Source organism: Coleofasciculus sp. A1-SPW-01, from assembly GCF_040217205.1.
Classification (GTDB): domain Bacteria; phylum Cyanobacteriota; class Cyanobacteriia; order Cyanobacteriales; family Coleofasciculaceae; genus Coleofasciculus; species Coleofasciculus chthonoplastes_A.
Window position 1 is genome coordinate 1 of record NZ_JAVJNP010000045.1, and the last position, 57,671, is coordinate 57,671.

Genomic DNA, 57,671 nt, shown 5'->3' on the forward strand with positions numbered 1-57,671 from the left:
AAGCTTGTCTGGTGTCTCTGGCGCAATGGCTCCACTCCGAACCCATCCCGAACTCGGCTGTGAAACTTTGCTGCGGCGAAGATACTTTGGGGGTTGCCCCCTGGGAAAATAGCTCGATGCCAGACTTCTTCTTTTATAAAGCCCTCTTTTCCGTAAGAAAAGAGGGCTTTATGGTTTTTTTAATGTGTTGTGTTTAGTCTGTGGCGAGGGTTTTTTCTTTTTTTCTGTTCTTTAGTAAGTACGTCATCATTTCACCCTTACCTTTAACCTGAATCGTACCTCGCTCTTCAAACTGATATTTATCCCGCAAATGTTGATAGGTTGAGGCACTCACTTGAATTCCCCCAGGAACTCCGTGGGATTCCATGCGGCTAGCGGTATTAACCGCATCCCCCCATAAGTCATAGATAAACTTTTTTGTGCCAATCACTCCAGCAACCACTGGTCCAGTGTTAATGCCAATTCGGATTTTAAACGGTTCACCATATTTAGCGCTAAATTGAGCCACTTGCTGTTGCATCTCTAATGCCATATCCGCGATCGCGTCGGCATGATTATCGCAGGGTGTGGGTAATCCGCCGACAACCATATAAGCATCGCCAATGGTTTTAATTTTCTCCAACCCATAAGTTTCGGTAAGCTGATCAAAGGCGGAAAAAATTTCATTGAGTAATTGTACTAATTCTGTTGCCGATATCCGTTGCGAAAGCTGGGTAAACCCCACGATATCCGCAAATAATACTGTCGCCTCCGTGAAGCTATCCGCAATCGTCTGCTGGTTTTGTTTCAAGCGATCGGCAATCGGTTTAGGTAAGATATTTAGCAGCAGGAGTTCTGATTTTTCTCGTTCTGCCTCAATCTCAGCCGTGTAATGTAGCGATCGCACAATATACATAACCAATGTTCCGGTTAATAGCAAGCCACTCAACAAGGTTACTCCAGCCAGAGGCGGAATTCCCCAACCTGAATTTTGTGGTATTTCCCAGAAACTGAGTGACAATTGCTGATCAGCCACTTGAATCGGGTGGGTATAAATGAGATGGTTACGGCAAGATGATAGATCAGGCTTCATCTCAACCGTTTTTGTCTGGGATTGATACAGCGCCAGATAACGTTCTGGAGAGGGTAAAGACGGATCAGATAGGCAAAAATTCAGCGTATCAATCTGTAGCCCTTTCAGTGAAGTCGTGATAATTTCCTCTAAAGAATAAACCCCAATCATTGCACCCCGAAAAGCCTGACGGCGAGTTTCAGGTGTATTGTGAGGCATATCATTATGGTAAAGCGGTAGTAAAATAGTCAGACTATCTGGCGGTTTACCAGGTATCTTTAGCTTAGTCGTAGCGACTAATTGTCCGGTCATACGTGCTTTTTCCAGTAGAGATTTACCCACGGGATGAGACGCCAGATCAAAGCCAATGACATCCTGTTGCGGAGAAAACGTAATCGGAAAATAATCTGGACGCGCCTTAGCGATAACCTGTTTTTTTACGGGATGGTATTCATAAATCGAAAAATTGGCAAACCCCATTTCTGCCATCTGTGCTTCATAACTGGGGCGTTCCTTAGCTGACACAGGTTTAAGCCAACCCAGAGTCAAAATGCCTGAATGGATAGAAAGAAAATGCTGGGTAAACGCTTCATAATCATCTTGCTGCACCTGATCAGACGCTTCGTGAAACGCGCTCAAGGATACAACCATATAATAATATTCATCAATTTTACGCTGGAATGTGGTTGTCAGGTTATCGGTTTGTTGTTGCAATTGTAGTCTAGTTTGGTGGTTTGCCCATTTCCCAGCCGTTACAGTTGCGGCAATTGACAGTCCAATTCCCACAGCAAGGGTTAACCCAACGGGAATATAGCGATGAATCTTAGACAATAAGGGTGTATCGGTTTTAATCATCAGCCAAGCACTTCCATTAATTAACCTGGCACAAGAGACTGAACCCATAAGTACGGTGTCACGAAACTCAAGATTCAAAAGGCTTACAGGGCAAGCGTTTCGGTAACTTTGAATAATTGCTTTATTTCCACCGCGCCGTACTCATCAATTGTCAGAACAGTTCAAAATACCAGTTTTACTGTGATGACACCCTGCTTTACTATTGACGCAAAGGATTTAATTGTCAAGATAGGAAGATAAAGAGTAGCTCATACTTGACTCCTGTTTAACTATCGAATCAAATCATCTTAATCTTCTGTCTCCTGGGCTTTGTCCTCTGCTTTATCTTCACGAAATAACACTATGAATCCGGACGTTTTTTTGCGGTCAAAAAATAAGTCATCATTTCTCCCTTCCCTTTCACCGGAATGATTCCCCGTTCTTGAAACACATAGTTATCCTGTAAATGCTGATACGTCGCTGCTGTCACTTGAATTGTACCCGGAATTCCATGAGATTCCATGCGGCTAGCTGTATTTACGGCATCCCCCCATAAGTCGTAAATAAACTTTTTCGTGCCAATAACGCCAGCTACCACCGATCCAGTATTAATACCAATGCGAATACTGAGTTCAGCATGATGCTTTTGATTAAACTGTTGAATTTCTTGTTGCATATCCAGCGCCATTTCTGCGATCGCGGCGGCATGATCAGGGTGTGGTTTGGGTAATCCACTGGCAACCATATAAGCATCGCCAATCGTTTTAATTTTCTCCAAATTATGCTTCTCGGTCAGGTGATCAAATGCTGAGAATATCTCATTGAGTAAGTTAACTAATTCTGTTGGTGAGATTCGTTCCGATAGTTGGGTAAAGCCAACAATATCCGCAAATAAAATAGTAACCTCTGTAAAACCATCAGCAATACAAGTTTGGTTTTGTTTCAATCGCCCCGCAATAGGTTCCGGTAAAATATTCAGCAATAAACGCTCAGACTTTTCTTGTTCAACCCGCAATATTTCCGCCGTCCGCTTGCGTTCGGCAATTTCCCAGAAAATTCGCTGAAACATCTGATTAAAGGCTGTCATGACATCACCTAATTCATCATGGCGCTGAACGGATAAAGCATAGAAATTGGGATTTAACGTATCTTGGCTAATGGATTCTCCGACGGCAATTAAGTCTTGACGAAGTTGTAGGATAGGGACAATTACGGTTTTTCCTAAAACTAACATGGTTGTTCCGGTAACAAACACTGATATTAACAAGACTAAACCCGCAATTCTTAGGGTAAAGGCGTATAACTTGGGTTGAATCGAGGACGCATCATGACGAATAATAATTATGTAGGGTTTTCCTAGTTGTTGGGCTGACCAAGCCAAATCATATCGTTGATTCTGTAACTTATAAAGGCGCTGAATATCAGCATGTTTAAGATCCTCGAATGTAAGGGTTGGTAATTCACCAAATGTTCCCATCAGTTGTCCATTTGCGTGGTAAATAGTAACGCCTAAAATAACCTGAGAACCACGAGTTAACTGTTCAATTTTTTCGTAAAATACAATCGTGGACATATTTTTTTGCGTCAACCGCACGACACTCTCAACTACTTCTCCGGAAACGTCTTCCAATTGGTTGAGTAGTTCATGCTTACGCCGATAATAAGAGGGAATTAAAATAAGAGTTTCGATAACAATAAGGCTGATAAATACCCAGAGGGTAATTCGCTGAGATAAACGAGACTGAAATAAGCTTAATAATTTTAACCAGTTAGATGACATCAAAATTTTTCTGGAATAAATTTTCGTAATTATTGTGATATCACCCTGGTTAGTAAATTTGTCGTAAAGGCTTTAGCCTAAATTTTGTTAGGTGTATTGGCATAACACCAACCAACAAACCGACCTAAAGGTTTGTCATCAGCTCTGGCATTGTAAGGCACTAAAGTGCTGACTACGAACTTGACCTAAAGGCTTGTCGTCAGCTCTGGCATTGTAAGGCACTGAAGTGCTGACTACGAACGAAGTTTATCCTCCTGATTGAGGTATGCCACATTAATCTGAAAATCGCCTGAGAAAAAAGGTAGAATTCGATAAATAATGATTATAGTATCTATGCCTACCTAATTGCCAATTTTTGTAAGACATTATGAATCTATAAAAACAGCCGTTAATGCTTCAAGGCGCAACGCGATCGCTAAAACCAAATATCTTCGGTAAAATCTCAATGGTAGTCGTTATCCTCAACGCTTGTGAGTTCTCATCCCACCAACCCAATCCCGACTCCTCCAGACTCAGCCATCCCCAACTCCATATTCCCCGGAGAAGTCTTTGCTAAGACGGCGGAGTTTGATCTGTATATCCGGCAACTCTTACCACGTTATGATGAAATGTTAGCGAGCATCGCACGCTGTATCCCGTCTCAGGCGAAACGTATACTGGATTTGGGGTGTGGGACGGGCGAATTGAGTGTCAAGGTACTTCAGCGCTGTCGAGATGTCCAAGTCGTCGGCGTGGATTATTCTCCCCGGATGATCGAGTTTGCCACAACCAAGCTAGAGACAGCCGGATATCGTCAACAGTGGACAGGTATTGAAGGAGATTTTGGTGATTGGGCAAATCATCAGTTATCGGTGGGAGGAGGTTTTGATGCTTGTGTTTCCTCTTTAGCTATTCATCATTTGACGGATGAAATGAAGGTAAAACTGTTTACTAAAATTCGGGAAAGCCTCAACCCTGGCGGTGTGTTTTGGAATGCTGATCCGGTGGTTCCTGAATCACCAATTTTGTCAGAAGCCTATAAGCATATTCGCGAGGAATGGTGTGTAAAACAGGGAACCACGTTAACCGAAGTCAGGACGAAAACAGGTAAAAGTATTCCTTACGGTTCTTCTCAACCGGATCAATTAGTTACATTAGCCGCCCATCTAGATATGTTGAAAGCGGCTGGGTTTAAATCTGTAGCCGTACCTTGGAAATATTATGGGTTAGCCGTATTTGGTGGAGAAAAGACAGAAGGAAAAGGGTAGCAGGGGAGCAGAGGTTGTAGAGACTCCCCCGGTTGGCGTGAAGCTTTCGTTATAGCGCTTTTCAAGTCAGTGAGGTATACAGACAGATCCCCGACTTCTGGAAGAAGTCGGGGATCTTGCTTAATCTCGCCAGATGTTTCATGAGTGTTCCTTCACTTCGTTGATGACTCCGCGAACCATGGCGCGATCGCTTCCTGAGAAGAATGGCATTATAAATTAAAGAGGATAGGGAAATAGGGGCGATGGCAAAGAATTCTCACCGACCAAAAAAGGATGACGCCGTTCTCGGCGGTAAAAATCCACCCCCAACTAAAGGCGTAGTCTTAGGTGGTATTGCTGGGGTGAGGATGCGTTTAACCTCTCCTGTGGTGGAACAACGTTTAGCCGCTATGACTGAAGCCATCGCCTATGGGGAAGCGGGGTTAAATTTAGTGGAGGACGCTTTTTTGCAAGATGAATCCCCACGGGTAAAACAAGCCGCACTCTTAATCCTGTGGAATAAGAAACAACCGTGGGTTCAACAAGCCATTAAACATTATGTCCCGGCTAATCGGGTAGCCTGGTGGTGGTTAAATGAAACCGAAGGGGACATCGCGGCGGATAGTGTGGGGGGAAATGATGGCACAATTAAGGGGGCGACGCCAGTGACGATGGTTCCTGGTCGAATGCCGGGATTAGGTGGTGCGGGACATCCGGATGAGGTGAATTCGGAGTCTTATCGCTTTGTGGAATATGTTCTACCTCAAGGGTTAGGGAGTGCGTTGCAATTTGATGGGGATGACTATGTGGAAATTCCCCATGGAGCAGCCCTGAATTTTGGGGTTGAGGATTTCTCGATTGGTGTGGGTGTTAAAACTCGCCGTCGTGGACTTGAGGTAATTTTGGATAAGCGCGTGGAAACCTCTGGTTCGGTGCAAGGATATTGTTTATATCTGCATCATGGTCGGTTGGGTTTACAATTAGCGGATGGAATCGAGTCAGCTTGGACGAATTATGATAGTCAGTGCTTCATTGCTGATGATCACTGGCACTATCTGATGGTTACCGTTGACCGAGATGCGACGGATGGGGGACGATGGTATGTCGATGGGTTTGAGTTGGGGAATCGGTTTAACCCTATGGGACAACAGGGTTCGCTGAATAATTTTAAACCTCTGCGATTGGGACAGCGTTCGGATCATCCGAGTTCACCGGGATTCTTTCAGGGTAGGATGAGTGATGTGCAACTGTTTAATCGATCGCTAGCCGCACCTGAGATTCTAGCGGTTTATCACAAGGTTGGGGTGAAAGGGACGCGATCGGGATTTATTCATAAGTAATTAGTAGTTTGTAATATCCAATCTGATGTTTTTTTAACGCAGAGGTTTTCGCAGAGGAACGCAGAGAAATTGGTAGTATTTGGGGGATGTTTTATAGAATTGGAGAAATAAACGGAAATAATATTGTAAATGATTATGGTGGAGCATTTTCATCAACCCAGAGACAATGATGCGGTTCTTGGTTCGTCTTATGCTGCCCCTCTGGGTGCGGTTATTTTAGGCGGGATTGCAGGGGTTAAGCGGCGTCTGGCAAGTGACGATGAGACGGTGAGAATTGCTGCACTTAAAGAGGCGTGCAAGTATGGAGAATCGGGTTTAGGGGTAATTATCCCCGCTTTGCAGGATGAATCAGAACAAGTGCAGCGAATTGCCTATTTACTGTTGCGCGATCGCACTGAACGAGAGGCGAAACGGGCGTTAAATGCTTATCTCCCTTATCACCTGTTTGAAGATATCACAACGCATAAGGCGGGTCAATCCATTGCCATTAGTCCCGATGGCACAAGAATTGCCTATTTACGCGGGAAAACTATTCGAGTTTACCATATTGAGACGAAAGAAATCCTCTACAAGATTCCCAAATATCCCAAAGCCAAAGAATTTTTGGCGTTGACTGATGATGTGAAAATAGTGGTGCGAGTCAGGAATGGTGCAAGTCATGTCATCGAGATTTGGGATCAGGGAGAATTTCGCCACAGTCTCTATGGACATCAAGATATCATTCGGGCGATCGCGATTCGTCCCGATGGTCAAATTCTTGCTAGTGGCAGTCAGGATAGCACGATTAAACTTTGGCATTTAGAAACGGGTAAACTGATTTGTACGTTTAGTAATCAATTAACTCTAGGGGCGCATACGGATGAGATTTGGAGTCTTGCCTTTAGTGCGGATGGTAATACGTTAGTCAGTAGTAGTCGGGATGGCAAGATTAAGCTGTGGGATTTGCGGACAAGAGATCGACCTCGGACATTGAAAAGTTACGCTAACCAAGTGGCGATGAATCCTGATGGGTTGACGTTAGCGAGTACCAATTGGCAAGGACAAATCCAACTCTGGAATCTGGCGACTCACCAGGTTGAACATACGTTGGAGGGATATTATTATGCGGTGAATAGTCTGCTGTTTAGTCGATATGGGCGCATTTTAATCAGTGGTGGGAATGATCGGGCAATCAAGTTTTGGGATGTGGCGACGGGAAAGCAAATTCAAACATTGACGGGACATAAGGAGGCTGTAACCTGTTTAGCTTTTTGTCAGGATGGGCAATATTTAGTTAGTGGCAGTTTGGATAAGACGGTTAAGATATGGGGGTGTATGAATAATCAGGCAACTTAGATCAATCTATAATTATCAATATAATTATTAATGGTCTTGAACAGCATTTGCCAAAATTCCTAAAATTTTATCGATATCATTCAGATAATACTCATTCAAATCAATTTCGATAACGTTTCCTTTAAGGCGCAAAAACTTCCAGTTGGTTCCTGACGTGACTGCGCCATAAATTTCGGATATTTCATTTCCCTCGCGGTCATTGAATATCTGAGCCGCTACCATTTCTGCTACACACTGTCCCAATCCCCCAATCAGATTTTCTTTCTTTGCTTCTACCAGCATAATTACTGGCGCATTGACAAATAACTGTTCTGGAGACTGGCTAATCAGAAAATCGCAAACTCCATTCAATCCGCGTTCTTTATCAATATTAAATTCAATTCCTGAAAATAAGTTTATCTGTTCATGTAATTGTCTTCTGATATCAATTAAAATTGGGGCAATAATCATTTCAGATCGAGCTTTTTCACTATTGCTGGCTAAGGCTAAGGGAATATTATAGTGTAAAGTATCTGTCAGGAAGGAACTGGGTGCAAACTCAGCAACCTGACTAAACGTATTCATTTCTTCTACAGTAATTAAGTCAAAGTCTTTTTTGACTTTGGCTAACGTAAAGTCACTATATGACATTTGAATTAACCCTGAAAACCTGTAGGTTAGGTGGATGCAGTAAACCCAACAAAATTTAAGCGTCAAGCCCTTACTACGAACTTCAATTGAGAGATACCACGTTACTATTCTTGCAAAGGGCGGGTTTTATTGATGCATCATTGGAGACCAACTGAGTGACTCAACCCGCCTTGACAATACGAATGGGGAATGGGGGGACGTTTTTATTGCCAGCGTCCCACAACTACCCGCACTGTACCGTCTTCTAATACGTCTTCTTCTTCGACATTAAATCCTTGTTTTTGCACGGAATGCATTAACATTTTATGGGCGTATTTTTGATTCACGGAATTGACGAATTCTGTTTGATTAATTCTCGCCCCCCAGAAATCTGCCACGAGTTCATACGCCTCCTCATTTTGGCGAAAGCCTAAATCGTAACCATTAGACTGGCGAATCACGTATTCGGCTTCGGTGGTATTTCCATGATAGCCGCGTACCGAGGTATTGCATTCGACGTGATACCCCAACTCCTGTAATGTTTGATGCAGAATTTCGCCGTTTTTGATTTGAATGTTGATGGTGGTGAAGTGAGACATAGTTTTAGATGATGATTAAAATTGGTGTCCTAACCGCCGTGACGGTTGATATACATGCGTTTATGGCGCTAAAGCGCAACTACGAACTCAGATTAAGGAGTGTGTCATTCAAGTGAAGGCAATGAGTAATCGGGTAAATTTCTCTCTAGGGAAGGATGTGGGAGTTAGACTCTAGCCAGACGCGATCGCACGTCTATTCTGTTTAGTGTAAAGCATAACCGCAGTTAGGAGGGTTTTCAATGGGACTTCGGAAATTAATGGGTTTGGGGCTGGTGATGGTACTTTTGTCTGCTTGTAGTATTTTCTATGAAGACGAAGCGGCTACTATACCGCCAGAGGAGACAGTAGATAAGACAGCAATAGAGAACAGTTCTACCTTAGGTAATGTCTCTGAGAATAGGGAGGAGTTGACGGGTGAGATGATTACGGTGGATGGTAAGGTGGACGAGGTTATCGATTCGAGTACATTTAAGCTGGAACAGGAAGAACCTCTGTTAGACAAACAAGTCCTGGTGATGAATGCTAATCCCGATACGCCGATTATAGAGGACAATTGGGTGAGAGTTACGGGGAAAGTAAGTAAGTTTGTCAGTAAGGAGGAATTGGAGAAGGATTACGATTTGACCTGGGATTTAGATGTGGAACAAAGCATAGAAGTGGAATACGAAAATAAACCAGTGATTTTGGCTGAGTCTGTGGAACTCCTAGCTGTGGATTGAATGGGAGTTTGCCCAGATTGCGGCTTGGGTGCGATCGCGTAGGTTCAATCGGCTTAAGATATTGGTAATATGATTCTTCACGGTCTTCTGGGAAATATACAGAGTTTGAGCAATTTCTCGATTATTCGCACCCGTGGCGATTAAGCGGAGGATTTCCTGTTCTCTGGGGGTTAGTTCATCCCAAGCGGTGGAGGAATTGGAGACAGAAGCAGGGATTTGCGTCATAATCTTTTGACCAATTCCTGGTCCCAATTGAGTATACCCCTTATGCACCGCCCGAATCGCTTGGGCTAATTCGTCGGGGGGTGTATCTTTGAGTAAATAGCCCGATGCACCATAATGCAGGGCTTGGGTAATATACTCATCATCATCGAATGTGGTTAAAACCAATAGTTTGATGTGGGGAAACCGTTGATGGATTTGCCGAGTAGCGGCGACACCATCCATAACAGGCATACGCACATCCATGAGGATAATATCAGGTTGTAGGGTTTCTAGTTGTGCGATCGCGGTTTCTCCATTATCGGCTTCTCCGATAACCTCGAAATCCGCTTCAAATTGTAATAAGGCTTTTAACCCGCGTCGGACTAGACTTTGGTCATCAACTAATAGGATTTTAATCATAAAAGGGCGGGTTTTGTACAAAGTTTACCATCAATAGCCAAGCAGAAAGTCCCTAAACCCGCCCCTACACACTCAACCCTAAATCAGGGCGGGTTTTGTCCAAAATTTACCATCAATAGCCAAGCAGAAAGTCCCTAAACCCGCCCCTACACACTCAACTACTTATGACGAATGACGAATGACGAATGACAAATCACCACTCAACCCTAACTTGACACCCTTGTCCGGGTGCTGTGTTAATTGTAAAACTACCGCCTAATGCTTGGGTACGTTCCCGCATCCCTTGGAGTCCAAAACCCGTGGTATTCTGCATCACATCGAATCCTCTGCCATTATCCTGAATCATCAGATGGAACCGGGAATCTGTCCAAATCTGGATACTCACCTCCGTGGCTTTGGCGTGTTTATAAATATTGGTGAGGGATTCTTGGATAATCCGATAACTCGCCATTTTCACATCAGGCGTCACCGGATGGGACAAATTGATCTGACAATCAGGTAAGATACCTGTAGACTTGTGGAACTCTTGGATTAAAGACGCGATCGCATCCTCTAGAGATTGCCCTTGTAACGGGTTAGAACGCAGGGTGGCTACGGATTGACGCACGTCTTGCAGTGCAGTCGCGGCAACTTGTTTGACTTCGAGTAAAAAATCTTTGGCTTCGGCGGGATTTGATTCCATCAGTCGCAACGCGGCTTCTAAGTGTAGATTAAACGTAATCAGGGAATGTCCCAAGGAATCATGGATTTCCCTCGCAATACGATTCCGTTCTTGCAGCGTCGCCATATCCTCAATCCGGATAGCATAGCGCCGCAGTTGAGCATTTGCCTGTGCCAATTCGTCCCGACTGCGCCGTTCAGCTAATACAGCATCAACTAATAACTGGAGGAAGACCAAGACTAAGCCAAAGACTACTATAGAACTTAACAGGATAAATAGCCAGCGTTCTGGCATTGCCAAAACTGGCGGGCGAAAGGGAGGGCGAGGGTGAAGGCTGCGAGACTGAAATCGGTCAACTTCTCGCATTAGAAATAAGACAAAGGCGAATCCGGTAATAATTAAGCGGCTTTGCCGTTCAAAGATAAAACAGTTTCGGATAACTAAAATAATTAAAATCAAGGGTAACATACGAAGTTTACCCACCAAGGAGACGAGGAGAATTACGCCAATTTCCACGCCGGTATAAATCACCTTGACCGATTTGTGAGTCGGTAATCTCAACCCCATCACACCAAAGACGGCTAAACCCAGCAGATTCAGGAGAGGAAAACGAGGGAGGTGGGGAAAGGGAAACCGCAGGAATTCAATGATAGCGATGATTCCCAAGAGAATCCATTCTAGATATAAAAGGAAAGGAATTGGATGTTTGGTCATTTATCATTGGTCATTGGTCATTGGTCATTTATCATTGGTCATTTATCATTGGTCATTGGTCATTGGTCATTGGTCATTGGTCATTTGTCATTTGTCAGGGAATAGGGAATAGGGAATAGGGAATAGGGAATAGGGAATAGGGAACAGGGTAAGGTAGAGTTTTGATCTCCCCCATCTCCCCCATCTCCCCCACCTTCCCCACACCTAAAACACTAGGACTAAAGTCCTACCTCAAATCAGGACGTTTGCCTCAGGTGGTTCACCCCTTACAGTTTCTAGGATAAAGACATCAAACACCAAATCGTTGGCAACTGTAACATCATGAACATCAAACTCTTACCTCTATTCGCCACCATCGCCGCAATTACCCTCGCGGCTGCACCTATGGCAGCATTGTCCCAACCCCGATTCGCAGAAGAACTCAACCTAACAACCGACCAACAAACGCAGTTAGAACGCATCCGGGATAACAAACACTCGCAAATCGAACAAATTCTCACCCCCGAACAACGGGAACAGTTCCAAGAATTGCAGGGACAACGCCAGCGACACCGGGAAGGGATGCGGGCGCTAAATCTGACCGAAGCACAACGGAATCAGATGCGGGAAATTCACCAATCCGCACGGGAACAGATGCGAGATGTTCTAACCGAGGAACAACAGGAACAAATGCGTCAGATGCGGGGAAATCGTCGGGGTCAAAGAGGAATGGGACGCCCAAATCAAGCCCAATAGATCAAAAGTAACCCGAGAACCCCGTAGGGGCGCACAGACGTGCGCCCTGATTCGTGTCAACAGGCTAAATTCTCAGCCCACACCAACCCTTTGGGTATGGTGTGCGGTAGTTGACAAAAGCAGATTAATATCAGCATATTAGCAATATTCGACAACTCCAGCTCAATATGCATCGACTGAAGTTTCTCAAAGCACTTCGCATTCCCCTAGGCGCCGGAATTATCGGGTTTTCCTTTGCCACAGGTAAACTTCTTCCCCAAACATTGCCCCTATCCCAGGATTTAATTAACCTTAACTCTCAGGATGGAGAAACCCTACTCGTTGAAAGTAATGCTCGTCGGGACTATTTCCCCTTAAGTATCCATTTTGAAACCCAGGAAAATTTAGCCTATTGTGGTGTCGCCAGTATAGTGATGGTACTCAACGCCCTTTCTATCCCTGCACCGCCAACCGCTAACTTTGGGGATCATCACATTTTCACCCAAGAAAATGTTTTAAATGAACAAACCGAAAAAATTCTCCCTGCTGCTATCATTGCCCGTCAAGGGATGACCTTAAACGAATTAGGTCAACTCTTAGAAACCTATCCCCTCAACGCCGAAGTTTACCACGCCAGTGAAGTAACTCTGGACAAATTCCGTCAGATGGTGGTAGAGAATTTACAAGACCCCAATAACTTTGTCTTAGTCAACTACTTACGAAAAACCATGGGTCAGGAACGGGGCGGACATATTTCCCCGATCGCGGCTTATAATCAACAGAGCGATCGCTTTCTAATTTTAGATGTATCCCGCTACAAGTATCCACCCATTTGGGTTGAGGCGGAAGACCTTTGGCAAGCCATGGCGACGGTGGATTCTACCTCAGAAAAAACTAGAGGTTTTGTGCTGATCAATCGTCGTTAATTAGGGGAAAGCTGAATCAGCATATCCATAAGGACGGGTTTTGTTGTTCGGTTATCGGTGGGGAGGTCTGGTTTTGTTGTTCGGTTATCGGTGGGGAGGTCTGGTTTTGTTGTTCGGTTATCGGTGGGGAGGTCTGGTTTTGTTGTTCGGTTATCGGTGGGGAGGGCGGGTTTTGTTGTTCCGTTAGTTCTGAGGATCTGACTTTAGTTCCTAAACCCGCCCCTACAATTGTGACTAAACCCGCCCCTACAACCATTGACAGACGGACAGACGTAGCATGAGGAGTTTGAGTTTCTACATTGATACAGGAAATCTGGTAAGATTGCCCCTTGGCATCTTTTAATCCCGCACGAATGTCTATCCATTCTCCCGTCACCGTTACTGTTCCCGCGACAACCGCCAACTTAGGACCCGGATTTGATTGCATTGGCGCTGCCTTAACCCTGTACAACAAGTTCACGTTTACTCGTCTGAGTTCGGATACTCCCTGGGAAACAGAACGGGCGGTGAGAATTCGGGTGTCGGGTATCGAGGCAAACCAGGTAAAAACTGATGAAACGAATCTGGCTTACCAAGCCTTTCTGAAACTATACAACCAGATTGGTCATACACCTCCCCCCGTCCAACTCAAAATTGATTTAGATGTCCCTCTCGCCAGAGGGTTAGGAAGTTCCGCCACAGCGATTGTCGGTGGATTGGTTGGCGCTAACCAACTCGCTGGGGAACCCCTGAGTCAAACCGAAGTCATGCAATTAGCGATCGCGCTGGAAGGACATCCAGATAATGTTGTCCCCGCTTTGTTGGGCGGCTGTCGTCTGGCGGTGCGGGGGGATGCGGTTCTCAAGGAATGGGAGATTTGTGATATTCCCTGGCATGATCAAATTGTCCCGGTTGTCGCCATTCCCAATTTTGAACTCTCCACCCAAGAGGCGCGACAGGTACTCCCCAACCAAGTGAGTCGGGCGGATGCTATTTTTAATATTGCCCATTTCGGCTTATTGGTACGCGCCTTAGCAACGGGACGAGGTGATTGGTTACAAACTGCCCTCCAGGATACGTTACATCAACCCTACCGACAGGCTTTGATTCCGGGGTATGAAGCGGTACAAACCGCCGCCTTAAAAGCAGGTGCCTATGGAGTGACGATTAGTGGCGCTGGTCCCACTTTGTTGGCGCTTGTCGATCCGATGCAAGCTGAAGCCGTAGTCACCGCTATGGCTGAGGCTTGGCAAGAGGTGGGAATTTCTGCAATAGCGCGATCGCACTCGATTGATACCCAGGGAACCCAAAGCGCGATCGCACCCGCCATTTAACCCGCCTAAGGAGACAGAGGGTGTAGAGACGTAACAGTCTAAGTCTCGATACTCCTTAAATCCAGCCTCCCTCAAGGATCGCGCCGCGTTGAAACCATATCCGACTAGCGAAGCGAAGGATCAACACTCAACACTCAGGGCGGGTTTTGAGGTAACGTTATCGTCAATAGCGAAACGCGATTCCCTAAACCCACCCCTACACACTCAAAACTTCCCCAATTTATAGCTATGCCATAGAAAATCCTCTATGTTTTGACCAAGCACTTCTTATCCGATAATCTGAATAAGGTCTTAAACTTTTGTTACATTGATCGATGAAACCCCTATTTGTTTCATCACCCGTTTCTGGCATAAACTCAATGTTAGTCACTTGATTCAATAGCAATCTCAGCAATTTTTATGACTCCAAATCGACCCTATTCTCACCCTTCTGAATGATTCAGAGAATTTTGACAAAACGATACTGCGATCACGTTGAAACTTGGAGGAGTCATACAAAGTGGCAAATGCAAACGATATAGTTATCCTAAAACAAGGTGTTGAAAATTGGAATCAGTGGCGACTGCAAAATATTAACTTAAATCAAAATCAGAGTAAAACCAATATACTCAAACTGAACTTTAATAAGGTTGATCTGAGTGGATTGAATCTCAGTGAGTATAATTTGCAAAACTTCAACCTCAGTCGAGCCAATCTCAGTCGAGCCAACCTCAGTCGAGCCAACCTCAGTCGGGCGAATCTCTATGAAGCGATTTGTCATACAACAAACCTGAGTCAAGCCATTTTAATTGATACGAACCTCATCGCTGTTTTCTTAAGAAATGCTGATCTCAGAGGCGCAAATCTGAAAGGCGCGGATTTAACCGATGCGAATCTCAGTGGTGCTGATTTGACAGGCGCTAATCTCAGTCAGACAAACCTGAAAGGAGCAAACCTGAGAAATACCAATCTGAATCAGGCAAATCTCAATGGTGCGAATCTGAGTGGAGCAATTTTGAAGGGCGCGATTATTTGTCAAGTCTAGGGGGGACTGAATGTTGTTGAATTTCCAGGTTCCCATTCCCTGAGAAAGGACAAAGCCAAGAAGATAAATTTTTTTAACCAGCATTTGCCAAAACCGAAACTGTATCGGTAAAATGCTGGTTATATTCTTATACTCTGAAAGCGAGACGTATTTCTCTGAACAAAGAATAAACAGCCCATCTTTGGCATGATTTATATCTAAAAAAAAAATATGCAGACTTTAGTTTATCACAAAAAATATCATTATTTTTTAAAGTTGCGGAAAAAGATAAATTATACCTGAATAGGTGTTTTACCGTTTAACCCGAATCAGAGTTTTTTCAGTTAAACTCTACCCTTTATGATAAAATTATCGATACAACGAAAAATCGTCGTAGGATTTGGACTAACCTCTAGCCTGATCGTGATCGTTAGTTTAAGTGGATATTATAGCGCATTTCGCCTGAGAGAGACAAATCACAAAGAACTCCATACCAAAAAAGTATTAACGAAACTTGAAGAAGTCTTAGCTGAAATTACGGATGCCGAAACGGGACAGCGGGGTTATCTTCTCACCGGTAAACCGCGCTATCTCGACCCCTATCAAAAAGCCATTGATAAAGTCAAAGATGATATCAAGCAGCTACAAGACTTGACAGTAGACAACCCTTACCATCAACAAAAGTTAGAGCTAGTCGTCCCTTTAATTAATACCAAGTTTGCCGAACTTGAGCAAACAATTAACTTAAGAAACGAGCAAGGATTGGACGCGGCTTTAGCGATTGTCAACACAAACGAAGGCAAACTGATCATGGATCAGATCCGCGATATCTTTCATCAGATGAAGGCGGAGGAAGAGCGGCTATTGTATGCGCGATCGCAGCACACTCAAGGCACAGTTCATACGACAATATGGATTTTCTCCATTGGACTCATTTTTGACTTAGGTATTCTTGTTTTTGTCTATTATCACATTTATCGCGAAATTAATCAACGGCTGGAGGCTCAAGATCAATTACGAGATAGTGAAAGTCGGCTCACTCAATTCTTAGAAGCGATACCTGTCGGCGTTTTTGTCGTTGATCAAAACGGTATACCCTACTATGCCAATCAGACGGCAAAGAAACTTTTTGGGCAAGGTCTAATTCCCACCAATCCTGCCAATCAGCTACCCGAAATTTATCCAATTTATTCTCCTAAATCTGAGAAAATCTATCCCTCCAATCTTGAGCCAATTATCCAAGCACTTAACGGTAAAAATTCCATCTATGAAGGGATAGAAATTCACCAGCCCGACAAAATAGTGCCGATTGAGGTTTTAGGAACCCCCATCTTTGATGACAAGGGAAATGTTAGCTACGCCATTGTCGTGCTGAACGATATCACCGAACGCAAACGGGGGGAAGCCGAACGACTCAAGTTTACAGGTCATCTGAATAAACTCAATCATGCTTTTTCTCGCTTTGTGCCGGGTCAATTTCTCCAGTTACTCAATAAGGAGACTATTATTGATGTTAAGTTAGGCGACCAAGTTGAGAAAGAAATGTCCGTGTTATTTTCGGATATTCGCGACTTCACTGCTCTTTCGGAAGGGATGACCCCTGAAGAGAATTTTAAATTCATCAATTCCTATCTCTCCCGAATGGAACCCACTATTATTAAAAATAAAGGATTTATTGATAAATATATTGGGGATGCGATTATGGCACTCTTTAGTGGCGGTGCGGATGATGCGGTTAAAGCCGGAATTGCCATGTTGCATCAGTTAACTGAATATAATCAACATCGAGCTAACTGTAATTATCGAGCCATTCAACTAGGTATGGGCATTAATACAGGAACATTAATGTTAGGGACTGTGGGCGGATATAACCGCATGGATACCACCGTGATTAGTGATGCGGTTAATTTAGCGGCTCGTTTGGAAGGCTTAACCAAAAATTATGGCGTATCATTATTAATTTCTCACCACACGTTCAAACAATTACAAAACCCCTACGACTATGCTATCCGCATGATTGATCATGTCAAAGTCAAAGGTAAATCTGAACTGGTTACCGTCTATGAAATCTTTGATGCTGACTTACCGGAAGTTCGAGAGGGTAAATTGGCAAATCAAGACCGATTTGCCTTAGCGTTGTCTCTGTATAATCAACAGGCTTATGCCGAAGCACTACGCTTGTTTGAAGCCTGTTTGCGTCAAAACCCAGCGGATCAGGTGGCGAAAATTTATCAGCAACGCTGTCATCTGAATTCTAATACCAATTCTGTTTGACAATTCTAGCCCGGAGTTCAAACTCCGGGCTAAGAGCTTAAGTTCATAAAATGGACTTAAGCTCTTATATCGTCGTCTAAAGATGACTTAAACAAACATGGCAACTTTCTTTGGGCTTACCCTATTTTCCTGTTCAACCTGTAAGACATTACCATACAGATTGGCAATAATCTGTTGACCTGTTTTCGTGACCTCTAAATACCGCAAAGCGGGTTGGATGTATTGCAACACAATTGTCCAGAAAAAGTTGGGGTAGTTTTGCCGCAGTTCACCCGGATTTTGATAGCCTAAAATTTTATTCGCGCCACTTTCTTCAAACTCGCCAAACAAGGCGGGAATCTTTTGTAAGTAACGTGGATCACTAAGCTGACCAATCAAATCAGCCGCACGAGTCAAACCCGGATAATTCATCGTATCGTGATGGGCGTTATCAGCAGGTACTGGAAAACGGGTTAACTCAATATTGCGTTTTACGATGGCACAATCAATGAAGGGATGAGCGCCGAAATACTCGTCCACAAACCGCTTTCCTCGGTCAATATGGTAGCATGTCAAACTCGCATCGGTTGCCCCCTGGGGCAAGGATATCATCATATCATCAAGACCAATCACGTACAATCGTTGATCAGGTTGGTCATTTCGGCAAATCCCCTTAATATAGCCGATGTCATGGCATAACCAAGACACGATTGATGTGAGCCAATCTTGACGGGAAACGTTTCCTTCTAGGATATGTTTCCCTCGAAGGATTTCTTGTCCGACTAAGCTCACCAAAATGGTATGTTCAACATTGTGGTATAGAGCATCACTCTGGGCAATCCGGTCGAGAGTCACTTGCGCCACTCCCGTGATCACCTCAGCATAATCGGTTTGAGAATTTCCGTAAGTCTGACGGTAGCCGACTTGTAGACGTTCGACACAATCGCGAACTAGCACCCCTGTTAAATTAAACATTGTTCTTCCCCTGTCATACTATCTAAATTTATAACCGAGTCGGGTATTTCAGCCCGGTTGGGCGGCTTTACCCTGGTAGATTCACAGATCAATCGGTGGGGAACACCTATTTATTAGTTTCGTTGATCATCTGGGTTATGTAAACCATAAAACCTCACAAAAAAAAATAATAGTTTGGGTGAGCTAACAATCCAAATCAATTTTATTTGTTGATCAAAGAAAAACCTCATAAAACCTCATAACTATTTCTTTGTATGTTCATCGCCCGTTAAAAAAGCCTGAAATATCAGGTAAATTTTTTTAATCGCTATTCCCAGAATCGAGAAAAATTAACTTCGCCGAGAGAGCGCTTGTTAAAATTATAATAAAGTTGATGATTAGAATGGATATAATTTAGCATGGCATAACCCTAGCAGGAAAGCAACGGCGGGGGATCGTCTTATGTAAGGGGTTGAGAAATATTCACATAACTTAATATACTGGAGTTTATTTCCACCAACCTACTTAGCCAGACTCAATGAAACGTGAAATCGTTTTGTTGTCGGTTCCATGTTTCCTGTTCCCTAGTTTTAATTTTGAATTTTATTGATGAAGGGGAGATGGATTATAAAGACGCCTTAAATTTTATCGATCGCTTAACCTATCTGAAGACGGGAAAGCACCTAAATGACCTAGAACGGCAGGTTTTTGTCGGATCTTGGCAAGGACGCTCCTATAAGGAGATTTATCCGCAAAATCCGGAGTATGTGGAAAAATATGTGGGCTATAAGTTATGGCAAAAGCTTTCCCAGGTATTAGGGGAAAAAGTCAGCAAAAAAAAGATTCAGGGTGCGATCGCGCGAGCCAAGACGCAGCAGCCGCAAGTGTTTCTCAGTTACCGAAACCAAGAGCCTGACGAGAGTTTAGCGATTCAGTTAGAGGAGGCGATCGCCCAAGCCGGATATCCAGCCTTTAGAACAGGGGTGGGAAAGGGTTCCAGCCATTCCTCTGCTGTCGCCGAGAATGAATTAGCCCAGATTGATCATCAACTGGCGCAATGTGAGTATTTTATCCTGCTACTGTCTCCCCAAGCCGCATTGAGTGAAATGGTGATTGAAGCGTTACGACGGGTTCAGGAGTTACGAGATGAGAGTCACAACGCCAAACCCGTTATCTTACCAATTCGGGTTAATTGCCCGCCCTGTACCCCCCTCAACCACGATTTACGCAGTTATCTCCAGGGAATTGGCTATCAAGAATGGAACACTCCCGCCGATACACCCACTGTGATACAGGCGGTGTTACAACGGTTGTCGGGGAGTGAGGATTGGGAAACGCCAGTCTGGGAAGGGAATGATGTAGCGGAGGAGATCAGCAGCTATCAGACTCCGATCAACCCCTTACCGCCTTTACCCGTGGCTGAACCGGAATTACCCAAAGGTCAAGTGCGGTTAGCTTCCGCCTTCTATGTCGAACGAGTTCCCGATGAAACTCAATGTTATCAAGAAATCCTCAAACCAGGAGCCTTGATTCGCATCAAAGCACCGCGACAGATGGGGAAAACTTCGTTAATGGCGAGAATTTTGTATCAAGCCAGAGAGCAAGGCTGTCGCACAGTTCCCTTAAGCTTTCAACATGCGGATAAAAGCGTGTTTACCAATCTCAATCAACTCTTACAGTGGTTATGTGCCAAAATTACCCGGAAGCTGCGTTTACCTCATCAAGTTGAGGCATATTGGACGGATACGTTTGGGAGTAAAGATAACTGTACGGCTTATTTTGAGGATGTTTTGTTATCGGAAACCGATGCACCGTTAGTCTTAGGATTAGATGAAGTGGATCGGGTGTTTCAGCATCCCAAAATAACCGATGACTTTTTTGCCCTCTTACGCGCTTGGTATGAAGAAGCTGGGTATGGGGATAGCGATAGTGATTTGTGGGCAAAATTGCGTTTAGTGGTGGTGCATTCAACGGAAGTTTATATTCCCTTGGATATCAATCAATCGCCATTTAATGTGGGTTTACCGATTGAATTATCGGAGTTTAGTCGAGAACAAGTTACCGATTTAGCCCAGCGTCATGGACTCAATTGGCAAACTCATCAGGTTGAGCAATTAATGACAATGGTGGGTGGACATCCCTATTTAGTCCGAGTAGCTCTTTATTATATAGCCAGAGGGGAGTTAACCTTAGAGCAATTGGTAGAGATAGCGCCAACCGAGGCGGGAATTTACGGGGATCACCTGCGCCGACATCTATGGAATTTGCAGCAGCACCCAGAATTGGCGACAGCTTTTGCTCAGGTGCTAGTGGCGGAGGAACCCGTTGAGTTAGAATCCGTGTTGGCGTTTAAATTACACAGTATGGGATTAGTGCAGTTACGGGGAAATGCGACTGTACCCCGCTTTGAATTATATCGCCAGTATTTTCGCGATCGCCTACAAAACGTATTTTAAGTCCAAGGGTATGCTTCAATCAGCTTTTTAGGATTACCGAAACCCTCGATATACCGTAGGGTGGGCAGTGCCCACCAGCCAAAATTTCAGTAAGCTGTCATGCCTTTAAATTGGGTATTAGTAGCGAGCAAGATGCAAAGCCTTCGGCATGGCTTCGCTTAACGCACTACAAGGATGAGAGCAATTATTGACATTACCCTGTCAGATTAGTTGTACCGATTCCGCCTAGCTAATAAGCGATCGCGCCCGCTATCAATCGCTTACAATTGGGATACACTGTATCATTCTGTAGCTATTGCCATGAATCTTCCTGTGCAACTCCAGCAAGACGCCGAAAAGTGGGCAAGTCAGCAAGGAATCTCGTTGGAACAGTTCATCCTACAGGCTGTCGCGGAGAAAGTCACTGCCCTCAATCAGCAAAATACTGAAATAACTGCTCCAGTCTCACCAGTCGTTCACTCATCAACCTCTCAACATCCAAAAGTCTATCGCAAAGAAGGTATCTTAGTCGTTGAAACCGAACCAATTAACAATCTTGACATCAACGCCTTCATTGACGAAGTGCGAACCGAACCAATTAACAATCTTGACATCAACGCCTTCATTGACGAAGTGCGAGAAGAACGTATTCGGGAGCAGATAATACAGACAGCAATACCTACACCCAACCTCTACGAAACCGATTTTTATGCTTGGACGCAGGAACAAGCATCGTTACTCCGCCAACAGCAGTGGAGTCAGCTTGATTTGGGCAATCTGATTGAGGAGATTGAATCCTTGGGAAAACAGCAACGCCAGGAATTGCGAAATCGTTTGACGGTGCTGATTGGACATTTGTTGAAATGGGAGTACCAACCACAACGCCGGAGTCGGAGTTGGCTGGCGACGATTCGCGTACATCGCCGTGATACGCTAGAGTTGCTCAAAGACAATCCAAGCCTAAAGCCTTACCTTGAGGATGCACTGGTTTTAGCTTACGAGAACGGTAGAGATCTGGCAATGGGAGAAACTGACTTGCCAGAACAAACCTTTCCCCAGACGTGTCCTTATAATTTAGCAGAAATTTTAGAGGATAATTTTTATCCGGGTGAACCGAGTGAGTTGGTAAATGAATGGGAGGGAGAAAACGAATCATAATAATAATTACTGTAGGTTTTGAAAACACCAGTCAATCCAACAGCCCCCTCATTATATAAATATAAGAGATGAATTCTATGATTATAGATAGTGTTGAAATTAAAGGTTTTTGGGGGACGAAAAAAGCATCGGCTATTATTAACCAAATTGAAAGAAAAAGCATTAAATGTTGCTAAATAAACTGTGAAGCTACTTTAGCAAAATTCGGCACGTTGACTTGTTCTATTTTAAACCGACTTCACTAATTTACAGCCGTTTACAAGAGTTGCGATCACACCAGATTGATATAGCTGAAGTGGTGGAATGTGTTGTATAGGTTTTCTGGGCGCAAGCCTTGCGCCCCTACAAGGTTACTAAACGAATATTAGAATGGATTGAAACTCTTATCCAGTCGTCTTTAGACGACTTGAGCTTTTAGCCTTGGGTTTAAACCCAAGGCGGTTTAATTCAAATCCCTAATCTGGTGTCTTCTACCTCTTGCAGCCCCCATGAGTAAAGCCAAACCCATCACCTCCCCCTACAAAGTTGGGGGTCATCTCCCGCTTAACGCCCTTAGCTACGTGGTGCGACAGGCGGATACGGAACTCTATCAGGGGTTAAAGGCGGGTGAGTTTTGTTATGTTCTTAATTCCCGCCAGATGGGTAAAACCAGTTTGCGGGTGCGGGTGATGCATAAGCTACAAGGGGAGGGTTTTGCTTGTGCGGCGATTGATTTGACCAAAATCGGTTCCCAGGATATCACGGCGGATCAGTGGTATGCGGGGATGATGAGACGCTTGGTGACGAGTTTTCCGGCGCTGCGGGGGTTTAACTTAAGGGCGTGGTTGCGCGATCGCGAATATCTACCCCCTATCCAACGCTTGAGTGAGTTTATCGAACAAGTGCTGCTGGAGTCTATCCCCCAAAGGGTAGTAATTTTTATTGATGAAATTGATAGTATCCTCAGTTTAAACTTTCGCACCGATGATTTTTTTGCGGTGCTGCGGGCTTGTAATGAATATGATCGGCTGACGTTTGCTTTGTTTGGAGTGGCGACACCAGCGGATTTAATTCAAGATAAGAAACGGACGCCGTTTAATTTAGGTCGTGCGATTGAATTGCATGGGTTTAAATTAGCGGAAGCTCAACCCTTAGCCGCTGGATTAGCTAATAAATCTAGCCAAGCCCAAAGGATTTTAGCCGCTATTTTAGACTGGACAGGGGGACAACCCTTTCTCACTCAAAAACTCTGTCATTTAATTATCAATAGCGACTCCTCCCCGACTCCTGGAAACGAAGAGGAATGGGTAGCACAGATTGTCCAACAGCGTATCCTGGAAAACTGGGAAGCTACTGATGAACCGCCTCATCTAAAAACCATTCGCGATCGCCTGTTCCGAATTGGACAGCGAAATCGGGGACTCTTGGGGCTTTATCAGCAGATTTTACAACAGGGGGAGGTTCACGCCTGCGATAGTTCTGAACAACGGGAATTGTGTTTATCTGGAGTGGCAATTAAGCAGGGGGGAAAACTGCGTGTCTGTAATCGTATCTATGCCGCCATTTTTAATTACAGTTGGGTGAACAAAGCTTTAGCCGATTTGCAGGCTAGCTTTGAGCAAATTGTTACTCAGCAAGAACAAAAACTTCTGTCCATGCTGAGTTTTATGGAAGGCAAGGATTTTGCCGATATCCTCCATGAAATTTTAGGCTCAGTTACCCTAAAAATGGGAGAAGCCTTGAGCGTGGATCGGACGACGATTATCTTTATTGATGATCAGCAAAATCAGATCTGGTCGATTATTGCCCGAAATGAAGGGAAAACCTTTCCCGATATTCAAATCCTTACCAATAAAGAAACAGAAGCCCGATTGACCAACTTTAAGAAATTTAGTGAGATTCCCTTTAACTTTCGCCAAGAGAACCCAGACACCATTCCCGATAAACTCAATCAAGCCAATGGCTATGCGATTTACAATGAATTAGTTTATCCCATCGCCAATCAACAGCAGAATTTGATTGCGGTGATTCAACTAATCAATAAACTGAAACGGTTTAACAATCCCCAAGCGCCTCTATCGGAACGCATTGACCAACAAGGGTTTACCCTCACCGATCAACGCCAGTTAGATGAATATGCGCCAACTATTTTACGCATTTTAGAGCGATGCCAATACTGTTATAAATTAACCCAACGGTTACAAGCGGCTGAAGCCCTAACCGAAGCCACGCATTCTCTGTCTCACAGTAGTTTAAATTCCGAAGAAATCCTGGGACGAGTCATGGATGCGGCGAAGAAACTGATGAATGCCGATCGCAGTACCCTCTGGTTATTAGATGCAGATAAGCAGCAGTTGTGGACAAAGATTCCCTTTGAAGATGGGTCAGTGCGAGAACTGCGAGTCCATGTTGGGCAAGGATTTGCTGGGAAAGTTGCCCAAACGCAAGAACCGTTAAATATTCCCTTTGATTTGTACGATCATCCTGATTCAACCACCGCCCAAGAAACCGATCAAAAAACAGGTTATCGCACCTGTAGTTTACTTTGTATGCCTGTTTTTAGTCCCGATGGTGAACTCCTCGGTATCACCCAGTTAGTGAATAAACGCAAACCGGGTGAATTTCCTGATTATAACCCCGCCGATTGGCCCCAAGCGCCGGAATGTTTTCAGGCAAGTTTTGATGCTAATAGTCAAAAATATATGCAGATTTTTAACTCTCAGGCGGGGGTAGCGTTGCAAAATGCTCAGAAGTTTGAGCGCATAAAGCAAAAGGCAGATAGTCACCAGCAAAATGTCGTCAGTCAAACCCTAGCGATGCTGAATACGGTGATGGATAATCAGGGGTTTGATGATATTCTGGATGGTACGTTGCGATCGATTACGTTGAAGACGGGTAAATCCTTATCTGCCGATCGCACGACGATTTTTCTACTCGATGAAGAAAAGAAGGAATTTTGGTCAATTGTTGCTGAAGATGAGGGGAGTGGTTCCCTAGAAATTCGCATGAGTGCGGATAAAGGAATTGTCGGCGAAGTCGCCCGGTTCAAGCAAACGATTAACATTCCTTTTGACTTCTATGATGATCCGCGATCGCAGATGGCAAAGGAACAGGATAAAAGAACCGGATATCGGACGTATACCATGTTAGCGATTCCTCTTTTAAATGACCAAGGGGAGTTAGTTGCTGTTGTTCAGTTACTCAACAAATTAAAACGGGTTGCTAATCCCACAGCAGCTTTATCGGAACGCATCGATAAACAGGGATTTAGCCGCACCGATGAAGAACGATTTGCCGAAAATGCCCCTTTAATTCAAATGATTCTGGAAAGCTTCCGTTCCTATCATAAAACAGCACGCGGACAACGAGTCGCCGCCGCATTGATGGCAGCAGCCCGTTGTGTTCAAGGTTCTCTAGAGATGGACGATATTTTACAACGAGTGATGGGGGCGGCTAAACAATTATTAAACGCTGATCGTAGTACCTTATGGTTAGTTAACCGTTTAGCCGGGGAATTGTGGACAAAAATTCGCTTTGACGAGGGTGAACTCCGAGAATTGCGTATACCAATTGGACAAGGGTATGCGGGTCAAGTGGCGATGACGGGGGAACCGTTGAATATTCCCTTTGATTTGTACGATCATCTTAACTCAGAAACGGCAAAGAAAACGGATCAAAAGACAGGGTATCGTACTTGTAGTTTACTCTGTATGCCTGTCTTTAGTCCCGATGGAGATTTGCTGGGGGTGACGCAATTAGTGAATAAGCGGAAACCGGGCGAGTCTTGGGAATTTGAGACTCTTATGTTATCGGAAACTGTCCCGGAGTATTTCCAAACCAGTTTTGATGACAGTGATCAGAAATACATGCAAATTTTCAATAATCAAGTTGGCGTTATCCTGCAAAATGCCGAACTTTTAGCCGCACTCAAGCGACAGGAAGAAAGTTTGCGCGGTAATGTAAATGGACAGTAGGAAGATTAGGGAGATGGGGGAGATGGGGAACAATGTAGAGACGTGCCATGGCACGTCTGGAAGATGGGGAAAATGAGAGAACTTTCCTTGTCTGTGTAATCAGTGTCAATAAGCTCTCACCTCCCTACCCCTATCTCTCCAATAAATCCGTGAAATCAGTGTTTTGACAAATGACAAATGACAAATGACAACCTACCACCAAATCAAACGTCGAGGTGGAAAGCCTGACTCTTCCCACGAGTCTCCGGCTTCTTTCAAAACAGCATCCAAGTCAGCGACGGTAAACTCGTAACCATCAGTAGCCGCCAGTTCCACAAACTCTTCCTTGGTTTTGAGGGCGTCGTATTTAGCTCGCAATTTTTTATCTTTTCCGCCTGCTTCGAGTAAATTGATCACATTGTCTTGAGACATCGTTGCTAACCTCTCTTAGAAACCTGGGTAATACCAATTCGTTAGACATTACACTTGATCTATCCCACCATTGACACCACCTCACCTGACTAAGGGAAGGTTAGGAGGCGTGACTATTCTGCCAAAGAAATAGGATGAGATACCTCAACTGATGAATAGTATCTCAGCCTTTCCTGTAGTTTTTTGTATTTAAATTATCTTTTTGAGACTATTGTTTTCTGAGAAATATTGCAATTTATTGCTATACAATTAAACTTGTTTACAATCAATTACATTGAGGCAGAGTAATGCAAACAAGCGTCTCAAAAAATAACCGAACCACTACTCAGGCTGAATCACTTCAAAGTCAGATTCATCCAGAGACAACATCAGAGGAACGTCATTCGGATTCATTAAATTTTGTTCTAAGCGGACTATCCAACGTCCTGACTCTTCACGACCTTGGATAATCCCCTGAATACCCGCAGCATATTCAGGGCGAATAACCCGAATTAAGGTTCCTACCTTGAGCATTAGCCAAATAGTATCTGCTTTACCTTCCCTAAACATGAGGGACGTTCTGTTACTTTAACCTAATTTTAACCTTTTCTTATACATAAGAATACATTGGGTGACAAGTCTGTCGATCCCGGTTTTTGTCAAGGTTTCCGGACATAATCGTCAGTTATTGTTCCATCAAAATCAGTCGCAACGGGTCTAAACGGACGTACCAGGGAAAGGGGCGGTCTTTGAGATTCGCCCATTTTTCCTTGTAAACCTCAACTTGTAGGTGGTAGTCTTGGGCGTGACCTGGAGGCTGATGCAGTTTGATATATAGTGTTGTCCGGTGTTGCGTCTCACTGGTCATCACCAGCCAGCAGGGAAAAGTATTCTCTCCATCGGGATGATGGGGAAAGGTGAAGTGGTGGGCGCGAATTCCCACATACGTTAATTTGTTAGGAATTGGTTCAACCACCTGAAGCGTACAGCCCCAGTCTAGCGCCTCAATTGTTTGGGGTTCAATCATCCGGGCGGTGGAAAAGTTTTTACATTCAGTAACCTGGGCGACTTCAAAGCTAGGAGGACGTTCAAAAATAGTCTCTTTGGTATCATTAGCAATCACGTTTCCGTGGGAAAGAATCAGTAAATTCTGGCAAATTCGATACGCTTCTTCTAGCTTATGAGTGACAAATAGTGTCACGCCTTCATAGGTGGAAAGCGTTTCACTCAATAGCCTTTCAATTCGGCTGCGTAAATAAGTATCCAGGGCGGAAAGAGGTTCATCTAAGAGTAAGGCTTCTGGCTGAATTGCCAAAGCCCTAGCTAAAGCAACTCGCTGCTGCTGTCCGCCAGAAATTTGCTCAGGGTAGCGGTTTTCTAAGCCTTGTAACTGCATCATCTCCATATATTTGGAAATGCGCTGTCTGCGTTCCAGTTTGGGCAAATTTTGCAGACCAAATGCAATATTTTGGACAATGGTTAAATGGGGAAATAGGGCATAATTTTGAAACACAAAACCAATCCGGCGTTGACGACTGGGAATATTAATTCCCCGTTGTGAATCAAACAAAACTCGTCCATTGAGAACAATTCGCCCCTGATTGGGTGAGTCTAATCCCGCAATGCAGCGCAGTGTCATACTTTTGCCAGAACCGGATGTGCCTAAGAGTCCTAATGGTTGTCCATTGGCTTCTAATTGGGCGTCTAAGGTAAACCCAGGTAATTGCTTTTTTAGGTTAACAAAAAGTCCTTTATTGCCATATCTGATCCCTCTGTAGTCCGTCCTTTTATATCTCCCTCTTGTCCCCCTTTTTAGATCCCCCTCCCGTCCCCCTTCAAAAGGGGGAAGCCAGGAGAACCAGTGCGCGATCGCGTGCCACTTGGCGGAGTGCTGTGTTCCTGACCAGTAGTTGATCGTGGCGATTACCAAGAGTGCGATCGCCACCATCAGCAGCACCCAGTTTAATGCCTCTCCCATCTTACCTGCTTCTGCGGCAAAGAAGATCGCGATCGGCATGGTTTGAGTTTTGCCAGGAATACTACCTGCTAACATTAATGTGGCACCAAATTCTCCTAAAGCCCTGGCAAAGGCTAAAATGGTTCCCGAAACCACACCAGGTAATGCCAAGGGTAATAGAATCTGCCAAAAAATCCGCCATTCTGATGCCCCTAATGTTCGAGCGCAATGAATCAAATCCTTGTCAATTTGTTTAAAGGCACTCAGTACCGTTTTATACATTAAAGGAAACGCCACAACTGTAGCCGCGATTACCGTTGCTGACCAGGAAAATATTATAGTAATTCCTAGTTGCTTTAACAATTGTCCCACAGGACTATTTCTACCCAAAAGCAGTAGTAGCAGAAAACCGATAACTGTCGGCGGTAGCACCAGGGGGAGAGTAAAAAACCCATCAATTAATCCTTTTGCTTTACCGCGATAGCCATACATCCATCGGGCGGCGGCAATTCCCACTAAGAAAGCGAAGATTGTCGCAACAAATGCGGTTTTTAGCGAAATCCACAGTGGAGATAAATCTGAATAGGGCATTCTATTCGTCCAGTAATCGAATTATGGCGAGAAGGTTGGGGGATAGTTCGATTGATAATATCTCAGCTTTTCCTAGGGTTTTCTGTAGTTTAACTATCTTTTTTATATATTAGGTTCGTAGTAGGGCACCTTAGCCTATAAACCTAACCTATAAACTCGCCTCGATTAAACGGTAGAATTATTTTTTTAACGCAGAGGTACGCAGAGGTAAGCGCAGAGGTACGCAGAGGGAGTTGGCGGTTGGGGAAGGACATTTACAATAGTCGTCACGCCAGTAGAGAGTAGGGTGCGTTAGTGAAACGTAACGCACCATTGCTCAGTTTGATAGGTATTTTAATCCTTTCAATTGTTAATCGCTAGCCAAGCTAAAACCATACTCTTCAAACACGGCTTGAGCGGGTTCAGTTGAGAGAAACTGCACAAATTCTTTTGCTGAATCTGGATTTTTACTCTCTTTTAATACCGCAACTGGATAAATAATTGGTGCGTGAGACGTTTCTGATGCCGTGGCGACAACTTTGACATTATCTGATACGTTAGCATCCGTGGCATAAACTAATCCTGCCTCAACATTCCCGGTTTCTACATAAGAGAGGACTTGGCGCACATCTTTGGCGAAAACCAATTTAGATTGGATAGGTTTATATAAATTCAGGGAAGTTAGGACTTCTTTACCATATTGTCCAGCGGGTACACTTTCGGGATCGCCAATTGCAATTTTGCTCACTTTATCAGTCGTTAATCCTTTGAAATTAGAAATATCGGTTTTATCCTTTGGTGTAACCAGAACAATTGAGTTTTTCAATAAGTCTTTGCGCGTATCCGTTAGCAGTAAGTCTTTTTCTTGCAAAGCGTTCATCTGTTTTGGCGCGGCGGATAGAAAAACATCTACAGGCGCTCCCTGTTCGATTTGCTGTTGCAGAGAACCGGAAGACCCAAAGTTATAGGTAATGATAACGTGAGCTTGTTCTTGAGTATACAGGGGCGCGATCGCTTTCATAGCATCCTGTAGGCTAGCCGCCGCTGATACCGTGAGTTCTACTGATTCGGGTGACGTGGCGGAAGGGTTCGGAGGTGTCCCTTGAGAACAACCCACAACAATTAGGAATGTCGCAACCATCCATGCCATTGAGAAAACACGTCGTTTTTTCATTTCCCTGTTGCCTCAGCTAATGACTGACAGAAGGTGTTGATAGGAGCATCGTACTAATCTGAACCATGACTTACCAACTTAGCAGGTCTGGGCGGGTTTTGTAGAAACGTTATCATCAATAAATCAAAGCAAGTCCCTAAACCCGCCCCTACAAACCATTTCTACCTGGATATCAGCAGGCTGGGCGTAATAGGGAGCGGTTAAGACTAATCCATCTACGCCCGTTGCCGCATAATTGGCAATATTAGCGTCATTAATCCCGCCCGCTGCCAAGGTAATCAGGGTTGGATTCATGGACTTAATCTGGGGAATTGCCTCCGCTAATGCCTCAGCGTTTACTTTATCAAATTGAATCCCATCTATGCCTGAAGCAGCTAAGTTAAAGGCGGTAGCCATATCTTTGACTTCAACAATGACTTTCTTTTCTTTAACCTGACGCTTAATTACGGGTAGTTGCTGAATGAAGGAGTCAATTCCACCCAGAAAGTTGAGATGCTGTTGGAAGATTAAAACGGTTTCTGAGACTCCCAGTCGATGAGGATATGCCCCACCCGCTAAGATAGCTTTCACGGCGATGGGTTTGGTTCCTGGGATGACTTTGCGAGTGGTATAGAGCATCACATCTTGATTCGCCGCTTGTGCTAATTGCACTAGATTGTAGGTTTTGGTGGCGACTCCACAGGCATATTCGAGTAAATTCTGGGCAGGTTTCCAAGCCAGATGCAAGGCGGCGGCGTTTCCGGTAGCACTGAGAAAGGGGACACCTGCGTCTAAGATTTGACCCGTTGCCAAGATTGCTATCACCTCTGCCCCAACTTGGCGTAAGATACTGGCGGATTCTTCGGTGCAGGCTAGAACGGTTTTGGCGCGAGTGGTAAAGCGGATTGTCCCCGTGCGATCGCCAATCCCTAACACCTGGGTGGTTAAATCAAAATAGGGAACGTCTTCTTGGATTAACTGTTCGATAAACTGCTGTGAGATAAAAACCATTACCTATGTCGCATTTTTGCCTTTGGTCGTATGACTAGGCTATATCAGTTCTGCGAGGGTAAAAGTGAGTAAAATAATACAATTTACTGTTTTCATCAAAATATTCAGCAAAATCAGAAAATTCAGTGATTTTTGGTATTATTAGCTGGTGAACCAATGACTAAAGCAGGGATTGAACTATGGAAATTAGCGCTCGCAATACCTTTAAAGGAACAGTAAAAAAGGTTGTACCTGGCTCTGTGAACAGTGAAGTGACCCTAGAAGTTGCTCCTGGGGTGGAAATGACGGCAATTATCACCAAGTCTTCTGCGGAACGACTTGGTCTCGCCGAGGGTAAGGAAGCGTATGCTGTTGTTAAAGCGACAGATGTCATGGTAGCAACAGATTAAAGGGTGCGTGCTTAAATATTGGGTTGTGCCAAATCCTCAGTTTTCACCAGTCAACAGCAGCCCGGAATCGTAGGGGCGCACAGACGTGCGCCCTGACTTAATTAGGATAGGACTTTTCTCATCTCACAAAAATTGTCAGCCAAGCGGGAATCCTGATAAAAATGTTTTCAAAACTACTGATATCGCCGTCTTGCTCGCCTTGCCAAAGCTTGCTGCAATTTTTCTTCCAGTTCCTGAATTCTAGTTTCATGACGATTGAGTTCTTGCTGTTGCAGCAGCAGAGAAAGTTTCAAATCTTCCCAGCGTTGGGTATACGTTGTCCATTGCTTTTCCAGATATGTAAAGGCTTGGAGAATGTTAACAATTGGTCCGGCTGTCGTCGAATAAACTTGACAAACTTGTCTATCTGAAGTGACCTCAATTAAGACCAGCATACCTTTATTAATATGCTTGACTTGGGTGGCGATAATTACTTCATCTTGAACCGTGCGCCAAATTTGTCGGCTTCTTTCTTGGCAATAGGCTTGCAGTTTAAGTACCGTTGCCCGACTGCCAATCCAGGAATGATTTTTTTTGACTTCAGCTAAATACAGCATAATTTTATCCCTTTAATGTGCTTAGAAAAACTATTGCGGAGATGCATCATTTATGGCATTTAATGATCAGATTAAGGTGATTATTGTTATTGTTTATCATTAAAAATAGGCATCTAGTATTCCAAGCTACAAATAATTGCTTAATCGCTCTTTGTTATTTTTATTTAAGATTAAAAAAATTATAATTAACTGTAGGGTGGGTTAGGCGATAACTCCATGAAGCGGAATAACTATTTAATCAGATATCCGCCGTAACCCACCAATAATAAGGGTAAAAAGGACATAGAATAACGGTGCGTTACGCTTTGCTAACGCACCCTACAATTTGCGGTGATAAATGGCAGCGTTTATGGCGAAGACAGCGCAACTACAAACGGTTTAACCACAACCTAAGCCACTCCCGGTACATTCGCCAACTTTACCCGCTGCAACTTGCCGTTTGCCTTTCAGCTTTGACAAATCACTTCCTTCATAAACGGCTTGTAATCCCGTCTCAATAAAACCGCTCATTTCTACCGGAAGCACACCACACTTGGTCAAAATTTCTTTCGGGTTATCGCCAATACTACTGGCTAAAATTGCCCGACAATCTTTTAGCATATTCGCGACTTTTTGCCACCGTTCAAAACCACTTCCACGGTCAGGGGCGAGGCGTTCTTCTACTAAGGTAAAGCCTTGATCCGTTTTCTGCCAAATCTGAAACTGATCCACTTGACCTAAATGCTGATTCACCAGAATTCCTTCAACGGTTGCTACAGCGACATAAGGGCGTTCTTTTTCTTCAATGGGAATCACTTTCTTGGAACAAGCAATCAAACACCCGTGGAATTCTTCGGACTGATCTGCCCCTAAAAGTCCCACAGCATCCGCCCGACAGCGCGTGCAATGGCGCATTTGCGGTAAATATTCCTCGCATTCTTTGCGGATTTTCGCCATCATAATTGCATCGGGTTCAGTTAATCCCTCAAATGGCGTTTCGGCGGTGGGATACATCGCCATGGCATTAAATAAATCTGCCCCCAATTCTGCCATGGCTTTGGCGACTTCCACCACATGATGGTCATTAATTCCGGGCATAACGATGCAGTTTATTTTTACTGTAATCCCGGCAGCTTTCAATCCTTTGACGGCTTCTAATTGCCGTTCTAAGAGTAGTTTTGCGCCTTTTAATCCCTGATAAACGGACTTTTCATGGCGTACCCATCGGTAAACTTTGCGGGTAATTTCTGGGTCGATCGCATTGATGGTAACGGTAACGTGACTGACGCCAATTTCGGCAATTTCGTCGATATATTCGGGTTTGAGATTTAACCCATTGGTCGCCAAGCAGAGGATTAAGTCGGGAAACTTTTCCCGCAGCAGCCGCATTGTACCTAAGGTTTCCTCTGGATTGGCAAAGGGATCACCAGGACCGGCAATTCCAGCAACACTGATTCTCGGTTCTTTTTCTAATACCTTTTCCATGTAAACAGCGGCTTGGGCGGGAGAAAGAATAGTGCTGGTGACACCGGGTCTACTTTCGTTAACACAATCATATTTGCGATTGCAATAATTACATTGGATATTGCATTTGGGTGCTACAGGTAAATGGACTCGTCCGAACTGTCCTTTTACCTTGACATTAAAACAAGGGTGATTTTCTAAGTTAATTGTAGCTGTCATGGTTTTCTCTCCTGAAGTGATGAGTTTAATTTGCGGAAACTTATCAAGACTAAGTTAGTGACGAATGATTACTTGTGAACGAATGACGAATGACGAATGACAAATGCAAAATCAAAGATAGCCATACCCCACGGGTGAATCAGCTTGCTTCTTCTCGATAATGGCATTCACAATCCGATCTAACAGGTTCTGAGTGCCGCGATACCCCAGATGTAGCATCCGCTGTCCGCCAAAGCGATCGTGAATGGGGAAGCCTACGCGGATTAGGGGAATTTGCTGTTTTTTAGTCAGGGAATATCCTTTGCTGGTTCCAATCAACATATCGGGGTCTAGATTTTCGATTTCTTCAGAAATTTCGTAGAAATCAAATCCTTCTTTAACGATTGGTGGTTCGCTGACAATATCAGACGTAACCGCGTTAATTGCGTCCTGAAACTGTCCACTATTTCCTCCTGATGCACATAATACTATCTTCATGCCAATTTCGGCTAAAAATGCCGTTAATCCGACACATAAATCTTCTTCTCCATAAACAACTACCCGCTTACCAAACAGATATTTATGGGAATCAACATAGGCATCCACTAACCGTCCCCGTTCCAGTTGATGTTTTCTCGGTGTCGCACACCCAGAAACCTCTTCTAGGGCTTCAAAGAAGCGATCGCACTCTCGCAACCCAATCGGCATCCCCAAGGCGTACAGGGGAACACCGCAGCGTTCAGCCAGAAGTTTACCCCCAGAATTCCCAGTCCGTTGCAACACTTGACCGAACTCAATCGTGGCGTCAGAATGTCCCATAGTTTGAATCGCCGCAATTGGCGTTCCCCCTTCTGGAATCTTTTCATAGTCCATTTGTGCGGGGGCGTCTAAGGTTTCTGAGATATCCGGTAGGATAGTTCCTGGACAATTAAAATCATCGAGAACTTCTTTTAGATAACGGATATCGGCTGGAGAAACTAATCCCGGTAAAAGATTGACTTTGGACGTGTTGAGTATGTAGGGGCGGGTTTCACTACTATCCTTTTCTGTTTGCTCAGATGTGAATAAACCCGCCCCGACTCCTGGGGATTGGGAAGACGTTTTGGGTTCGACTGTTTCCGATTCAACTAATTGATCAATAACTGCCTTTACTGTGGCATGAAAGCCTTCGATATGGGTGCCACTATAACTGGGGGTGGAGACATTTAACAAGGTTGGTAATTCCTTGTCGCCAAATTCTTCCTTAAACTCTTTCAACAACCCACTGACATTATCGCCAATGGTTTCAGTTAAGCAAGTGGTGGCAATTCCTACAACCTTTGCGCCATATTTATCCATGACATTGAGGATACCTTTTTTCAGGTTAGGTCCTCCGCCATAGACAGCGTGTTTTTCACTCAAGGAAGATGAGGCAATGTCAATGGGTTCGCGAAAGTGACTAATGATATAACGCCTCATGTAGGTGGCGCAGCCTTGTGATCCATGGAGAAAGGGCACGGTTCCTTCTATTCCCCGAAAGGCAATACAAGCGCCCAGGGGTTTACACAGTTTACAGGCGTTAGTTGTGGAAACGTAAGCTTCGGTTTTTTGCTTAATTTTGAGTTTCTTAGACATGGTTTTATCGGTGGCAGCGAATTCGGTAATGGTTTATCATTTCAATCCTGGAATAATGGTGCGTTACACTACCCTTTGGAAACGCGGCGTGAACGCTAACCCTACAACTTAAGTTTGAGGAATAATGGTGCGTTACGCTTCGCTAACACACCCTACAACTTGAGGCACTAAAGTGCCTACTACGAACAACCCGTTTTAACGGGTTTAAGCTTTTAGCCGGAACTTGAGTTCAAGGCTTGATTTTTACGCGGCACAAATCTCCAGACGGGAGACATAACGGTACTATGTACTTCCTTAGCAAAATTCACCATTCCCAGAAACCCTTCTAATGCTTCCTTGCGTTCATGATTGTGGTCGCAAAATCCTAGTCCTAACTTATAGGCAATCGGTCGTTCTTTCACGCCGCCGACAAAGATATCAACATCTTTTTCTTTTAAAAATGCTGAGAGTTCTAATGGGTTAGAATCATCCACAATAATTGTGCCTTCGTCAGTAACTTCGTGGAGTTCTCGGTAGTCTTCACTGGTTCCCGTTTGCGAACCCACCATCACCACATCCATGCCGATAAGTCGGAAGGCTTTAACTAAGGAAAAAGCCTTGAACGCACCGCCTACATAAATCGCCGCTTTTTTACCTTGCAAGTCTTTGCGGTACTCTTGCAGTTTAGTATATAACAGGGTTAATTCTTCCCGCACTAAGTCTTGAGCGCGTTTGAGAATTTCGGGGTCATCCTCGAAGAATCGGGCGACTTTATACAAGGCTTCCGCCATGTCTTCGACACCAAAGTAGGACACTCGTAGAAACGGAGTTCCATACTTTTCTTTCATCATCTTGGCTAAGTCCATCGTCGCCCCAGAACACTGAACCACGTTCAATGCAGCGCCGTGCGATCGCGCGATATCTCCGACTCTACCATCGCCTGTGATATTGGCAACAACCTGGACACCCATGCGTTCAAAGTATTCACGGATAATCCAAATTTCTCCAGCTAAATTAAAATCACCCAGAATATTAATACTGCGGGGAGAAATTCCGGTAGTATCCCCTGTCCCCACTAAGCGGAACATGGCAGTACAAGCGGCATTATAGCCCGCCCGTTTGTTGCCCTTAAATCCTTCTGATTTAACCGGAATTACGGGGATATTTTTTTCTTGACTAACTCGTCTACAAATCGCTTCTAAATCATCACCAATAATACCCACAATACAAGTGGAATAAACAAACGCCGCATTCGGGTGATGGCGGTCAATCAGTTCCGTTAACGCCTGATAGAGTTTCTTCTCACCCCCAAAGATGACATCGCGTTCTTGTAAATCCGTGGAAAAACTCAACCGATGCAATTCGGGTCCAGATGAAAGCGCCCCGCGAATATCCCAGGTATACGCCGCACACCCGATTGGTCCATGGACTAAATGAACCGCGTCAGCGATGGGGTATAAAACAACGCGAGAACCACAAAATACGCAAGCCCGTTGGCTAACTGCACCAGCAAGGCTGTCTTTGTTACATTCCAGGTCAAATGGTTGGTTTCCCTTGCGGTGAATTTGCTTTTCACGTTCTTGGAAAATAACAGGTTCCATATCGTCAGGCTCACAAACGTTGTACAAAAATGCTTTTAGAAAAAGTGAAAAAGGTGAGGTAAGCCCCGACACCCGCCAAGAACTCAAGTTCTTGGCTTATAGCTCAAGTCGTCTAAAGACGACTGGAATTCTTTCGTGTAGGGGCGACCCGCTTGTACAAATCAACAACTATATCCATTCAATTGACTCAGGTCGCCCTTTACTATCTGAGATTTAACTAACAAACAGATAATCCTCAGCAGGTTTGCCGTCTTCTAAGGCGTCGAGGATTTCGTCAATGGCTTCTTCATCAACATTGCCGTACCAGTAATTATCTGGGTAAACCATCATCACAGGTCCGTTGTTGCACAGATTCATGCATCCCGTTGAGGAAACCAGAGCGTCTAAACCGCGATCGGTTATTTCTGATTCGAGATACTGAATTAAATTAGTAGAATCCTTTTTCTGACAAACTCCTTTCGCGTTGCCATTGACTCGGAAGCTGGAACAAACGAAGATATGGTGTTCAGGTTTCTGCATGATAAACCCCCTTAAAAAGGATGAAAAATTAAGGATGATTTTTGAGTTTTTCAGGACTAACTCAAACCTTGGAGTGGGGCGGATTTAGTCACATCAGGTGACACCAATTATCCGAATTAACCCGCCCCTAAAGCGTTCTAGCGAACCAATTCAAACAGCTCATCGGGAGCATCCCGGTCGAGGCGTTCGAGTAAGGTGTTGCAAATATTAGAGAGCAGGTAGATACCGCCCCAGTAGCAAGCTGTGGGAAAATAGCTGTGACCGACGCGATCTAAAATGGGGAAACCGAAGCGCACGATCGGAATATCTTCATCACGACCGATATACTTGCCGTATTCATTGCCTAACAGCAAATCGACTGGCTCATTCTTAATCAGTTGATGCAAGTAGAACAAGTCTGCATTAGCCGCAACAACAGCATCAGGAACGGTATCCTTGAGGATATCTTTGACCCGTTCTTCAAAACGTTTCCCAACCGGGCTACCCGTAATCACGTAAACCGGTAACATACCGCAGTCTACGAGGAACTCAGTCGCAGAGATCACCTGGTCAGGGTCACCATATACCGCAACCCGCTTGCGATACAGGTACTGCTGCATATCCGTCATCACATCAACCAACCGTCCCCGGTCATCATTGAGGGACTCAGGTGGCGTGACATCACTGAATTCAATCAAGGCTTGGACAAAGCGGTCAGTGGCGCGAAGACCAATGGGTAAGTCCAGAACACGAGACGGAACTTGGCACTTGTTTTGCAGGGCTGTCGCGGCGGCTTCTGAGGTAAAATTCCCCAAGGCTAAGGTGGCAGTGCTATTCCCGGTGTCGATTAAATCAGGAATCGGTGTCCCGCCTTTCGGGTACATCTGAAAATCACCCGTTTTCGGTGTATCCACCACATCCGAGGTATCCGGGAAGACAATCGCGTCAATCCCCATTTGGGTCACTAACTGCTTAACCGCCCGTACATCGGAGGGTTCGACGTAGCCCGGAATAATGTTGAGCTTGTTATTCGGCGTCTCGGTTTTTGCCGATAAATAGGTCACCATCGCCTTGGTCATATTCGACCAGCCGGTGACATGAGAACCGACGTAGCTGGGAGTATTGGCATGAATGACGTATTTGCCTTCGGGAACTGCCCCAGATTCACGGGCTTGGCGGATAAATGTGGGTAAATCATCGCCAATGGTTTCCGATAAGCAAGTGGTACTTACCGCCACCATATCCGGGTTGTACACGGTAAAAATAGTGGTCAGGGCTTGCTTCAGGTTTCCGCCACCGCCGAACACAGAGGAACCCTCGGTAAAGGCGCTGGTTGCAGCCATGATGGGTTCTCTGTAATGGCGGGTCAGGTGAGACTTGTGGAATGAACAGCAGCCTTGGGAACCGTGGGAGTTGGGCAAGCAGCCGTGAATTCCTAATGCGGCGTACATTGCACCAATAGGCTGACAAGTCTTAGCAGGATTGATTCGTAGCGCCTTGCGTTCAACGATTTCTTTAGGGGTTGCTTCTAACATGATTCTGGTTCTCCTTTGTGGGTTTAAGTCTGTAGGGGCGGGTTTCACTATTAACGTTGCTTGTTCAACCTAGATGTGACTAAACCCGCCCTGCTCGCAAGAATTAACGGATAACTTTTTTGCTCTCAGACGCGCCATGGCGCGTCTCTACATTGGCTAGTTCTGCCAGGGAGCTTTAACTAACTTCCAAGTGGGGTTGTTAATCCGCATATCGATATCTTTGGCGAAATTAACCGCACCTTGGAATCCGGCAAACGGACCGCCGTAGTCGTAGTTGTGAAGTTGCTTACAAGGAACGCCAAACTTCTCAATCACATACTTGTCCTTAATCCCGGAACCGACGATATCGGGCTTGAGGCGCTTAATCAGAGTTTCTAGCTCATGATGGGAGATGTCATCAATCATCAATGTATCTTCACCCATCTCCGAAATCATCCCCTCGTACCGATTCAGGAACCCTTCTTCTTTAAGCTGCTCCACCCATGCTGGGTCAGCCGTTAGTTTGTAGCGCTCTGGGTCTTTTTCGACACGCAACTCTTCGACGTTACGGGAGTCGGCGTCTACTTTCAACGGTAGAACTTGACGACCTTCGTAGTCATCCCGGTGAGCGAACTCATAGCCAGCAGCAATGGTTTTGATGCCTAAGTCTGCAAACAAGTCTTGGTAGTGGTGAGCGCGAGAACCGCCCACAAACAGAATCGCACTCTTGCCTTGCAACCGTTCCCGAATCGGGGCAATTTCCGCTTCTGCGGCAGCCACTTCTTCAGCAATCACCTCTTCAATGCGCTGGGTAAGTGCCTCATCATTAAAGAATCGAGCAACCTTACGCAAGGACTTGGCAAACGCTTGAACGCCGATGAAGCTGACCTTTGTCCAAGGAACCCCAAACTTGGTCTCCATCATCTCCGCCATGTAGTTAATTGAGCGGTGACACATGACCAAGTTCAACTTAGCTAAATGGGCTTTCGTCGCTGCATCGTAAGTGCCATCACCACTGAATGTAGCAATCACATTAATCCCACACTTCTCAAGCACCCGCTCAATTTCATAGGAATCGCCGCCAATGTTGTACTCACCCAAAAGGTTGACGGTGAAGCCTTCAATTTCTTCGTCTGTTGCTTCGCCTTCACCCACCCAATTTTTAAAGAAGCCATTGTTGGCGATGTGGTGACCCGCAGACTGGGAAACGCCTTTGTATCCTTCGCAGTTAAATGCGACCACTGAAATGCCGAGTTCTTCAGTCATTTCTTTGGCAACGGTTTGGATATCGTCACCAATTAACCCCACTGGACAGGTGGCTGTGATGGTAATCGCATTGGGCTTGAAGATGTCATAGCCTTCTTGAACGGCTTGACGCAGCTTTTTCACACCGCCGAAGACAATATCAGAGTCCTGCATGTCGGTGGTGACACAGTAGCTCATGTAATTCTTGCCATCTTCACGGCTACGATACTGATTGCGTCGCGTCATCCAGGTGTAGTAAGAACAGCCCACTGGTCCGTGAACAATGTGCAGCACATCGCCAAAGGGACCAACAACCACCCCTTTACATCCGGCAAAGGCACAGTGTCTGGTGTTGAGAATGCCAGGAACGGTTCGCACATTCGCCTGAATTTCCTGTCCTTCGATGGACGGGTCCCGCATCACGATATGCTTTGCCCGTTTTCTGGCAACTTTGGCTGGGTAGGGCGATACCATCTCTTTGGTAACGTCTTTCGGGTCTACTTCATACGTCGCCTTTTCTAATTTTAAGGTATCTGAATCATGGGGAGTCATAATCGTTTTCTCCTGTCTTAATTACTTTCCTAGAAGGGCGGATTTAGTCAAGTTATCGATGTGTACCAAGTAAAACCCGCCCCTACATTTCGCGGGGAAACCTTAACCCGTCATTTCATCAACCGCGACGGCTCCTGTTTCGCCGCTGCTAACGCGGACGCTATCCTCAACGGGCAGAACAAAGATTTTTCCATCTCCTGGGTTGCTGGTCTGATTGGCTTGAATCAGGGCGTCAACCACTTGCTGAACGTTGTCATCGGGAACCACCAAACTGAGCATCCGTTTGGGAATTAAACGGTGTCCTTGAGCCAGAAGGGGCAGCAAATCACTGCTATCTTGGGGATTTTCATTAATGGCTTTCGCTAACTGAAAGTCCACGGCTTGCCTGCCTCGACCGACTACTTTCACCGCTGTCACGGACGGAAAACCAGCTTTACTTAAGGCGGCTTTCGTCTGGTTAATTTTGTTCATCCTGATGACAGCCAGAACTTCTTTCATAACCTTCAACACTGAGATTTACTCTCGTGCCTCCTAACATAAACCGGGGAGTTCTCTTGTAGAAACCGTTATTAACGATTTCTACAAGAACAATGGATACAAAATGGGTCTCATTTTTAGCGCGTAGCCAGCGCAGGTTCTTTCTTACTCGAATCGGTTTTTCCGGAGCTGATGGTGTAGACTTCTTCTACAGGACTGACAAAGATCTTGCCATCGCCTGCTGCTCCTTCGGCTCCCGTGCGAGCGCTGCTGAGAATTGCCCGAATCACAAACTCTTTTTCGGTATCGGGAACCACTACCATTAACAACGCTTTGGGGAGTTCATCATAAAGCACATTACCAATTTTTAATCCCCGTTGTTTGCCTCGACCAAAGACATCAACTTTGGTAATGGCTGGATAACCAGCGTCCAAGAGCGCTTTCATAACGTCGTCGCTCTTTTCCGGTCGAATAATCGCTCTCACCATGATAGTCATGGGATGTTGCCTCCAAACAATTGTGCTTGTATTTCAGCGGTGGAAGATGTGAGAATGTTTATAACCTTCCACCTGCAACACACTGCATCTTTAGCCGTACAAACCGAATTTAACAAGTAGTTGTTCCAACTCGTCATTCTTCATCGGTGTGGGAACGACATGATTGGTGTTCTCATCAATCGCTTTAGCTAAGCTGCGATAATGACCGGCTTGCTCGCAATCGGAGTCATATTCAATCACCGTCTTGCGGTTCAGTTCTGCCCGTTGAACCATATTGTCGCGGGGCAAGAAATAGATCATCTGAGTGCTGAGGGATTCAGCCAATGCTTCGATAAGTTCAGCTTCCAGATCAACCTTACGGCTGTTGCAAATCAAACCGCCTAAACGAACACCGCCAGATTCAGCGTATTTTTGAATGCCTCGGCAAATATTATTAGCAGCATACATTGCCATCATTTCGCCAGAGGTAACGATGTAAATTTCTTGGGCTTTACCTTCCCGAATTGGCATGGCGAAACCGCCGCAAACTACGTCTCCTAGTACGTCGTAGAAGGCATAATCAAGACCTTCACTTTCGTCATAGGCACCGAGTTGTTCGAGCATACTAATTGAGGTGATAATACCTCGACCCGCACAGCCTACGCCCGGTTCTGGACCACCGGATTCTACGCAGAGGGTTTTGCCATAGCCTTCTTTACGGATTTCGTCGAGATCAACGTCGTCGCCTTCTTCACGTAAAGTATCTAACACACTCTTTTGGTGCAAACCACCGAGCAATAAGCGCGTAGAATCTGCTTTGGGGTCACAACCAACGATCATGACTTTGCGACCGAGTTCGACAAGTCCAGCCACTGTATTTTGTGTGGTTGTGGATTTACCGATTCCACCTTTACCGTAAATAGCAATCTTCCTCATTTCAGACCTCCATTAGGATCAATTTTTTTGAGGTTACATCATTAACATTTAATTGAAGTTGATTCGGAGAATTATTGTATGTTCAACTATCCGAAATCTTCAAGTCCATCAAGAAACAATTGAGCGTTTATCCTGGCAACGTTTTTTGTTTTCCTGATGATTTAATAATAGAAATTAAATCTAGAAGTAAAAGTGTATTTCGCTACATAATCAGAGTTTTATTGATTTAGTTTTGATTCGCTATTTTTCTGTTTGTAACAAGCCATTGGTCTTTCTATGTAAACGATAGATTAATGACTTGCTTGCAATTTATTTAAATCTTTAGTTATTGTTAAATAGTGACAATTAACACTGTTTTTAATTCATATTTATCAAGGTAAATGTTACTTGCGTGTAGAATTAATTCAACCTGTTATCGGTCAAAAAAATACCCTTGGCGATTTACCAAGGGTTACCTATACAACGGAGTTACGTTAAAACTTGTTCAGTCAGAAACTAAAGTCAAAATTTGCACATTAAAGTTAAACCACGGCTTCAACAATAAGATTAGGAGAGACTCGTTCTTGCAGCCGCTTTTCGATCGCCATCTTCAGAGTAATCATGACGCTGGGACAGCCATCACACGATCCTTTGAGAATCACCTTAACGCGATCGCCTTCTACGTCATGCAACTCCACATCCCCGCCATCATAGGCTAATGTGGGACGGATTTCCGTTTCCAGAACCTGCTGAATCAAGGTGATTTTTTGCAAGTTCGTCAGGGTAGCAGGAGGTGGCGATGTCTCCTCTTTGACTGGGGAAGTCGATGGAGTCGTTGTCGCGACGGCGGGTTGAGGAATCGGTGCGGATAGCGACGCGGCTGTATTTAATGTCTCCTGTTCTTGAGTCACCTCAATCACCAGATCATCAATCTCTGCTAAACATGATCCACACCCCCCACCCGCTTTAATGTAATTGGTGACTTCTTCGGCGTTAGTGAGGTGATTTTCCCGAATCAGTCGCTTAATCTTCGCGGAACTCACCCCAAAGCAACTACACACCAAGGGACTTTCGTCCTCTTCCTCCGGTCTAACCGGAATCCCTTTATAATCAGAGATTGCCGCTTCTAGGGCTTCTTGACCCATAACCGAACAGTGCATCTTCTCTTGAGGTAAGCCGCCCAAATAGCTAGCAATCTCACGATTCGTTAGTTGCAAAGCCTGATCAACCGTCATCCCCTTAATCAAATCTGTTAATGCAGAGGAAGACGCGATCGCACTCGCACAGCCAAAGGTTTGAAAACGGGCATCCAGAATGGTATCCGTTGTGCTATCAATCCTCAGATACAACCGCAACGCATCGCCACAAACAATACTGCCAATTTCGCCAACCGCGATCGTTTCTGTCGTCGTACAATCTTGAGTCGCGATCGCGCCCATATTGTGAGGATTATGAAACAAATCCATTACTTTGTCAGTGTAGTCCCACATGGCTTATTCTCCCGTTATTTGTCATTCGTCTTATGTCGCAGAATGCTTGTAATCTGTTGGGGCGGGTTTAGTCATATCAGGGTGAAAACCAAACGTTAGTGGTAAAACCCGCCCCTACAACTCCCACAGCTTCCCCGGCTTCCCCGGCTTCCCCAGCTTCCCCGGCTTCCCCGGCTTCCCCTGCTCCTCTGCTCATTGCACCGTCATAACCCCTCTCCCCTTTTGCTCCCTAGCTGTTTGTAGCCAACCCTGTTCTTCGTCGGCTTCATTCTTGAAGGGGGAAATCGTTCGCAAGCGTTCTACAATTGCTGGCATTACTTCCAACACCCGATCGATTTCGGCTGAGGTGGTATATCGAGACAAACTAAAGCGAATCGAACCATGGAGAAGCGTGTAAGGGAGTCCCATCGCCCGCAGCACATGAGAGGGTTCTAATGAGCCAGAGGTGCAAGCCGAACCCGACGAGGCGCAAATCCCAAACCGATCCAGGGACAGTAAAATGGCTTCGCCTTCGATATACTTAAAGCCAATATTCGTCGTATTCGGTAGCCGCATCGACGGATGACCATTCAGTTGACAATCCGGAATCTGACTCAGTAATCCTTGTTCCAAGCGATCGCGTAATTCCTTCACCTGGGTAACTTCTTCCGTAACGTGCTGGATTGCCAATTCTGCGGCTTTCCCCAGCCCAATAATGGCTGGAACATTAGACGTACCCCCTCGACGCCCTCGTTCTTGATGACCCCCAATCAGCAGAGGACGAAAGCGCACCCCTTTGCGAACATACAGTACCCCAATCCCTTTAGGCGCATGAAGTTTATGACCCGATAGAACTAAGAAATCAACAGTACTCTCGCTCATATTTAAGGGAACTTTCCCCACCGCCTGCACCGCATCAACGTGGAATAAAATGCCCCGTTCTTTGACAATTTGCCCAATCCGTTCAATTGGGAAAATCGTCCCCGTTTCATTATTGGCGCACATCACCGAAACCAAAGCCGTGTCGTCGGTGAGAGAGGCTTTCAGTTCCTTAAGATCAATCAATCCTTTGCCATTAACGGGGAGATACGTCACCCGATAGCCTTCTTTTTCCAGTCGCTTACAAAGCGTGTAAACCGCTGGATGTTCCACCGCCGTAGTAACAATATGCTTCTTGTCCGGTTGGGTGATCAACGCCGCACGAATCGCAGCATTGTCTCCTTCCGTACCGCAACTGGTAAAGATAATTTCTGTCGGTTGAGCGCCCAATAATGCCGCAACGTTTTCTCGTGCTTGCTCTATATTGCGGGCTAATTGTCCACCAAACGTGTGCATGCTGGAGGGATTTCCATAATATTCACTCAGATAAGGCAGCATCTCCTCCAGCACAGCCTCGTCTACACGGGTGGTGGCATTATTATCTAAATAAATTACACTCATAGGTCTACCTATAGAACATCAGTTTAGGAATCGAATCCGATGCTAAAATTCCTGTAAAATCGTAACCAAAGATACCAAATACTCTATGTTTGAATCAGGGCGGGTTTAGTCAAGGGATTGGTTTTTGTCAAACGTTAGTGGTAAAACCCGCCCCTACGACATTTGATATTGTTCATAAAAGTCCAGCACCACGTTTTCAATCACGTCGTAGGCTTCAACGCACTCAATTCCCTGTGCTTGCAATTGTTCCTTGGGACAAGCACCAATCTTGGAAACCATAACGGCTTGGCAATCTGAAAGCGTTTGCATAATGTTTTCCAGTACATCGGCTTCACCATACCCGCCTTGGCAATAGGGAGTTACGGAACGCCGCTCAACACAATGGGCTTCATCGTGATCAACGTCGTAAATCTCGAATTCTTTAGCATGACCGAAATGTTGATTAACCAAGCCACCGCCTTTACTGGCGACAGCGACGCGGATTTTAGTCCGATTGGCGACAGAGGATGTATTGTCAGTTCGAGTCGCATTCAGGAATTCTTTAAACGGCTCTTTGCCAGTTTGTCGTTCCTGATGTCGTTTCAAGTCGTATTCTGATTTCATCTTCAGACTGTTGGTGTTCATAACATCCTTCTCCGGTGTCCCCGAATCGCCTAATCGTCTCCGCGTAGCCAATCCAGTAACTGTTCACTGTTTGAGTAATGGGCTTTCGGCATTGTCTGAATTAAAAGATAAATGCACCCTTAACACCCAACGCCAATACTTAAACAGTTAAGTATGAAGGAGTTGATTGAGCATCCTTCATACTTGAATTCCGGCGATAGTTGTTTTTATAGCAGCTCGGTCTAAAAAGGAGGTTCTGTTCGCCTGGGGTTAAGACTTATTAGATTAATTGCTTATGTACTCATCCCCCTAAAGTCTGATTACAGAGGCATTTCAAATTTCTTTGGGGGTAGGGGTTCTAGTATTTTCGGGATGGGGTGCAAGTATTTAATGGGTGGGGCGTTAGAGTTTTTGTACTCACGCTCAAAGCCTATTGTAGTGAGGGATTGAGCTGATTTTATTCGGAGCTTTTACTGAGTACAGATTTGTACTCAAAATGCTTATCGGTTAAATCTAACGTTTTACCTTGAATGGCATTTCTGTATCTAAATTAGCATTTTTTTGCGGAGTCTGCATTTCTATCGATTTTTTTTAGATTTTCCCCATTGGTGTAGATTGGGTTGAGGAACAGGGGTTGTAGAGACGCGCCATGGCGCGTCTGGGAGATGGAGAAAATGTAGGGGCGGGTTTTACCATTAACATTTAGTTTTCACCCTGATGTCACTAAACCCGCCCCAACGGATTAAGCTGTCATGCATTTAAATTGGGAATGGGTAGCGAGCATGGGAATGGGTAGCGAGCATGGGAATGGGTAGCGAGTATGGGAATGGGTAGCGAGCAAGATGCTCGCACTACAAGGATTTCGCCATTATTGATATTAAGGTTTAAATGCCGAACAGCTTACCAGCATTCTGCGACAAAGGACAAAGTAAAAGAAATCTTAAACCAAATTCTTGACTACATGGAACCTATCTTATAAGGAATTGTTTTTACTTAACTGGCGTATAATCCCAGCCATAAATGCGGTAACGTTCTGAAGCTGGAAAAACAGAATCGTTGTTAACCGTGGTAATGCTCAGTTGATTACCCTGCTCGTCTTGAAAGATAAACTTACAAAAACCCAGACCCGTTCCAGAGCAGTCTTCTAGCTCGTGCCATCCTTCTACCTGGTGTATATGGTTCCTGACTGGTCCAAATTCATTTTCCAGCTCAAACGTGGCAGGTTGCCATCCTATCTGGATGAGTTCTTGTCTTAAAGCCCGATAGGACTGATTCTGGTTAATGTGGGGTAATGGTAATCCCAAGGCTTTCTGGACTGATAAGAGTGATGCTGAGAAACTTAAAGCATATATTAAAAACGTCTTCATCTTAAACCATTTCCTCCATGTTGTTTCCACTCTTTTATATCCTCTTTTTCCGGGCGGGTGTAGTCCTGACTTTTCACGTCATCTAGAAAAATCGATATCAAACCTAACCCCCCAGCCCCTTCCCTTTTAGATCCCCCTCTTCCCTTTTGATCCCCCTTCCGTCCCCCTTCAAAAGGGGGAGACCAGATGTTGCTTCGCTTTTGGTTCCATGGGTGAAGAATTCAAAGCCTCTCTCCTTGCAGGAGAGAGGTTTGGAGAGAGGTTTTCCAGATCCCGTGAACAGTCAGGTTATCGTCAGATTCTGAGTACACAAATACTAGAACCTCGACCCAAAACTCTTGCCATCCGGGATGAAAAATACGAGAACCCCGATCCCCCCAGCCCGCGAAAATGCCGATAAAATCAGAACGTTGAGCGTTGAGTACATCATTAATAAGCGAATCCAGTCTAATCTGTCGCTAATGTGCAACCTAGCCATCAAACATCTGGTATAAGCTTCAAAAAGATCAACTTCGTTTCAGGGGCGATATGCAATGCTACAGTCCACGACTAATTACTCAACAGCGCGATCGCAGCTTACCACCCCAGTAGCAGAAGGCAGAAGGCATAATTGGATAACCCATTGTCAGCCACCTATAGATGATAGGGAATTAGAACGAGGCGACACCGATAAAATCCCTAGAGTCAGAACACCGTTTCAGGTGATCAAGCAAGGCTGGCGCACCCTCTTAACCGACTTTCAGATTATCTTTGAACGTGATCCAGCAGCCCGGAATCGGTTCGAGGTATTGGTTTGCTATCCCGGCTTCCAGGCGCTGATTAGCCATCGCCTCGCCCATTGGCTGCATCGTCAGCGAGTACCATTCCTTCCCCGTTTCCTGTCTCAACTGGCGCGATTCTTCACCGGAATCGAAATTCATCCAGGGGCGGTGATGGGTAAGGGTGTGTTTATTGATCATGGCATGGGTGTGGTGATTGGTGAAACCGCGATTGTTGGCGATTACTGTTTGATTTACCAAGGCGCAACCCTAGGCGGAACCGGTAAAGAAACGGGCAAACGCCATCCCACATTAGGGAAGAATGTGGTGGTGAGTGCAGGTGCAAAGGTATTGGGGAATATCCACATTGGCGATCATGTTCGCATTGGGGCGGGTTCAGTCGTGTTGCGCGATGTCCCCACCGATTGCACAGTGGTGGGAGTACCGGGGCGAATTGTACGTCAGTCGGGTAAGCGTATTGATCCCCTAGAACATGGACAGCTACCGGATACACAAGCCGCCGCGCTACGGGCGTTACGCGATCGCATCACCGAACTCGAACAGCAATTGGCATCCTTAGAGTCGAAAAGAAAACCAGGATGAAAAATGCCTGGATTGTTCGGCATTTAAACCTTAATATCAATAATGGCGCAATCCTTGTAGTGCGAGCATCTTGCTCGCTACATCAAGCATCTTACTCGCTACTAATACCCAATTGAAATGCATGACAGCTTAAGCGATCGCAGAGCGCACGTTGTCTACAGTCAACGGCGGATAGTCTTCGACAATCTCTTCTAGTGTTAATCCTTCTGCCAGATTATCCAGAATGACTGAAACCATAATGCGAGTTCCTTTAATACAAGGTTTTCCATGACAAACCTTGGGGTTTATCTCAATCTGTTCTTGCCAATTATTCATTGTTTTATCTCGCCTAACTTGTGAAAATGGACTAATCTGATAGTAGCAGAACCTTAAACGACGACCCGATCAAGTGCTATTGGCAGGTGTTACGCGATCGCATCACCGAACTCGAACAGCAATTGGCATCCTTAGAGTCGAAAAGAAAACCAGAATGAAAAATGCCTGGATTGTTCGGCATTTAAACCTTAATATCAATAATGGCGCAATCCTTGCCGTAGTGCGAGCATCTTGCTCGCTACATCAAGCATCTTGCTCGCTACATCAAGCATCTTGCTCGCTACATCAAGCATCTTGCTCGCTACATCAAGGCTTTGAGTAGCATGGACATTGGCTCATCTTCAAGGACATAAGGTAAAACCCTTTCATACCCCAGCTCCCCCCGCTTCCCTCGCTTCCCCTGCTCCCCCTGCTCCCAGACGCGCCATGGCGCGTCTCTACATTGCTTCCCCTGCTCTCTACCCCACCACAAGACTTATTCAGCAGCCCCTATTTAACACTCATTCTTCCATCAACTCATTCTCACTACTCTGCGATAAAGATGTGCTGATTTGGCGACTGATTTCTCGCTCTATGGGAATCTCAACCTCCTCACTACTTTCATCCGTATTCCCATCATTAGGATTAGAGCGTAATGGGTTTATTTTAAAAATCTCTGGAGTAGCGAGGATGAGTGAACGGCTTGTCTGAGCCATTGCATTATCAGGTTCAATGTCCAGAACGCGCTCAAAGCAGGATAGCGCGTCGTTGTAGCGCCTCATCGTACAGTAGGTTGTGCCTTTGTTGTACCAAAGGTCAGCAACATCGGGATTAATTTGAATCGCTTTGTTGTAACAGTCAATCGCGGCTTCGTACCGTTTCAATCGCTCTAGGCAGATTCCTTGGTAAACCCAGGCGGGAATAAAGTCAGGTTTAATATCAATCGCCTTTTGGAAGCAGGTGAGTGCCTCTGTATAGTTTTTCTCATCTTGGAGTGTCACACCTTGATTAAACCAAGTTTCGTATTCGCTCATAGTTGTTAATTCCTGCGTGATTTTCCCAGGCATCTGGAAAACGGTGAAATGTGAGGCTCAGTTGTCCCAATCTATACTCAACGCCTTTGCCAAAGCTATAATTAGCCTAACGCCAATAGAGAATAAGTTCTAGCAGGCTGAAGATACTGAAATCGCCCACGGTGTTACCTGTAAACCCCAATCCATCGTCGTCAAAGGTTGGTAGGCTCATTGGACAACTTTTGAACGTGAGATGAAACATAATCAGATCGAGGAGCTAATAGAACTGCTATACACGGCTCAGGATGAGTCTACCCGCTGGCGAGCTGCTGACAGCCTAGGGAAAATCGGCACGGGCAACCCAAAGGTAATTGAAGCACTCATCGAACTGCTAGAGACAACTCAGAATGAGGAAACCCGCAGGCGAGCTGCTGACAGCCTAGGAAAAATCGACCCAGGCAACCCAAAGGCGATTGAGGTACTAACAGAACTGCTAGACAGGACTCAAGACGAGTTCACCCGCAGGCTAGCTGCTGACAGCCTAGAGAAAATTGACCCAGACAACCCCAAGGCAATTGAGGCACTCATCCAACTGCTAGATAGGACTCAGAATGAGGAAACCCGCTTGCAAGCCGCTGAAAGCCTAGAGGAAATTGGCACAGGCAACCCAAAGGTAATTGAGGCACTCATCGAACTGCTAGATAAAACTCAGGATGAGTTCACCCGCAGGCAAGTCGCTGAAAGCCTGGGGAAAATCGGCACAGGCAACCCAAAGGTAATAGAGGCACTCATACAAGTGCTACAGACAACTCAGGATGGGGACACCCGCAGCAAAGCTGCTGACAGCCTAGAGAAAAGCACAGGCAACCCAAAGGCGATTGAGGTACTCATACAACTGCTAGAAACAACTCAGGATGAGGAAACCCGCTGGCGAGCCGCTGAAAGCCTAGGGAAAATTGGCACAGGCAACCCAAAGGCGATTGAGGCACTCATACAACTGCTAGATACCAGCCGGAACGTATCCGCTCGCCAACAAGCTGTCGCCATCCTAGAGAAAATCGGTATTGGTAATCCGAAAGCTATTGCAGGACTCAGAAACTTGCAGCACCATCGCAATCCTTACACCCGTTTGCTAGTCACCGAACTCCTACCGAAAATCACGGCTCTTACGAAATCACAAACTCAACAAATTGAGGATGACTTACTCCTGTTTCTGCAAGAGACGCGAGTTAAAGACACCGTTGATCGCTATTTTTCGACTAATAACCCCAAAAAGGCAAAATTCTGTTACCATCGCATCATTGCCTGCTTAGATAAACTGCAAGAAGGTCGAGATATTATCACCCGGCGTTCTTTACTCAACTCTTATTTAAATATCTATCAACGGATTGTTAATTTCTCAATTAAAACAGGTGACTTAAACCGGGCATTCTTCTATACAGAACTTTTTCGGAATCGATATCTAGTCGAGCGAATCGCCCAACAATTTGCCCCCTTGCCGAATACGGTTACACCAGAGCTATCGGCACAAATCAATCAGGCAAAAGTAACTGAAAAGAAACAATTACAGGACTACACGAACGGAATTAATCAGAACTTAGACGAGCAGCAACTCAAACAACTAGAGATTCGCTGGGAAGACGCCAAAAAAGCCTTAGAAAGCCTCTATGCTCAAGTCGCTGTTATCGAACCTGAGTTTATTGCCAAGACAAAAGTATCCCCTCTATCCTTCCGACAAATTCAGTCTGTACTCCCATCCGATACAGCCATTCTGGAATTCTTCTTCACCGCCAACAAACTCCTAACATTATTAATTCTACCTGGAGCTAAATCTCCTAAATCCATTCCAGTAAAACTCAACCCCAAATCCATCGCCGCACTCGCTCAAACTTGGGTATCCGGCATGACGACGAAAACACCATCAAAGGAAAAAGAAGACATTAACGCAACCATCCAAACCCTCTCTGAGCAAATCAATCAAATTTCCGATTCCCTCAATTTTTCAACCTTACTCCCCCACATTCCCACTCAGATTCAGCACTTAATCATTGTCCCTCATAAATACTTACACCTTTTCCCCCTTCATGCCTTGTGGTTAAATGACCACCAGCGACTCATTGACCGCTTTGCCGTTAGTTATTTTCCCAACCTCCAAACCTGGAAAATATGCCAAAACCGCCAACGTTCTCGTCATTCCTTAATGGGTATAGAAAATCCCACCCAAGACAAAGATTTAATCTTTGCCAAAGCGGAAATGGCAAGTATCCGCCAGCGTCAACAATTTAGTCACCGGAAAATTTTCCCAGGCAAACAAGCCTCAAAAGCTGAAATTTTACACTCCGCAACTGATACCCATTGCTTCCATTTTTCAGGTCATGCCGAATACAACTTCCAGAATCCCCTCGACTCCTATCTGATGTTATCGGAAAACAGCGAAGAGAATCTCACCCTCAATACCATTTTCGCCGACTTGCATATCCCCCAAGCCGATTTAGTCACCCTTTCCGCCTGCTGCACAGGTGTTGTGGATGCCTTTCAACCCCTGGAAGAATATTTAGGACTTCCCACTGGCTTTTTACTAGCAGGTGCAAAAGCCGTTATCGGTAGTCAGTGGAAAGTTAACTCTATCGCCACCGCCTTTATTTTTGATGAGTTCTATCGCCAACTCGAACAAACCGGGAATAAAGCCATCGCCCTGAAAAATGCCCAGAACTGGCTGCGTCGCTGCACGGCTGATGAATTGCGAGAACGAGCAAACACTTGGGATTTGAGTAAACTAGAGATCACAGAAAGAATTCGTTTGGATGCAGCACTCTATTCCCTAGAAGGCATCCCCTTTGAGAATCCTTACTATTGGGCGGCGTTTATACTGACAGGATGTTAGAACATGAATAAGGAACATATCCTAATTTGTCAAGCTTTTGGTCAAATGCTAGAAAATTCAACTACTGAACTGGAGGAAAAACTAACGACCAACACTCGTGTTGCTATTGCCAGATACTTCACCCAGTTACCAGAGGAAGACCGTTTGAATCCGTCGATAATGGCAATTAAGATAGGACATTTTTGCTACAGTCCTGGTCATGAAAATTTAAAAATATGGCTGTTACGTATCTACAATAGGTTAGGTATTGACGATATCCAAAAGGTCGTTAAAAAAACAGGTGATCCGGGTGAAGAAGCGGATGCACCGACTGAACCCAATAGAATACTGATAAACGAAGGGCGTGATATCTGTCAATATTTGCAAAACTGGGCAACTCAACAGTTAAATCAAACCAATCAGCGCAATAATCCCCCGGTTCAGGGTCAAGGTAAACCAGGAAATCAAAATGCTGCCAACTGACATCCGATACTGGACAATTAGAAATCACAGTTACCCAAAGCCAACCCACCTGTGCGGGGTTAAACTATCTGAATCAGGACTTACGCAGCCACACCTTATGTATTGGTTACGGTGCGTTACGCTACTGCCGTGACTCAGCTAAAATGGTGCAATAGATTGGGTTCGTAGTGAGGGCTTTAGCCCTCTCCAGCTAGGCGTTAGAGAACTAAAGTTCTCACTACAAACAAAGTCCTATTTTAGTTGGTCACGCCACTACTGGACTAACATAGCTAAAATGGTGGAATAGATTGGGTTCGTAGTGAGGGAACTTTAGCCCTCTCCAGCTAGGCGTTAGAGAACTAAAGTTCTCACTACAAACAAAGTCCTATTTTAGTTGGTCACGCCACCACAGATAAAGCTTTTTCGCAAGTCCTATGAATTATTCATAAATTGTATCAGCAGGCTCCATTTATATAATCCCAGACCTTAAGTCTGAGGGCAACAAGTTTAACCATGAATCCCACCCAAACCAGTACCACAATTAAACTTTTATCCCCCACGCTGCACCTCTATCATTACGTGCTGCGAAATAGCCTCAACGAACGCCCAGAAACCACAGACAAGCGGCGGCAATTCTTCCAAGAAAACCTACAAAACCTCTCCACCCACCTCACCAGCAGCACCAATAAACGGGCATCAGATTTCGTTCAACTCATCCCCATTGAACAAGAATTAGCCCCCTCTGGAAACGTCCTCGATTTCACCACTGTTCCGCCAGAATGCCAAAAACCCAATAATGACCGACTGTATTTAGAAACAGGAATTATTCACAGTCGCCTAGTTGCAAGTCGCCTCAATGACACCTACCTGCTGCGCTTCACCAGCTACGTTCCCTCAATTCACCAACAACAAGCCCTACCCATTTTTGCGAATCTAGGTGAACATATTGCCAACTTACCTCTGGAACTCGGACAAACCGTCATCCTGGGCGGAATTTTACCCAATTCCTACTATTCCCCTCGCGATATTCCCCAAATCGCCGCCAATTGTCTCAGTCACTACTATGGCACACCCATTGACCCAAATAACCTGAGAGTTGAGGAATTTTTAAACAGCCCATTTTGTATTTACGCCAAACCCGTTACTATCCAAAAATTTAATAACTATGCTATCGAATCTATCCATCTAAGCTGTGTTTTCCTCTATCAAGACCCAACCATTGAGCAGCAAGCCGATAAAGTGTATCGCATCTGCCAAGATATGCTACTCAGTTATCATAAAATTCACTTCTTCCATTCCCAAAGCATTATCTTAAAAAAGATCCTCAGTCAACAGTACGAAGCTATCGAACGACTCACAGAGGATTACAATCAACAAAAATGGGATAGTCAATCCCTGAAAAAGCTACCGCAAGACTCTCTGGACTATTATAAAAAGCTCTCCTTCCTGCAAGACCAATCCAAAACCGTTGGCGTCAACTTAAAGAATTATCAAGAATGTCTCCGACAAATTCAACAGCAAACCGGACAGATCCCACCGCAATTCTTCACAGAATTCGAGCAAGAGATTAGTTTTTACCGGGAACAAATGGAAGCGAATATTGGTTTTCTCAGTCCCGGTATTCAACTCTATGAAAAACTCATGCTGAGTGTACAAACCCAAGTTAGCATTGATGAAGCCGCCCATCAAAATCAGCAGAATCAACAACAAGCGAAACTGGGGCAAATCTTAGCAGGTGTGGGTGCGGCGATTGGCGTCGGTCAAATTATTGAAGCCCCCATCACCGCCACAGTTTCTCACCGTCTGGATCAAGGTAAACCTGAACCCTCAATCGCGAGTTCTTGGCTAGGGGCATCATTGAGTGTTCTTCTCAGTATTGGCATTGGTTATTGTATCAGTTTAGCCGTTTATCGATGGTTTACTCAGTCCAAAGTATCGTAACCTTTCCTCGGCAACCCAAATAGAGTCTGCTGAATAAGTTTTGTGGGGGGTAGGGAGCTGGGGAAGCTGGGGAAGCTGGGAAAGCTGGGGGAGCAAGGGTAAATTTTTCCTGATAGCGGTGCAAGGTTTTTGATGAGTTTGATTCTCTTTCCTGGAATGTGAACAAACTCTATTGACTTTTTTTGCCCACAGCAATATAATAAAAGGTTAAGTAGAGTAAGTCAGCTTAATCCAAGACTTCACCAAGAAATCTGTTTCAGTGACAAGGTGAAGCTGGAGCGGGGGAACCAACTTTTGGGGCATATCTCACACTCGAAACCCGAGTCGAGAGGGACAACTCTCAGTCCTAGCCCGTCAGCTAACTCCGTAGGCATTGGGAGGAGACTGAAGAATCAGCATTTTTAGGAATGTCTCGATTTCATCAGTTTCAGGCGCTGGTACTGCTCAGTTTTTTGTACCTGCTTTTTGAAGTTGAGGCGTTGTCCATGTCGTTTCAGTTCAGTTTTGCGGCAATTTGTTCCGGGTGTAATGGGTATACGGTGACGAGAGGATATCACTGACTAAAACACCAGTCTAGTACTCCAAATCGATGCAAGAATGCCCACAATAATGTAACAAAAGCAACCCAATTAGCCCTTTGGTAGAGACTTTTCTTAGCAGTCTCTACTAACTGCTATAACTAGACCTAGGTTATAGGCATGGGGTTGTTTTTTCTACCCAATCTGCTTTTGTTATCCCCTTTATCCTTTGGGTACTTTTTACTGTTCGTTGAACATCTTCCCCTTATCCACTTCAATCATCAGGGAATTTATGGAAACTTGGTCTCAGATTATTGCATTTTCAACGTTTGTGGGTGTCATTCTCTTGGTTATGACCGAATGGATGCATCTAACAATTGCGGCTTTTTTGGGGGCATTACTGCTAATTTTTGTCCACGTTATGACGCTGAACGAAGCCGTTGGCTACATCAGTCAGAGTTATGCTACCCTGGCTTTATTCTTTGGCGTAATGGTTCTAGTCCGGGCATTTGAACCCACTAAAGTGTTTGACTACTTGGCTACACAAATGGTGGTATTAGCGGGAGGAGAAGGAAAGCGACTTCTGCTGGGAATTGTTGCCATTACTACTCCAATTTGTGCCATGTTGCCGAATGCGACAACGGTAATGTTATTAGCCCCTTTAGTGCCACCCTTGGCGCAGGAACTTGGGGTAAACTTCGTGCCATTACTAATTTTAATGGTGTTGGTGGCTAATAGTGCTGGATTACTTACACTTGTCGGTGATCCGGCAACATTTATTGTCGGAGATGCCGTCAATATCAGCTTTACCGACTACTTGTTTCAGTTGAGTTTAGGGGGGGTCATTGCTGTTGCCGTGATTGTCGTCATGCTGCCCTTTTTATTCCCAAAAACTTGGCATAAAAAGCTGGATAATTTGAATCAACTGCCCCAACCTAAAATCAATCATCCTAGAGTTTTAATCGCTGGGGGGTTTATCATGGCGTTTGTGCTGGTGTTTTTTGTCGTAGGAGAATCTCTGCCTATTCCAATTTCCCCAGCGGCTGTCGCTTTGATGGGAGCAGCGTTAGCGTTACTGTTGGCTCACCATAGCAAGATTGATACCGTTAACAACATCTTACGGGATGTAGACTGGAGTACCTTGCTATTTTTTATGTCTATTTTTGTGATCATTGGTGGACTGGAAAAAACGGGTATCGTCAGCGGTTTATCCAGACTATTAGCCGTACTACTGGGACGAAATATTTTCCTCGGTTCACTCTTGCTACTTTTCTTAGTTGGTTTACTATCCAGTGTTGTTCCCAATATTCCTCTAGTTGTGGCAATGGTGCCACTGCTTAAACAGTATCTGGTTAACGTGGGTTCTGTGGGAGCAGATGTCCTATCTCCAACCTTTGAGGGTCAATTTCCCCCAGAAGTATTACCTCTTTTCTATGCCATGATGTTTGGGGCTACCTTGGGAGGGAATGGCACACTCGTTGGCGCTTCTTCCAATATCGTAGCGGCGGGTATTTCTGAACTCCATGGACGCCGGATTTCGTTTAAAACCTTTTTGCGTTAC

48 protein-coding genes, 1 rRNA gene and 1 riboswitch (1 of these 50 running past the window's edge) are annotated in these 57,671 nt (G+C 44.9%); of the genes, 20 read left to right on the forward strand and 29 right to left on the reverse strand.

What is annotated here, in order from left to right; all coding sequences use genetic code 11:
- Positions 1–7: 7 nt before the first annotated feature.
- Positions 8–125 (forward strand): 5S ribosomal RNA (gene rrf, locus RH949_RS07775).
- Positions 126–193: 68 nt separating this feature from the next.
- On the opposite strand, the gene RH949_RS07780 is transcribed toward rrf, so the two are convergent.
- Complete coding sequence (locus tag RH949_RS07780; RefSeq protein ID WP_006099032.1) at positions 194–1,954, reverse strand: adenylate/guanylate cyclase domain-containing protein; 1,761 nt, start codon at positions 1,952–1,954, stop codon at positions 194–196.
- Between the two features lie 292 nt (positions 1,955–2,246).
- Positions 2,247–3,665 carry an adenylate/guanylate cyclase domain-containing protein gene (locus tag RH949_RS07785; RefSeq protein ID WP_446352453.1) on the reverse strand — a complete coding sequence of 473 codons (1,419 nt, stop codon included), beginning with the start codon at positions 3,663–3,665 and terminating at the stop codon, positions 2,247–2,249.
- A 470-nt stretch (positions 3,666–4,135) separates the two neighbouring features.
- On the opposite strand from RH949_RS07785, the gene RH949_RS07790 reads away from it, so the two are divergent.
- From RH949_RS07790 to RH949_RS07800, 3 genes are all read left to right on the forward strand, one after another.
- Positions 4,136–4,912, forward strand: a complete 777-nt coding sequence (locus RH949_RS07790; protein ID WP_446352454.1) for a class I SAM-dependent methyltransferase — start codon at positions 4,136–4,138, stop codon at positions 4,910–4,912.
- A gap of 242 nt (positions 4,913–5,154) precedes the next feature.
- The gene (locus tag RH949_RS07795) at positions 5,155–6,231 is read left to right on the forward strand and encodes a LamG-like jellyroll fold domain-containing protein (protein ID WP_446352455.1); all 1,077 of its coding nucleotides are present in this window, start codon (positions 5,155–5,157) and stop codon (positions 6,229–6,231) included.
- A gap of 135 nt (positions 6,232–6,366) precedes the next feature.
- On the forward strand, positions 6,367–7,566 hold the full coding sequence (locus tag RH949_RS07800; protein WP_006098867.1) for a WD40 repeat domain-containing protein: 1,200 nt from the start codon (positions 6,367–6,369) through the stop codon (positions 7,564–7,566).
- A gap of 27 nt (positions 7,567–7,593) precedes the next feature.
- On the opposite strand, the gene RH949_RS07805 is transcribed toward RH949_RS07800, so the two are convergent.
- Both RH949_RS07805 and RH949_RS07810 read right to left on the reverse strand, forming a co-directional pair.
- Positions 7,594–8,196 carry a hypothetical protein gene (locus RH949_RS07805; protein WP_446352456.1) on the reverse strand — a complete coding sequence of 201 codons (603 nt, stop codon included), beginning with the start codon at positions 8,194–8,196 and terminating at the stop codon, positions 7,594–7,596.
- Between the two features lie 203 nt (positions 8,197–8,399).
- The gene (locus RH949_RS07810) at positions 8,400–8,774 is read right to left on the reverse strand and encodes a DUF1257 domain-containing protein (protein ID WP_006098837.1); all 375 of its coding nucleotides are present in this window, start codon (positions 8,772–8,774) and stop codon (positions 8,400–8,402) included.
- A gap of 239 nt (positions 8,775–9,013) precedes the next feature.
- On the opposite strand from RH949_RS07810, the gene RH949_RS07815 reads away from it, so the two are divergent.
- The gene (locus RH949_RS07815; RefSeq protein ID WP_446352457.1) at positions 9,014–9,493 is read left to right on the forward strand and encodes a hypothetical protein; all 480 of its coding nucleotides are present in this window, start codon (positions 9,014–9,016) and stop codon (positions 9,491–9,493) included.
- Here RH949_RS07815 and RH949_RS07820 read toward each other — a convergent pair.
- Positions 9,479–10,117 (reverse strand): response regulator, encoded by a 639-nt coding sequence (locus RH949_RS07820; RefSeq protein WP_006098816.1) that lies wholly within the window; start codon positions 10,115–10,117, stop codon positions 9,479–9,481. The genes RH949_RS07815 and RH949_RS07820 overlap by 15 nt on opposite strands.
- Before the next feature lie 193 nt (positions 10,118–10,310).
- The gene (locus RH949_RS07825) at positions 10,311–11,492 is read right to left on the reverse strand and encodes a sensor histidine kinase (RefSeq protein ID WP_446352458.1); all 1,182 of its coding nucleotides are present in this window, start codon (positions 11,490–11,492) and stop codon (positions 10,311–10,313) included.
- A 321-nt stretch (positions 11,493–11,813) separates the two neighbouring features.
- On the opposite strand from RH949_RS07825, the gene RH949_RS07830 reads away from it, so the two are divergent.
- Positions 11,814–12,227, forward strand: a complete 414-nt coding sequence (locus RH949_RS07830) for a Spy/CpxP family protein refolding chaperone (protein ID WP_446352459.1) — start codon at positions 11,814–11,816, stop codon at positions 12,225–12,227.
- Between the two features lie 167 nt (positions 12,228–12,394).
- Positions 12,395–13,132 (forward strand): phytochelatin synthase family protein, encoded by a 738-nt coding sequence (locus RH949_RS07835; RefSeq protein ID WP_446352460.1) that lies wholly within the window; start codon positions 12,395–12,397, stop codon positions 13,130–13,132.
- 16 nt (positions 13,133–13,148) lie between these two features.
- On the opposite strand, the gene RH949_RS07840 is transcribed toward RH949_RS07835, so the two are convergent.
- The gene (locus RH949_RS07840) at positions 13,149–13,508 is read right to left on the reverse strand and encodes a hypothetical protein (RefSeq protein WP_446352461.1); all 360 of its coding nucleotides are present in this window, start codon (positions 13,506–13,508) and stop codon (positions 13,149–13,151) included.
- Here RH949_RS07840 and thrB point away from each other — a divergent pair.
- From thrB to RH949_RS07855, 3 genes are all read left to right on the forward strand, one after another.
- Positions 13,486–14,445 carry a homoserine kinase gene (gene thrB, locus RH949_RS07845; protein WP_006099059.1) on the forward strand — a complete coding sequence of 320 codons (960 nt, stop codon included), beginning with the start codon at positions 13,486–13,488 and terminating at the stop codon, positions 14,443–14,445. The genes RH949_RS07840 and thrB overlap by 23 nt on opposite strands.
- Positions 14,446–14,944: 499 nt before the next feature.
- Positions 14,945–15,469, forward strand: a complete 525-nt coding sequence (locus RH949_RS07850; protein ID WP_446352462.1) for a pentapeptide repeat-containing protein — start codon at positions 14,945–14,947, stop codon at positions 15,467–15,469.
- Positions 15,470–15,871: 402 nt separating this feature from the next.
- The gene (locus tag RH949_RS07855) at positions 15,872–17,722 is read left to right on the forward strand and encodes a CHASE3 domain-containing protein (protein WP_446352463.1); all 1,851 of its coding nucleotides are present in this window, start codon (positions 15,872–15,874) and stop codon (positions 17,720–17,722) included.
- Positions 17,723–17,809: 87 nt separating this feature from the next.
- Here the strand turns inward: RH949_RS07855 and RH949_RS07860 are convergent, their stop codons facing one another.
- Positions 17,810–18,676 (reverse strand): Npun_R2479 family HD domain-containing metalloprotein, encoded by an 867-nt coding sequence (locus RH949_RS07860; RefSeq protein ID WP_006099061.1) that lies wholly within the window; start codon positions 18,674–18,676, stop codon positions 17,810–17,812.
- Between the two features lie 599 nt (positions 18,677–19,275).
- Between RH949_RS07860 and RH949_RS07865 the strand changes: the two genes are divergently transcribed.
- The 3 genes from RH949_RS07865 (at position 19,276) to RH949_RS07875 (ending at position 26,201) form a co-directional block, all read left to right on the forward strand.
- Complete coding sequence (locus RH949_RS07865; RefSeq protein ID WP_446352464.1) at positions 19,276–21,111, forward strand: AAA-like domain-containing protein; 1,836 nt, start codon at positions 19,276–19,278, stop codon at positions 21,109–21,111.
- A 627-nt stretch (positions 21,112–21,738) separates the two neighbouring features.
- A complete protein-coding gene (locus tag RH949_RS07870) occupies positions 21,739–22,248 on the forward strand; it encodes a DUF29 domain-containing protein (RefSeq protein ID WP_446352498.1) in 510 nt (169 codons plus the stop codon).
- 488 nt (positions 22,249–22,736) lie between these two features.
- The gene (locus tag RH949_RS07875) at positions 22,737–26,201 is read left to right on the forward strand and encodes a GAF domain-containing protein (RefSeq protein ID WP_446352465.1); all 3,465 of its coding nucleotides are present in this window, start codon (positions 22,737–22,739) and stop codon (positions 26,199–26,201) included.
- A gap of 192 nt (positions 26,202–26,393) precedes the next feature.
- Here the strand turns inward: RH949_RS07875 and RH949_RS07880 are convergent, their stop codons facing one another.
- From RH949_RS07880 to modD, 5 genes are all read right to left on the reverse strand, one after another.
- Positions 26,394–26,612, reverse strand: a complete 219-nt coding sequence (locus RH949_RS07880) for a Nif11-like leader peptide family natural product precursor (RefSeq protein WP_006098795.1) — start codon at positions 26,610–26,612, stop codon at positions 26,394–26,396.
- 321 nt (positions 26,613–26,933) lie between these two features.
- Positions 26,934–27,161 (reverse strand): hypothetical protein, encoded by a 228-nt coding sequence (locus RH949_RS07885; RefSeq protein WP_232231633.1) that lies wholly within the window; start codon positions 27,159–27,161, stop codon positions 26,934–26,936.
- Positions 27,162–27,276: 115 nt separating this feature from the next.
- On the reverse strand, positions 27,277–29,139 hold the full coding sequence (modB, locus tag RH949_RS07890) for a molybdate ABC transporter permease subunit (RefSeq protein ID WP_446352466.1): 1,863 nt from the start codon (positions 29,137–29,139) through the stop codon (positions 27,277–27,279).
- 349 nt (positions 29,140–29,488) lie between these two features.
- Positions 29,489–30,292, reverse strand: coding sequence for a molybdate ABC transporter substrate-binding protein (modA, locus tag RH949_RS07895; RefSeq protein WP_446352467.1), 804 nt, complete (start codon positions 30,290–30,292; stop codon positions 29,489–29,491).
- Between the two features lie 123 nt (positions 30,293–30,415).
- Entirely contained in the window at positions 30,416–31,282 is an 867-nt protein-coding gene (modD, locus tag RH949_RS07900; RefSeq protein ID WP_446352468.1) for a ModD protein, read from the reverse strand.
- 179 nt (positions 31,283–31,461) lie between these two features.
- Between modD and RH949_RS07905 the strand changes: the two genes are divergently transcribed.
- Complete coding sequence (locus RH949_RS07905; protein ID WP_006099086.1) at positions 31,462–31,671, forward strand: TOBE domain-containing protein; 210 nt, start codon at positions 31,462–31,464, stop codon at positions 31,669–31,671.
- A gap of 173 nt (positions 31,672–31,844) precedes the next feature.
- On the opposite strand, the gene RH949_RS07910 is transcribed toward RH949_RS07905, so the two are convergent.
- From RH949_RS07910 to RH949_RS07975, 14 genes are all read right to left on the reverse strand, one after another.
- On the reverse strand, positions 31,845–32,267 hold the full coding sequence (locus tag RH949_RS07910) for a hypothetical protein (RefSeq protein WP_006099040.1): 423 nt from the start codon (positions 32,265–32,267) through the stop codon (positions 31,845–31,847).
- Between the two features lie 378 nt (positions 32,268–32,645).
- Positions 32,646–33,929, reverse strand: a complete 1,284-nt coding sequence (nifB, locus tag RH949_RS07915) for a nitrogenase cofactor biosynthesis protein NifB (protein WP_006098909.1) — start codon at positions 33,927–33,929, stop codon at positions 32,646–32,648.
- Positions 33,930–34,040: 111 nt separating this feature from the next.
- A complete protein-coding gene (locus tag RH949_RS07920; RefSeq protein WP_446352469.1) occupies positions 34,041–35,522 on the reverse strand; it encodes a nitrogenase component 1 in 1,482 nt (493 codons plus the stop codon).
- Positions 35,523–35,734: 212 nt separating this feature from the next.
- A complete protein-coding gene (gene nifE, locus RH949_RS07925) occupies positions 35,735–37,102 on the reverse strand; it encodes a nitrogenase iron-molybdenum cofactor biosynthesis protein NifE (protein WP_006098778.1) in 1,368 nt (455 codons plus the stop codon).
- A gap of 213 nt (positions 37,103–37,315) precedes the next feature.
- Positions 37,316–37,621, reverse strand: a complete 306-nt coding sequence (locus RH949_RS07930) for a (2Fe-2S) ferredoxin domain-containing protein (RefSeq protein WP_446352470.1) — start codon at positions 37,619–37,621, stop codon at positions 37,316–37,318.
- A gap of 137 nt (positions 37,622–37,758) precedes the next feature.
- A complete protein-coding gene (nifK, locus tag RH949_RS07935; RefSeq protein ID WP_006098996.1) occupies positions 37,759–39,135 on the reverse strand; it encodes a nitrogenase molybdenum-iron protein subunit beta in 1,377 nt (458 codons plus the stop codon).
- 156 nt (positions 39,136–39,291) lie between these two features.
- Positions 39,292–40,911: a nitrogenase molybdenum-iron protein alpha chain gene (nifD, locus tag RH949_RS07940; RefSeq protein WP_006098789.1), complete on the reverse strand. Its 1,620-nt coding sequence runs from the start codon at positions 40,909–40,911 to the stop codon at positions 39,292–39,294.
- A gap of 102 nt (positions 40,912–41,013) precedes the next feature.
- Positions 41,014–41,409 (reverse strand): P-II family nitrogen regulator, encoded by a 396-nt coding sequence (locus RH949_RS07945; protein ID WP_006098855.1) that lies wholly within the window; start codon positions 41,407–41,409, stop codon positions 41,014–41,016.
- Positions 41,410–41,525: 116 nt separating this feature from the next.
- Positions 41,526–41,885, reverse strand: a complete 360-nt coding sequence (locus tag RH949_RS07950) for a P-II family nitrogen regulator (RefSeq protein ID WP_446352471.1) — start codon at positions 41,883–41,885, stop codon at positions 41,526–41,528.
- Positions 41,886–41,975: 90 nt separating this feature from the next.
- Entirely contained in the window at positions 41,976–42,800 is an 825-nt protein-coding gene (gene nifH / locus RH949_RS07955; protein WP_006099029.1) for a nitrogenase iron protein, read from the reverse strand.
- Positions 42,801–43,321: 521 nt separating this feature from the next.
- Positions 43,322–44,269, reverse strand: a complete 948-nt coding sequence (gene nifU, locus RH949_RS07960) for a Fe-S cluster assembly protein NifU (RefSeq protein WP_446352472.1) — start codon at positions 44,267–44,269, stop codon at positions 43,322–43,324.
- A gap of 192 nt (positions 44,270–44,461) precedes the next feature.
- Positions 44,462–45,688 (reverse strand): cysteine desulfurase NifS, encoded by a 1,227-nt coding sequence (gene nifS, locus RH949_RS07965; RefSeq protein WP_446352473.1) that lies wholly within the window; start codon positions 45,686–45,688, stop codon positions 44,462–44,464.
- Between the two features lie 153 nt (positions 45,689–45,841).
- Positions 45,842–46,312 (reverse strand): NifB/NifX family molybdenum-iron cluster-binding protein, encoded by a 471-nt coding sequence (locus RH949_RS07970; protein WP_446352474.1) that lies wholly within the window; start codon positions 46,310–46,312, stop codon positions 45,842–45,844.
- A gap of 968 nt (positions 46,313–47,280) precedes the next feature.
- On the reverse strand, positions 47,281–47,658 hold the full coding sequence (locus tag RH949_RS07975; protein ID WP_446352475.1) for a hypothetical protein: 378 nt from the start codon (positions 47,656–47,658) through the stop codon (positions 47,281–47,283).
- A 533-nt stretch (positions 47,659–48,191) separates the two neighbouring features.
- On the opposite strand from RH949_RS07975, the gene cysE reads away from it, so the two are divergent.
- A complete protein-coding gene (cysE, locus tag RH949_RS07980; protein ID WP_446352476.1) occupies positions 48,192–49,019 on the forward strand; it encodes a serine O-acetyltransferase in 828 nt (275 codons plus the stop codon).
- A 129-nt stretch (positions 49,020–49,148) separates the two neighbouring features.
- On the opposite strand, the gene RH949_RS07985 is transcribed toward cysE, so the two are convergent.
- Positions 49,149–49,334, reverse strand: coding sequence for a DUF433 domain-containing protein (locus tag RH949_RS07985; RefSeq protein WP_446352477.1), 186 nt, complete (start codon positions 49,332–49,334; stop codon positions 49,149–49,151).
- Positions 49,335–49,834: 500 nt separating this feature from the next.
- The gene (locus tag RH949_RS07990; protein WP_446352478.1) at positions 49,835–50,347 is read right to left on the reverse strand and encodes a tetratricopeptide repeat protein; all 513 of its coding nucleotides are present in this window, start codon (positions 50,345–50,347) and stop codon (positions 49,835–49,837) included.
- Positions 50,348–50,579: 232 nt separating this feature from the next.
- Here RH949_RS07990 and RH949_RS07995 point away from each other — a divergent pair, with 232 nt between their 5' ends.
- The 5 genes from RH949_RS07995 to RH949_RS08015 all read left to right on the forward strand — a co-directional run.
- Positions 50,580–53,210: a HEAT repeat domain-containing protein gene (locus RH949_RS07995; protein WP_446352479.1), complete on the forward strand. Its 2,631-nt coding sequence runs from the start codon at positions 50,580–50,582 to the stop codon at positions 53,208–53,210.
- A 3-nt stretch (positions 53,211–53,213) separates the two neighbouring features.
- Positions 53,214–53,672 (forward strand): hypothetical protein, encoded by a 459-nt coding sequence (locus RH949_RS08000; RefSeq protein WP_446352480.1) that lies wholly within the window; start codon positions 53,214–53,216, stop codon positions 53,670–53,672.
- A gap of 492 nt (positions 53,673–54,164) precedes the next feature.
- Positions 54,165–55,592, forward strand: a complete 1,428-nt coding sequence (locus RH949_RS08005) for a hypothetical protein (RefSeq protein WP_446352481.1) — start codon at positions 54,165–54,167, stop codon at positions 55,590–55,592.
- Positions 55,593–55,842: 250 nt separating this feature from the next.
- Positions 55,843–55,980, forward strand: a riboswitch (cyclic di-AMP (ydaO/yuaA leader).
- A 19-nt stretch (positions 55,981–55,999) separates the two neighbouring features.
- The gene (locus RH949_RS08010) at positions 56,000–56,152 is read left to right on the forward strand and encodes a hypothetical protein (RefSeq protein WP_446352482.1); all 153 of its coding nucleotides are present in this window, start codon (positions 56,000–56,002) and stop codon (positions 56,150–56,152) included.
- 250 nt (positions 56,153–56,402) lie between these two features.
- Positions 56,403–57,671 carry the 5' portion of an SLC13 family permease gene (locus tag RH949_RS08015; RefSeq protein WP_446352483.1) on the forward strand. 69 nt of this gene lie beyond the right edge of the window, so 1,269 of the gene's 1,338 nt are visible here — the first part of the coding sequence; the start codon lies at positions 56,403–56,405; the stop codon falls past the right edge of the window.

Coding starts and splice junctions, on each gene's coding strand:
- RH949_RS08005 (WP_446352481.1), top strand. CDS start 54,165: ATGAATCCCACCCAAACCAGTACCACAATTAAACTTTTATCCCCCACG.
- RH949_RS07805 (WP_446352456.1), bottom strand. CDS start 8,196: ATGTCATATAGTGACTTTACGTTAGCCAAAGTCAAAAAAGACTTTGAC.
- RH949_RS07810 (WP_006098837.1), bottom strand. CDS start 8,774: ATGTCTCACTTCACCACCATCAACATTCAAATCAAAAACGGCGAAATT.
- RH949_RS07995 (WP_446352479.1), top strand. CDS start 50,580: ATGAAACATAATCAGATCGAGGAGCTAATAGAACTGCTATACACGGCT.
- RH949_RS07800 (WP_006098867.1), top strand. CDS start 6,367: ATGGTGGAGCATTTTCATCAACCCAGAGACAATGATGCGGTTCTTGGT.
- RH949_RS07795 (WP_446352455.1), top strand. CDS start 5,155: ATGGCAAAGAATTCTCACCGACCAAAAAAGGATGACGCCGTTCTCGGC.
- RH949_RS07825 (WP_446352458.1), bottom strand. CDS start 11,492: ATGACCAAACATCCAATTCCTTTCCTTTTATATCTAGAATGGATTCTC.
- nifK (WP_006098996.1), bottom strand. CDS start 39,135: ATGTTAGAAGCAACCCCTAAAGAAATCGTTGAACGCAAGGCGCTACGA.
- nifB (WP_006098909.1), bottom strand. CDS start 33,929: ATGACAGCTACAATTAACTTAGAAAATCACCCTTGTTTTAATGTCAAG.
- RH949_RS07945 (WP_006098855.1), bottom strand. CDS start 41,409: ATGAAAGAAGTTCTGGCTGTCATCAGGATGAACAAAATTAACCAGACG.
- RH949_RS07780 (WP_006099032.1), bottom strand. CDS start 1,954: ATGGGTTCAGTCTCTTGTGCCAGGTTAATTAATGGAAGTGCTTGGCTG.
- RH949_RS07920 (WP_446352469.1), bottom strand. CDS start 35,522: ATGTCTAAGAAACTCAAAATTAAGCAAAAAACCGAAGCTTACGTTTCC.
- nifS (WP_446352473.1), bottom strand. CDS start 45,688: ATGAGTGTAATTTATTTAGATAATAATGCCACCACCCGTGTAGACGAG.
- nifD (WP_006098789.1), bottom strand. CDS start 40,911: ATGACTCCCCATGATTCAGATACCTTAAAATTAGAAAAGGCGACGTAT.
- RH949_RS07885 (WP_232231633.1), bottom strand. CDS start 27,161: ATGTTTAGGGAAGGTAAAGCAGATACTATTTGGCTAATGCTCAAGGTA.
- RH949_RS07880 (WP_006098795.1), bottom strand. CDS start 26,612: ATGTCTCAAGACAATGTGATCAATTTACTCGAAGCAGGCGGAAAAGAT.
- RH949_RS07905 (WP_006099086.1), top strand. CDS start 31,462: ATGGAAATTAGCGCTCGCAATACCTTTAAAGGAACAGTAAAAAAGGTT.
- RH949_RS07815 (WP_446352457.1), top strand. CDS start 9,014: ATGGGACTTCGGAAATTAATGGGTTTGGGGCTGGTGATGGTACTTTTG.
- modB (WP_446352466.1), bottom strand. CDS start 29,139: ATGCCCTATTCAGATTTATCTCCACTGTGGATTTCGCTAAAAACCGCA.
- RH949_RS07835 (WP_446352460.1), top strand. CDS start 12,395: ATGCATCGACTGAAGTTTCTCAAAGCACTTCGCATTCCCCTAGGCGCC.
- nifH (WP_006099029.1), bottom strand. CDS start 42,800: ATGAGGAAGATTGCTATTTACGGTAAAGGTGGAATCGGTAAATCCACA.
- RH949_RS07830 (WP_446352459.1), top strand. CDS start 11,814: ATGAACATCAAACTCTTACCTCTATTCGCCACCATCGCCGCAATTACC.
- RH949_RS07950 (WP_446352471.1), bottom strand. CDS start 41,885: ATGACTATCATGGTGAGAGCGATTATTCGACCGGAAAAGAGCGACGAC.
- RH949_RS07860 (WP_006099061.1), bottom strand. CDS start 18,676: ATGTTTAATTTAACAGGGGTGCTAGTTCGCGATTGTGTCGAACGTCTA.
- nifU (WP_446352472.1), bottom strand. CDS start 44,269: ATGTGGGACTACACTGACAAAGTAATGGATTTGTTTCATAATCCTCAC.
- cysE (WP_446352476.1), top strand. CDS start 48,192: ATGCTACAGTCCACGACTAATTACTCAACAGCGCGATCGCAGCTTACC.
- nifE (WP_006098778.1), bottom strand. CDS start 37,102: ATGGAACCTGTTATTTTCCAAGAACGTGAAAAGCAAATTCACCGCAAG.
- RH949_RS07970 (WP_446352474.1), bottom strand. CDS start 46,312: ATGAACACCAACAGTCTGAAGATGAAATCAGAATACGACTTGAAACGA.
- RH949_RS07985 (WP_446352477.1), bottom strand. CDS start 49,334: ATGAATAATTGGCAAGAACAGATTGAGATAAACCCCAAGGTTTGTCAT.
- RH949_RS07910 (WP_006099040.1), bottom strand. CDS start 32,267: ATGCTGTATTTAGCTGAAGTCAAAAAAAATCATTCCTGGATTGGCAGT.
- modD (WP_446352468.1), bottom strand. CDS start 31,282: ATGGTTTTTATCTCACAGCAGTTTATCGAACAGTTAATCCAAGAAGAC.
- RH949_RS07930 (WP_446352470.1), bottom strand. CDS start 37,621: ATGCAGAAACCTGAACACCATATCTTCGTTTGTTCCAGCTTCCGAGTC.
- RH949_RS07975 (WP_446352475.1), bottom strand. CDS start 47,658: ATGAAGACGTTTTTAATATATGCTTTAAGTTTCTCAGCATCACTCTTA.
- RH949_RS07990 (WP_446352478.1), bottom strand. CDS start 50,347: ATGAGCGAATACGAAACTTGGTTTAATCAAGGTGTGACACTCCAAGAT.
- modA (WP_446352467.1), bottom strand. CDS start 30,292: ATGAAAAAACGACGTGTTTTCTCAATGGCATGGATGGTTGCGACATTC.
- thrB (WP_006099059.1), top strand. CDS start 13,486: ATGTCTATCCATTCTCCCGTCACCGTTACTGTTCCCGCGACAACCGCC.
- RH949_RS07865 (WP_446352464.1), top strand. CDS start 19,276: ATGGATTATAAAGACGCCTTAAATTTTATCGATCGCTTAACCTATCTG.
- RH949_RS08010 (WP_446352482.1), top strand. CDS start 56,000: ATGTCTCGATTTCATCAGTTTCAGGCGCTGGTACTGCTCAGTTTTTTG.
- RH949_RS07875 (WP_446352465.1), top strand. CDS start 22,737: ATGAGTAAAGCCAAACCCATCACCTCCCCCTACAAAGTTGGGGGTCAT.
- RH949_RS08000 (WP_446352480.1), top strand. CDS start 53,214: ATGAATAAGGAACATATCCTAATTTGTCAAGCTTTTGGTCAAATGCTA.
- RH949_RS07820 (WP_006098816.1), bottom strand. CDS start 10,117: ATGATTAAAATCCTATTAGTTGATGACCAAAGTCTAGTCCGACGCGGG.
- RH949_RS07785 (WP_446352453.1), bottom strand. CDS start 3,665: ATGTCATCTAACTGGTTAAAATTATTAAGCTTATTTCAGTCTCGTTTA.